This window comes from Vibrio scophthalmi (genome assembly GCF_040869025.1).
Taxonomy (GTDB): domain Bacteria; phylum Pseudomonadota; class Gammaproteobacteria; order Enterobacterales; family Vibrionaceae; genus Vibrio; species Vibrio scophthalmi.
The window spans coordinates 457,669-515,339 of record NZ_CP134272.1 but is presented as its reverse complement, the minus strand read 5'-3'; the positions used below and the strand labels follow the sequence as shown (position 1 = coordinate 515,339).

Below are 57,671 nucleotides of genomic sequence, written 5' to 3'. Positions count from 1 at the left end.
TACTTTACTGTACCGCTCAACTACAACGACGTAGCACAAGGTCAACTGACCCTTTTCGCTCGTGAAGTGCGCTTAGCCGGTGATGAGTTGAGTGATAAACCTTGGCTGGTTTATTTTCAAGGAGGCCCGGGCTTTCCAGCACAGCGTCCTAATGGCCACGGCGGTTGGTTGAAACGTGCATTACAAACTTATCGCGTGTTACTGCTTGATCAACGTGGCACCGGCAATAGCTCAGTAATATCGCACCAAACCCTTGCGTCATTCACGCCCGAGCAGCAAGCGGAGTACCTAAGCCATTTTCGTGCAGATAACATCGTTCGCGATGCCGAGACTATTCGTCAACAATTCGGTGTCGAACAGTGGGCGATTCTCGGTCAAAGCTTTGGTGGTTTTTGCTCATTGACGTACCTTTCGCTGTTTCCACACAGCCTATTGCGTAGCTACATTACGGGCGGTGTACCTTCAATTTCACGCCCGGCAGATGATGTTTACCGCGCGACATTTAAACGCACCATGGATAAGAACCAAGCCTTTTTTCGTCAATTTCCACAAGCGCAAGCGATGTGCCAAGCGATTGCCAATCATTTGATCGATCACGACGAGTTCCTGCCTAATGGGCAACGTTTTACCGTAGAACAATTCCAACAAATTGGCATTAACTTTGGCATGAGCGACAGTTTCATTACCACTTATTTCCAGCTCGAAAATGCCTTTGTCGAAATCAATGGCCAACCACAACTGCGCTACGAATTTCTTAGTGCGATGCTCGCCGAACAAGGCTTTCAAACCAATCCCATCTACGCCATTTTGCATGAATCGATCTACTGCCAAGGTGAAGCTTCAAATTGGAGTGCCCAGCGCGTACGTAGTGAATTGAGCCCATTTAATTACCAAAAAGGCCAACCGTTCTACTTTACTGGTGAAATGGTATTCCCTTGGATGTTTAAGCAATACGCCAATCTCAAACCACTGCAACACGCGGCAGAATTATTAGCCGTAAAAAATGATTGGCCTGCGCTGTATGATGCTAAACAACTGGCAAACAATACCGTGCCAGTGAGCTGCGCGGTGTACGCGGATGATATGTTTGTTGAAATGGACTATAGCCGTGAAACCTTAGCCCTGCTGGGTAATGCTAGTGCATGGATCACCAATGAATATGAACACAATGGCCTGCGGGCCGATGGTGAACGAATTCTTGATAAACTGATTGCTATGGGTGATCAAACCGCCGCTATGCTACAGTAACAGCCAATAAATTAAAGATTCGCACTTAATATCCATACCACCACGCCGCCATCTCGCGGCGGAGAATTATGTTAACAATATCCAACACTGTCACACTACAAGCATGGGAAATACAAATGACCGCCATCCGCGCCCAAGGTGCGGGTGGCCAAAACGTCAATAAAGTATCTTCTGCCATTCACTTACAGTTTGATATCAACCACTCTTCTTTACCTGCTTTCTATAAAGAACGCTTGCTGGCACTTAAGGATTCACGCATTTCTAAAGATGGCGTGATCACCATTAAGGCTCAGCAATTTCGTACCCAAGAGCAAAATAAAGAAGATGCGCTTAACCGATTAGCAGAATTGATCCGCGCAGCGACGGTGGTGCAAAAGCATCGTCGAGCCACCAAACCAACTCGCGGTTCAAAAGAGCGTCGTCTCAAGGCAAAGGGCATTAAAAGCCAAACCAAATCACTCCGAGGTCGCTTACGCGATTAAGGCGACCGTCAATAGGCCTAAGCTCACACAATGAGCTTTAACCATTTATTTTCAATGACATAGTTAATCTCTCGTTTTATGCTAAATATCTATATGCATTAGCCGTAAGTATGCTTAACTATGTCTGTCTCTGACGCTTCTGAACTTGAAACTCCAACAGCAATGACCGCCTCCCCTTTCACGGTGACTTTTAACCCCCAATCGATTGATTCACTGCGAGCTGGCCTGACCGTCTACCGCCATTTGCTCGAACAGGAAGAGGCCTTTGGCGATTTTTATTGTCGTATTCGTTTTTGCTTAGAAACAGGCAGTAGCGATGTATTAGGTGAGCTATTCGATAAACCGCTAGTCACGTTATTGATGCGCTATGTTGGTCATGACGATAAAGATATTCAACCTGAGCTATCACTAGCTCGAAGCTACTTACCGATGGAGAGTGTTTTTTTCCTCTTCGCTTGCCAACATCCTCAACTTGAGGCAGATATTGAGGCGACAGCTAAAGTGATGTGTCAAACCTCACGTCGCATCAATAACTCCTCCAATATGTGGATTTCAGATGCGGACGTCTTCGGCCTTCAAGCTCTGTTGATGATTGCAATGCATTACCCTCGACTGACGTATTTATTGGCGGGTTACGTCGTACCTAACTGGGACACAGAGCATGCTCCATACGGAGAAGAAGTACTTGGTGTTGTCGCAAGCCATTTAGGCTACAACGAGCATACTCTCAAAGCCTTTTGCTACTGTGATAATGCCAACGCTCAAGCCCAAATGTTCAACTTGAAATACACTGCATACGACGAGCAAAAACACGCACTAGGTGAACATTCTGCCTCGTTGCTGCAAATATTCCGCGAAGACCCACTAGAATTTGAACGCTTTAGAGCCGCATTAAAAGAGCGCTTTGTCGAACAAGACTTTTTACAGACCAATAATAATGGACGCGAATATTGCGAAAAGCCGATCGAACGGATCATGCTATCTATCGTTTCTCCCATCTCTTGGCATCGCGACAGCGATAATAATTTAGAAACACTAAGCCAAACCTTTATTGATAGTCCAACGGATGATGTTGCAGCCGATCTTACCCTAGAGATCGAGCAATACTTAGGCCGCCCAATCGTCGCACCAAAAGTGATTGAAGAAGAACCACTCGGTGACCTCTATTACACTTGGGGAACCGGTGAAGAAGAGTGGAAAGCCTTCGTATGTGAAGGCGTCGATAACGGTAAAGCGCTATGGCATTACATCGTTAGTGGGGAAAACCCACAAGTGCTCGATACCATTACACCATGTGATATAGAAACGGTAGCTAAAACGGCCAACTTTAAAATTAATCACCACATTCAGTATTTCACTGGTCCTTATGAATGTCTAGCCAGCCAATTAGAACATATTCTCTATAACCTGATCGCTGATTGGACGATGCGTAATCAAAGTGGCGAACCAAACGAAGCTGAAGGTCGATTCAAGCTATTTCGCCTGTTAGATGTCATTCATCGTTGGAATGACAAACACCCCTTTCACCCTGACTTTGTTTCTAAGATGGTGGAAGAATACCAGTTCTTTACCGATGCTGATTTCATCGCTCGTTTTAATGGTGATTGGCGCATTCTTTTTAACCGTTATGTGGAAAGTTTTTCCAGCTACAGCGGCAGTGTCGACCATAGTGACGCGATCGCTGTTTATCGTTTAATTGCTGATCATCGTGACCAAGTATTTGAACTTATCATGCAGGCGGATTTTGCTGATCATTATCATCTTGAAGTGCAGTTGACCGCTTGTGCTGTCATCCTCAATTTCGATCTAGAACAAGGTGTCTGTGATCAGCTTACTCAGCAAGTATCCGCGTTTTTATCCGCCCACTTACCTGTCGCCGCTCTTGCAGCCATTGATCATTATAGTCATTACGATGAGCACCAGGGATACGGCGATGAGTTAACCGATGAGCAGAAAGCGAGCTACCAGCAGCAACGTACTGCCATCGTAAACTACCTTGATGGCACACATCAGGATCAACAACTTGCCACCACCAGTCTTGCCGCTTATCAGCGATGCGACAGTTTCAAATATCAAGTCAACCCTGTGCAGCCCTACTACTTATTTATCTCCCACTTCCACAAAAGTGGGCAGAAATTACTGGTCTGTGCCGATGTTTATGCGCGTTATTTGGCGGCAACAACCCCAAATTCAACCGATGTCTTCAGTCGTAGATTCCTCGATCTTTGGTTGCTCATCGCGCCATTAAAAACCGCGTACCTGTTGTCCAAATTCTATGTCGACGAAGCACTAGAAACTCAAGTTCAATATGAGCATTTAGCCTCTCGCCTTGAGGTTCTATCACCTGTCACTCAGCAAGCTATCATAATAGAAAGACGCATCGACGACCTTTCATACTGGGAGGATAAGCAAGCGCTGCTCACTTCACTCTTTGATGACTATATTGCCCAAGCTGAAGAACAAAATGGCACCATTGAGCAAGCTTTAGCTCTGATACTGCCACGTCATAAACAAATCTTTATGCTCGAGCTGAAAAAATATGCTCCGCAGATCACCCTCCATTATTTTGACCAAGAAATCATCACGGTGATTTTGGCGCAATTTAAACGCTACATCACACGTCATAATTCACCAGCTCACGAACTCACTCTAGAACAACAGCAACATTTTGAGTTGTTCAACCACTATCTGCGCTTAGATCGCCTAGCCGATGAAACCGAAATTTCTCAGTTGACCTCCGTTTTGCAAACTGAACACGTCTCCACTTTAGAAGGTGAGTATGGTGAGGCTGAATTATCAACTCTATTCTGGTTTATCCAACCGGAGCGCCAAGCCAATATTATGAGTTTATTCGCTCATACGCCTCAACTGGCACTTAGCGAACTCTACAACGAACGAGAGGATGATAATCAAGAAAGCAAAGCACTGTGGTTATGTCAGAGAGCGTTGCAGTTGGGGGCTGAGCAGAGTCATCTATTGACCCTAATGGTCAAAAATGACTGGTTGAGAACTCTTAAACACTTCGCCCAACAAGACGATATTATTGAGCATCTAAATCAGCTCACGCTGGAAGATTTAGAAGCGACGTTAATCAAGTTGGCACAACAGGGCAAATTTGAACCGATCATCAACCACTATCACGATCATCGTTCACGCCATATTCGCGATCTCATCGCAGAGATTCAACTCGGCCGTTATGCACCTAAACCCAATCCTGGCATTGAAATTATGGATTACGGTATTTATGTTGACGGTCATGAAGGTGACGAGGTTGAAGGCACTCAACAAGAGGAGATTGAGCAGAGCGAATTCAAAACAATAGCGCAACTTGAGCATCGCCAGCAAAGTCATTTAGTTGAAATAGAGCTCAACCGAACCTTTGGTGTTCGTTTAGAATATTTTTCGAATGACGATGGTGAACAGGAGTCCCCACAACAAGTCGCATTAACAATTCGCCTACACCATCCTTATATTGCTCAGCAGCAAGGCTATGTCTCGGAATGGCAGAGCAGTATTGAAGTCGATTGCAGTGCCTTTATTGGCTGGACTATGTCACATAAAAGTTTATGTATCCCGGGAGTTTATCGTTTTGATATCTTTGATGATGCCGAAAACCTTATTGTGACAAAAACATTTCACGTAATGGAAAGCCGCCCAATACGTGTTAAACCGATCATTGATCTTTACCAATCCGACCAATTAGATAAGCAATCAATCGGTAGTGTAAATCTCAATAGAGAAGGCTTGGCGATTGTCGCACCGTGTCACGTTAATAGTACCTTAAACTTAAGTAATCGACTTACGACCAATATTGCTCAAGTATATTACTATCGCCAAAATAAAAGATTGGCCTTATGCGAGATTGAACTTAGCCATGATGTGGCTCAACATTGGTACCCTGCTGCAAACCAACTCGTCCCATCCATTGAGACACGTTTAAAGGGCAAACATTTATTACTGGGAACCACGGCTGCCGTTGAGAAAGCACTCGCTCAACCCAAATTATGGAAAAAGTTGCTAACCAAGGCGACGCCAGCTGCGGTGTTCCAACCGGATCCTTTGCAGGCCGAGAATGTGATTGGTTTACATCTCAATCAAAAAGGCGTGCAGGTGCTGTTTGGCTACTCAACCGAAGGGGAACTATGCCGCGTTCTTATCGTACATTGCAAACATGGCTTATTACGCCGATTCTATCTACATATGATGGAAAAACTCGCGATGAAAACCCTCGCTGAGGTAGGACCAAATCCGATGATATAAACGAAAAAGCCGCTTAACGATTAATTTAAGCGGCTTTTTAAATTCAATTTCTACGATGTTTATTGATTAGAAACGATGGTCGATCGAGAGGAAGGCACTTTTACGATCGCCTAAACCCACTTCACCGAGCAAGTACCAACTGTCTGTCACTTGATATTGCATCCCAAGCAGAGGATTCCACTTGGTGGTGAGATGCTGTTTGACAGTAAATCCACCTGGCATGTTAGGAGCAATATCATCTAAATTACCTTTCAGGGTCTGTTCTACATCTTGATACATAGCACCGGCCCATAAGCGGATCGGTACGCCATGTTTAGTAAGGTCGTAACCAAGACGTGGTGAAATCACAATAGCATCAATTTCACCATCAATGATCGAAAGCTTGGTCTTTGAGTAATTTAGATCAACCAAGCCAAATACATTCTTGTAACCACCAGCCAGAACAAAACCAACTCCTGCCGTATAGCCTTCAAGATCTAATTTAAAATCAAATTTATTTGGCGATGAACGACTATTCCGCTTCTTAATCGAAACTTCAGTTTTAGAGGAGCCTTCCAAAATACCGACTAACCCGTATACGTTAAGAAACGGGAATAACCACGCGTCAGCACGTAAAGTCATCACTTCCGTTTTCTGTATACCGTCATCGGCCTCTAATTCAAGCCCTAAAAAATCAAGTAATGGCATTCCAGTTAACTCTATCGAGTCAACGCTAATACCTTGCTCTAACGTCATATAACTCAGGCTAAAACCCACTGCTTTTGGCAGTTCATAGCCCAACGCTTCCGCCTCATCCTTCCAAATAGGCAGCGAAAAAGAATCAGCCTGCGCAGAAAAGGAAAACAGCGAGGTCAATAAAGTGGTCAGTAAGCTACGTTTAATCAAAGTTATGGCACATCAGCAAAATAATTAGCGCGCATCATACTATTACCGCACAAAAAGTAAACCTTGCAGTTTACTTAATTATCACCTTAATAAGTCACTCTGATTGACCACGATAACTACACCGCCGCAACCATTTTTTGTAATAGAGCGATCATTTGCTGTTGCTCTTTATCATTTAAACTACTCAACATGGTCTGATTTACCGCCACTGGAATCGGCAATAATTGTTCTTTCAAAGACCGGCCTTGCTCTGTTAAGTAGATACGATATGAGCGGCGGCTATGTGGATCGGCTCGACGCTCAACCAACCCGAGATTCTCAAGCTTATCGAGTGTACGAGTGGTGGTGGAGTTTTCCACTTTGGATTTCGCAGCGATGTCTCGCTGAGTCACCCCTTCCTCTTCCCACAGACACATCATGGTTGGCCATAGTGCGACACTTAAACCATGTTTTTTTAGCTCCGCATCAAACATTTTTTCCGCTTTGCCAGCCACCACGTTGATCATCCAACCAAAGCTAGACTGTCTATCAAAATTATCACTCATTGTTCAGACCGTTGTTTAAATCATTGATAAAGCAATTATTGCCATGGTAACCAATGTCGCGACAACTAGCATCAAAAATGCATAACCTTGCGAGACAAAAGCCACTGGCTGAACAGCTTCAACATGGCTTTGTACTCCGGTAATCATCGCCTTTACTAATCCTTTGCCACGCAATTTATAGATTAAAATCGCCGCAAGATGCACACCGACCAGTACGGGTAAAATATCCGCTAGCATCACATGTGCCTGTACCAATAACTCAAAAATAGTATCCGTTAACCATAGATGAGCCAGTGGAAGGCCATCCAATAAACCCGCAAGGGCTAAACCAGAAATACATTGAATTAATAAGGCTGAGAGTAGGCTAAGTACCATCCATGCACCAAGTGGATTATGCCCCACTTTCGCGGTAACTCGGCCAGCGGCGTATTTTAAACTGGTGATCGGCGAAGAGACAAAGTAGCGGAAACGGCTGGTTTCACTGCCGACAAAACCCCAAATCAATCGCCATAAAATTAGCGTTAACAGTGCAAGCCCCAACTGCACATGCGGACCATTGCCAGAGTGACCACTCACGAGTAAAGCGATAAACAGCAGTGCTTGTAACCAGTGATATAGGCGTGTTGCTAAATCCCAAACTTTCATATTAAACCTCAATTACTCTTCTATTCAGATACTTAGTTGCCCGTTCAATTTGCACCCAAGCTGCAATGGCACATAATTTACACAACAATAGTTGCGGCCGCAACTATTGTTGTGTAAATTATGTGCCACCCTGTTAACAACTTCACTGAATCACGAGAATGAGATCATGAAAATCCAACTAATACTCATCGCACTAATGACCCCTTGTATTGCTCTAGCAAGTAGCGATTCTCAACTGATAAAGAATCGTCAAGAAGCATTTACTCATATCGAACAACAGCTTAAAGAAGCGACTGAACATTTAGATGGCCTTGAAACGGACTGGCTAACGGTTGAGATTAGCGCAATACAACTACAAGAAATGAGTGAGAGCTTGCAGCAAAGCTTTCCCCAAGGGAGCCAAGAAGGCAGTAAAGCGAGTGACAAGATTTGGCAACAACCAAACGAATTTAATCAATTGATGCAGCAAATGGATCAAGGCTTTGAAACGCTCTACAGAGCAACAAAAGAGCACAATGTGGATCTTGCTGAGCAAGGCATTGAAGCAGCGCAACAGACATGTAGAGCCTGTCATCGCACCTATCGCTCTCGTTGGTAAATGAAAACGCAGAATCACATTACACTCATAGTACTACGCCAATAACGCGACACTATCTAACAAGATGAGAGGACCTATCGATGAAACAATCATTGGTTACACTACACAAAACCTGCGCAGTTTTAGCCTTTATTATGATCGCCAGTTTTTTCAGCAGTTCTTTAATTAGCGAACTTTTTGCCGATCATGCTACCGTGGCGAGCGTCAAATATTACATTTCTTGGGCGGTCTGGGGGTTGCTCCCACTAATGGCTATGACAGGGATAACTGGATCGAAAATGGCACCAAAGGTTAAAAGTGGTGTCGGCCCAATTGGTCGTAAAAAGAAGCGCATGCCGATTATTGCCGTTAATGGCTTGTTCATCTTGCTACCGTGCGCAATGTATCTCAACGTATTGGCGAGCCAAGGGCTATTTGATCAACATTTTTACCTTATACAGGGAATAGAATTGATTGCTGGTTCGATAAATTTAACCTTAATGGCACTCAATATTCGTGACGGGTTAACGATCAAAAAGCCTAAGATCAGAAAATAAAGCAGAACATTAAAAAGCTCATCATCCAGCTACGCTACTCATCCGGTTTTTCCGCAAGCAGGTATACCGCTTTAACTCGTTTGCCTAATAAGTCCGTGATGACATTTTGGAAGCCAGCAGTCGCTGCAAGTTCATGAGCCAGAACGGGGGTCATCACAGTATTATTCGCTGACTTGATGCCATATTTACGTAAATATCGATATTTCAGTGCCCATTTATTGCAAAAGGTCATGCCGTGCAGAGTAAAACTGATGAGGATGATTCTTCCACCAGGTTTGAGTACCCGCATGCACTCTTGCAGCGCATGCACTGGATTGGGGATAACATGAAGTAAGTTGGCCATAAAGACGGTATCAAAGGATTGATCTTTATAGCGCAGCGCAAAGCAATCTGCTTGCTCGACAATCACTTTAGCTTGGTGTTCAAAGCGAATTTTACTCACTTCAAGCATTGGCAAAGATAAGTCAGTGGCAACGATGCTATCACTGGCGTCGATAAGACTTTCAGTATAGGTTCCATTACCACAGCCGAGCTCTAATACCGCGCCTAAATCATGATGCTGACGCAAGCGTGTTTTGACCGTTTGGATCTCTTTTAGGCCAACCACGTAATTGTTGCTCGCCTCAAAATTTCTGGCAAATTCTTCCCATTTGTTTTCCACTCTTTCACTCCTTGGAATCGCAAATTACAAAATGCCACATTGCTTAAAAAATATTCTAATTTTTATTTTTTCACCACAATACAAATAGATAACGTTCGAATCAGCGAGTAGGTTAAAAAATGAGACCAAGCCCCAAATTTGTAGCACCGGAATGACGATTTACAGATGAGCAGCCTAGAGGTGCACTTAACAAGGTAGGTAAGAGATAGGTTTAAAAATTACTTAGGATTGAAATAGCTAGCGAGTAATGAACGAGCTAATAAGTCTTATATCCAGCTACATAGCAGGGTATAAGACTTATATTTATGACCACACTTTATTGATTGCTTCTAGGGTTATTTTTGTGCTCGTTGCCATTGCACCAACCACTTATCGAGTTGGTTGGCAAACTGCTGACGATCCGCTTGGCTCATTGGCGCTGGACCGCCACTTTGAATACCACTACTGCGCATGGTTTCCATAAAATCACGAATATTGAGACGCGATTTAATGTTGTCTTTAGTAAACAGCTCACCACGAGAACTGAGGGCATGCCCTCCTTTAGTAATCACCTCGTCGGCCAACGGAATATCACCAGTAATGATTAAGTCCCCTGCTTCGGTACGTTTCACAATTTCGTTATCCGCAACATCAAAGCCAGCCTCTACTTGCAAGCTGGTGATGTTTGCTGCCGCTGGCGTACGAATATACTGATTCGCTACAAAAGTGATTTCAACTCCGGTACGTTGCGCAGCACGAAACAATACCTCTTTAATCACAACCGGACACGCGTCGGCATCAACCCAGATTTTCATAGTCATTCCACTTTTTTTATTTGGCCAAATTGTAACGGTTGAGGACGCTTTTGTCTCACGGTTGTTACTTATCCATTAGCACGCATATCTACTCTTGTGTAAACCGTTTAGCCTCGATCAATAAAAAAGGAAGATAGAGCTTAAAGAAGGAATTATTTCATTCACTTAGTTACTTCTTGCCGCTCTATAAGCCACCAAAATGGCTCGTTTCTGGTTAGCCACCTATAACATTTGCTGCGCTTACGTTTATTTTGATAAATTTATTTTTTAAAATAGATAAAATTTTGTTATCAATCGCATTTTAATGGTGATAAAGATCACATCCGCAACCCTAAACCAACCTTTTTGCTTTTTAATTTACCAACTCCACTGCTAACCTCCCGCACCTCCCCATTGGAGGGGCAATAACGATAAGGAGTGTTCTAAATGAATACCAAGAAACCGATGTCGCTAACCGGCCGCGTGATTCTAGGCATGGTAGCGGGTATCTTGACGGGCTTCGCCATTCGCGCCCTATTTGCTGATAATGGATTTATCGACGAGTACATCGTAAACGGATTATTTGAAGTCGGCGGACAAATTTTTGTCGCCAGTTTGAAAATGCTCGTGGTCCCGCTGGTGTTTGTATCGCTAGTTTGTGGGACCAGTTCTCTTAAAGATCTTTCGACTCTAGGCCGCATGGGTGGCAAAACCCTCGCTTTCTACATCGCCACTACCGCGATAGCCATTACGCTTGCCTTGACGATGGGGTCACTATTCCAACCGGGTGCTGGTGCAGACCTGACCGCCGTTGGTACATTTAAATCTGCCGATGCGCCATCGCTTGGTCAGGTGATCATTGATATGTTCCCAACCAACCCAATCAGTGCCATGGCAGAAGGCAAAACCCTACAAGTCATCGTCTTTGCCGTATTATTTGGTATTGCGATTAGCGCTGCAGGTAAACCCGGTGAGCGTATTGCCGCATTCTTTAATGATCTCAACGAAGTGATCATGAAGCTGGTTGCGATCTTGATGAACCTTGCACCCTTTGGTGTGTTCTTCCTCATGGCCAAGCTCTTTACCGACATCGGCCTCAGCGCGATCATCAACTTAGCTGAGTACTTCTTAGTGCTGGCAGGCACCTTACTGCTACATGGTTTGGTCACTTACAGCGTGATGTTGAAAGGCTTCACCGGCCTTAGTCCACTTACCTTCCTACGTAAAATGGAAGATGCCATCATGTTCGCCTTCTCAACGGCATCATCGAACGCAACTATTCCGGTCACCATGGAAACCGCAAAGCATCGCATGGGCGTGGATAACCGCGTATCGTCGTTTACCATTCCACTAGGCGCCACCGTCAATATGGATGGCACGGCAATCATGCAAGGTGTCGCAACTGCATTTATCGCCCAAGCGTTTAATATCGATCTGACCATGACCGATTACCTAATGGTGATTCTAACGGCGACATTGGCATCGGTGGGCACCGCAGGTGTTCCGGGGGTCGGTCTGGTGATGCTGGCGATGGTATTGAACCAAGTAGGTCTGCCTCTGGAAGGTATTGCACTTATTATGGGTGTTGACCGTCTGTTGGATATGATCCGCACCGCGGTGAATATTACCGGTGATAGCGCAGTCACCATCATCGTCGCAAAATCGGAAGGCGCATTGAACGAAGAACGTTTTAATGACCCGTTAGCGGGTGCTTCAGAAGAAGAAGTCCACCTCGCCAAACGCGAAGCGTAAAACAACCACGCGCTAAAGAGCGGAGCGTTAAAAAACGACTCGCCACAAAACATGGTTATCGCACATGGCGATGCCCCAACAACAAAATCCACCTTACTCTAAGGTGGATTTTCATTTTAACGCCGCACTACTCAGCTTTGACTGACGATTCATGCAACGAATGCCACTTATCACGCGCCGCTTGTTCATGTTGGTCGGTAATCGCCGTACCCACTGAGTTTGCAGCCAGTGTCATTGCGGCCATATCATCTGTAAAACCGACACCAGCGAGAACATCAGGCACCATATCGACAGGTAGCACAAAGTAAGCCAGAGCGCCGCCAAGTATCGCCTTATGGCGTACCGAGGTTTGAGAATCCGTCATTGCTAGCCATGATTTAATCCCAGTTACCGCAATCTCTTCTCCCAACTTTTTTGCCGATCCTTTAACTTTGCGCCAAAACGTTCGTTCATCAGGAGTCGCCTGCCGAGCGTTGGGCTTTGCCTGTATCGATTCTTTATTGATGTTTATCTGTGTACCGATACCGTCATTGAGTGGCTCTATGGTGGAGTTCATTGTTACCTCCTACTAAATAACAATCATTATAACATTGGCCATATTAGCCACAGTGTACCTGCTGTTAGATGAACGCCAGATTAATGATAAAAAAAATCCCTCAACCGAAGTTGAGGGATTGAATTAAAGGGAACTGCTATGACTAAATTATTTTGCTAACTTCTCAAGTACACGCATCAACATACGGATACGTGGCTCGATAGATTCCAACAACAAGTATTCTTGATCACTATGGAAACCAGCGCCTACAGGGCCGAAGCCATCTAGCGTTGGAACACCAAGGATCGCAGTGTTGTTTGCATCTGAACCGCCGCCAACTTCTTTCCAGTTGATTGCGATTTCAAGCTCGTCTGCAGATTCTTCTACCAATGCCATTAGCGCTTCAGTCAGTGGGCCTGCCACCATTGATGGCTTGTAAGACTCACGTTCCATTGTGATAGAGACACCATCAACATATGGCGTATCTAGCATTGCACGTAGCTTAGTATCAACGTCGTCGTACTCTTCGTTGCTCCAGAAACGAACATCAATCACCGCTTGAGCATGCTCAGGAACGATGTTTGCGCCAGCACCACCCGATACAACACCAACGTTTAACGTTGTGCCTGACTCAAAGTTAGTCATCGCGTTGATAGCAAGAATCCAGTTTGCCATCTCAGTGATTGCACTACGGCCATTTTCAGGTTCGTTACCCGCGTGCGCGGCAACACCTTTAAAGGTGATCTTGTAACCTGCCATGCCTTTACGCGCTTTTACCAAACCACCATCCGCACGTGCCGCTTCCGCAACCAGTACGTTTTTCGCATTTTTAGCAACAGATTGAATCCACTCAACTGAATCCAGTGAGCCGGTCTCTTCATCTGGGTTCATACAGATGCAGATAGACAGTTTGTCTAATACCGCTTGGTCTAGATTACGCATTGCATAAACGATGTTTAGCAGGCCAGATTTCATATCTGAAACGCCAGGGCCGTACGCTTTTTCAGCATCGTTCGTCATTGGGCGAGCCGCCGCTGTACCTACAGGGAAAACCGTATCCATGTGACCAATCATCATCACATCGATAACGTCTGCTTCCGGCTTGTTGCGGATTTCTAGACCCAGACCAGCTTTACCACAATCAACACGTTTTACGCTCCAACCCGTCATTTCAGCAAATTTTGCTTCAAACTGAGTAGCAATAAATTCGATGCCTTCAACAGTATAAGTACCACAGTCCACATCAATCAGCGGGCGAAGCTCTTCTAGGTATTCATTCAGAGAAAAATTCATAATCAATCCTTACACAAAAAGATTCATTACTAGCATTGCGCCAAATGCGTTTAGCACAGAGATAGCAATCATAACTGGGATGTAACGACCTTCTGTACCGATAGGACCCATGATGCGGCCCATGTACTGAACTTGTGAACCCATTAGGTAGATAGCCGGAGCTAGAATCGCAATGTGTGCACCGTTTAGGATACCTTGGTCAAATAGAGTGATTACTACGCCCACAGCGCCGCCCATCGACATCCACGCACCGATTAGAACAGCAGCTGCTTCACCAGGAAGACCAAAGATCGCCATGATCGGAGAGAAAACCGTACCCATTAGATCCAAAGCACCGGTAATTTGTAGCGCTTTAATGATAACGAAAGCCATCAACACGTTTGGTACAGTAGAAGTGGTTGCGATTACCCAGCCTTTCTTAGCGCCTTCAACAAAAATATCGGTAACCATTGGTTTTTTAGCTTTAACTTCGCTCATTATGCTTTCTCCTCTTGTAGACGTGCTTCTTCGTTCTTATCTTCTTTGCCTTCTGTGATGTTTAGGTAGATGCGGAACAAGTTAGCGCCGACAAACTTAAAGATGAACATCACCGCAACCGCCATACCGATTGAAGAAGTTACCGCCATAGAGCCGTCTGCTAGTGTTAGCGTAAATAGCACAGCGCCTGATGAGAAGAAGTTAACGATCGCTGCACCTGCGGTGAACTGGAACATAGTAAATACGTCAGTTTCACGCTTAGTTAAACGACCTTCGTCTTTTAGTTGACGTGTCATTGCCGCACCCGCATCAGTACTTTGTAGTGATGCAATTAGCGCTAGGCCCGAACTACCAGGAATGCCCATAAGAGGACGAAGTAGAGGAGTAAGCAGTTTACGAGCTGCATCTAGTGCACCGTAATGCTCAAGTACATTGATGACGCCCAATGCGAACATAACCGTTGGGATTAGCGTTAGTGCGAAGATGAAACCATCACGAGCACCGCTGCCGCCTTTACCACGAAATGATGTCATGGTCGCTTGAACACCATCAGCCGTTTCTTGCACGCCGTATGCCACGCTACCGAACGCGCCATTTAGCGTGGTAAAGTCGAAAACACCGTACCATTCGTTTGACTGCATAGCACCTGAGAAAAATACAACAGCGAATGCGAGTGCGACATAGCATCCCCATGTCACCTTGCGATCTATATTGGGAGTGGACATTTTTACACCTTAAAAATTTTTAGGAACAGACCTCGCGATTTTGGGGTAATTGCTGTGCTAGAAATCTGATCCGTATCAATGCCTCACGAACTCTGTTTACAAACTGCAATTTAGTGTCACATTTTGTGACATCACGCATAAATAGGGCGTTTGCGTGACGATGATTCATAACAATGCATATCATTTATATTCATAAAATTGCTGCTATCTATTAAATATTTTACTGCTGATGGCCTTATCCCACCTATCTCACAGACAATGTCGGTAAAATTTTCTAGTATAAGGTGTTGTTTATTTTCGCGCCGAGGCCGCTAAATCGCCCCTCTACAATGATTCAAATAACGTAATAACTATGTAACTGACAGAACGATAAGTGCTTACCTTTGGTCATACTTTTTTCGTTTCACCATTGCCAACGGATAACACTGATTCTGTACATCTATAGATATTGCTTATGCAGCAAGCAGTGAGACTGCATCAATAATCTTTGATTCGAGCGCAAGGAAGTGTCTACCTATCGAATTCTCAAGGAGTTGAGTAATGAAAAGCTTATGGCTTATCTTTATCCCCTTACTGCTCGTATCGAGCCGTGTTTTTGCCTCCGGCAGTGATGCCGCCCCCCTAGCCCTAACTCAGTCAGGTATTGGCTATATTGCCCTGCTCATTTTTACCATTGCCTACGCTTTGGTAATGCTCGAAGAGTATCTACAACTGCGTAAATCCAAGCCCGTCTTGCTGGCCGCAGGTTTGATTTGGGCGATGTTAGGTTATGTCTATTCACAGCACGACCAAATCGAGGTCGCCAAAGCCGCACTTGAGCATAACTTGCTTGAGTATGCTGAATTGCTGCTGTTCTTACTGGTGGCGATGACCTACATCAATGCAATGGAAGAGCGCAAACTGTTTGACGCGTTGCAAGCTTGGATGGTCGGTAAAGGATTTGATTTTCGTACGCTATTTTGGCTGACCGGTATTTTGGCCTTTTTCATTTCCCCCATCGCCGACAACCTAACCACTGCATTACTGATGTGTGCTGTGGTGATGAAAGTCGGCGGTGATAACACACGCTTTATCAATTTAGCCTGCATTAACATTGTTGTGGCCGCAAACGCTGGCGGTGCATTCAGTCCTTTTGGTGACATTACCACCTTAATGGTCTGGCAAGCCGGCCACGTCTCTTTTTCCGAATTTATGCCACTCTTTGTCCCATCCGTAGTGAGCTATCTTATTCCCGCCTTGATCATGTCGCGTTTCATTTCGCAAACCAAACCAGATGTGGCTCATGTTCACGTCGAGTTAAAACGCGGCGCTCGCCGAATTGTTGGCTTGTTCATTTTAACCATTGCCACCGCTGTTGCCTTCCATGCTGTGCTGCACTTCCCACCAGTCATCGGCATGATGATGGGGTTAGCATATTTGCAGTTCTTTGGATTTTTCTTACGCCGCACCCTCGCTCGTTCATTGAAACGCAAAGCCTTAATGGCGATTGCCAATCGAGATGATTACGCCTTAAAACGTTTGGGATCGGTCGTACCCTTTGATGTATTTCGCCGGGTTTCCCATGCCGAATGGGACACCTTGCTGTTCTTCTATGGCGTAGTGATGTGCGTTGGAGGCTTGAGTTTAATCGGTTATCTCAGCCTTGTTTCAGAAGTGATGTACTTACAATGGGATCCTATTTGGGCCAACGTTATGGTCGGTATTCTCTCGGCGATCGTCGATAACATTCCAGTCATGTTTGCGGTGCTCACCATGGAGCCGGCAATGTCGATGGGGAACTGGTTATTGGTCACTTTGACCGCTGGTGTCGGTGGTAGTTTGCTTTCCATCGGTTCCGCTGCAGGCGTGGCCTTAATGGGGGCGGCACATGGTAAATATACCTTCTTTGGTCATCTCAAATGGATGCCCGTTATCGCCCTCGGTTATGCGGCGAGTATCTTCACCCACTTATGGATGAACAGCGCACTGTTTTAATTATATTAATTAAGTGCAATATAATTAGTCAGTTAGTACTAACTAACTGACTCTTATTGGTGAAACTGATTCAATGAGCAGAAAAACACTCAAACTTAGTCAATACTCAGTAATGTGTTAACAAACAATGAGAGGTTCACCATGGTTCGTATCCCCACTCTACTTTCTCTTCTTTGCGCATTGTTCATTAGCCCATTGGCGCTGGCCGATCATCACGCAGATGCCGTTGATATGGATACCGCAAAAGATAAGATGATAGAAAAAGGCGACAAAGTTATGGACGAAAACCATGACAAAATGAAGAGTGAAATGAAAGACAAGCAAGATAAAATGATGGACAAACATGAAGGCGACATAGACATAAAAGAACGCAAACATGAAATGAAATCAAAAATGCAGCATCACGAAGAAGATAAAAAGGTACTCATGAAAGCGGCAGAAGATAAGGAAGTGACAAAAGATATGTTCTAAACAAATCTAGCTCAGTCCGACTCGTAACCTGAGTGACAAGAGTGGAGTTCAATCTGTCATCTGCTGCATTACCGCTTCAAGTAAGATGGGGATATATCCGTAACATCTCTGAAGGCTTCATGTTAAACTCAGCGCGATTACAAGGGGCCTTTTGCCCCTTTCCACCTTTTTGATGCAGAGTTCAATCATGCCATTCTCAAAACTTGGTTTAAGCCAACCAATCACAGACGCCCTAACGAAGCTTGGCTATAACAAGCCAACATCGATTCAAATCAAAGCGATTCCTGAGATTTTAAAAGGCCAAGACCTACTTGCCGCAGCGCAAACCGGTACCGGTAAAACAGCCGGCTTCGTATTGCCTATCTTGGAAAAACTGAGCAAAGGCGAAACTCAGCGTAAAAAACGCATCCGCGCACTGATTCTAACACCAACTCGTGAGCTTGCTTGCCAAGTGGAAGAGAAAGTCCGTGATTACGGTCAAAACCTTCCACTTACCTCACTGGCAATGTACGGTGGCGTGGATGAAAAATCACAAAAACAAGCTTTGATCGAAGGAGTCGATGTTCTGGTTGCGACACCAGGTCGCCTACTTGATCTCTATGGTCAACACGCGGTCCATTTTGATGAAGTTGAGGTTTTGGTTCTTGATGAAGCAGACCGTATGTTAGACATGGGCTTTATCGAAGACATCAACAAGATCCTTGACCGTTTACCGACCGACATTCAGCACCTACTGTTCTCGGCAACCTTGTCAAACAAAGTTCGTGAACTCGCCAAGACCGCCGTTTACAACCCGTTTGAAATTTCAATCGCCGCTAACCAAGCGTCAAAGAAAAGCATTGAGCAATGGTTAATTTCAGTTGATAAAGACAAAAAATCAGCGCTACTTAGCCACCTAATTAAAGAGAATGATTGGGATCAAACCCTGATCTTCATCGAAACTAAACACGGTGCGGCTAAATTAGCGCAGCAACTGGAAAAACGCGGTATCGAAGCGGAAGCATTCCACAGTGGTCGTAGCCAAGCGGTGCGTTCACAACTTCTGCAAGATTTCAAAGCAGGCAAAATCAAGTACATGATCGCAACGGGTGTCGGCGCACGCGGTATTGATATTGAAGGCTTAACGCGTGTCATCAACTACGACTTGCCATTCCCTGCCGATGAATATGTGCACCGTATTGGCCGTACCGGTCGTGCCGATGCGCGTGGTGAAGCGATCTCTTTTGTTTCTCGCGATAACTTCAAAAACTTGTGCATGATTGAAAGCCGTTTAGGCCATCTGCTTGAACGTCGTGAAATTGAAGGCTTTGTGCCAAATAAACCGCTACCAATTTCGATTCTAAACTACGTGCCTAAACACAAACGCGAAGCCAAAGAGAATAAATAGTCGGTTGATTTCATCGAAAATAGTCGCTGAGATCAAAGGCTAGAACTCGTACTGGTTTTACACTGTCTGCACTTAAATTTATCTCGATTGAAAGGAATCAATCATGTTTAAATGTGGACAGTGTCGCCAATTCACCCGAACTCGCGACAACCAAAAAGATCTGTGTGGTGCATGGGAACAACCCACACTAGCAACACGTAAGGCTTGCGACTATTTTAGCCCGAAAAAGCCGCTGTTCGATCCTGCCAATTATCCGATACCACCCAGTCACCCAAAATCATAACCAGCCAATTTAGACTATTGCCCCTGTTCTAACTTGAGCAGTGCCGCTTTTCGCTCGACACCGCCTGCATAGCCGGTCAACTTACCGTTTTTACCAATCACACGATGGCATGGCACAATCACTGAGATCGGGTTTTTACCATTAGCGAGCCCCACTGCCCGCACAGCTTTAGGATTGCCAATCGCATTCGCCAAATCCTGATAGCTCCAGGTTTCACCAAATGGGATCGTGGTTAGCGCCTGCCAAATTTTCATTTGAAACGGAGTGCCAACCGCAGCCAGCGGCAAATCAAATTGATTTCGAATACCAAGGAAATACTCTTCCAATTGTGTTTTCGCAGCCAACAACAGTGCATCACTATCATCACGCTCACCCAACTCGCTCGGCAAGGTGGTATTCACTTCAAACCACACTCCGGTTAAGCCAAGCTGATTCGATTGAAGTGTTATTTTCCCTAATGGGCTATCGATTATGGTGTAGCGTTTCATCCTGCATGACTCCATAAATGAAAAGTCGCGTAACTACCAAATGGAGCAACGGCAGTCGCATTGATGGAGGGAAATTGTTGTAGTGATTTTTTCACCACTAAATCCCCATCAAGAAAACAGTCTGGTTGAGATAACCCTCTCAGCGCAGCGTAGTTCACTGTCCAAGGTCCAATCCCTTTCACTGCCAACCATTGAGAAAAGTCAGCGTCGGGATCACCCACCATTAACTCGGCAAAACGTTTCAACGTCTCTTTACGGCTTTGCGGCATACGCAAAAAGCTCAAATCGGCCTCAGCGACCTCTTTGGCTCTGGGAAAATGAGTGACCCCCTGCGGTTGTAATGTACTCACCAATAAATTAAGTTGATTGATCGCCGCTTTGATCGAGACTTGTTGACCAAGAATGGCTCGAACACCGGCTTCCCACGCACTCCATACTCCTGGGATACGTAGCCCCGAATAACGAACAAAACGAGGATCCAAAGTGTGAAAGTGTTGTTCAATCACATCGGTGTCTGCATCCAAATCCAACATACGGCGAACTTGATTGACCAAAGCTTTTAGCTGGCTGATATCCGATAATTCAAACTCTAACTGCACCGTATTGGCTTTGCGAGCAAAATGAGCAGTCAACATTCCCGATGCTTCACCAAGTTGGAAGCGGCGCTGGTAGTCACTTTCCCCCACCCACTCCAAACCTTCTATAGCACGTAGGCGGTAAAAATTTAGCGCATATTGCCAATAAAAGGCGCCACGATAACTGAGCTCAATAGTGTGCGTTTCAACGGGCAAATGCGAAGCTCGACGCAGTGCACTTGGTGTTAAGTTGAGCGCCTTACGAAAAGCATCATTAAAGCGGCGCGTACTATTAAAACCACTGGCAAAACCGATATCTGTAATGCTCATATTGCTGTTGTGGAGTAACTGCTTAGCGAACATCAATTGATGATACAAAGCGTATTGTTTCGGTGACATGCCCAACCGCTGCTGGAACAATTGCCTTAAATATCGGTCTGTAATGCCAAGCCTCTCAGCCAGTTTATCCAAAGTGGTGTGTTGCAACTCCCCTAACTCAATCAGCTTTAATGCGCGTTCAAATGATGTTGCTGTTCCTTGCCATGCCCACGAATTAGGCGCACTGTCAGGGCGACAGCGTAAACAAGGTCGATAACCCGCATGTAATGCCTGAGCTGCGTCATCAAAATACTCAACGTTTTCTTCTTTGGGTAAATTAGCCGGGCAAATGGGCCGGCAAAATATTTTGGTGGTTTTCACGGCAACAAAAAACCGACCATCAAAACGAGCATCTCGCGCTTGTCGTGCCCGCTGATATTGGCGATGCAGTTTACCTTGCGAATGGGCCATTGAATCAATATCTGGCATGGTTGTTTACCCTCTGGCTACGCCGTTTCTATCCATTAGTTTACCCCTAACCACCGATTTTTATAGCCACATTCGGAACTCAATAGTCCAGAATCAGAGGCTTAACTGATAATTTAAACATCCAGTTGCCTATCTCACATTCCTTAACTAACTTTAGTGAAGGAACTTGTTTCAAGAGCCGTAACGAGACAAGCGTTGCAAGGATAAGCAATAGGAAGTTGGCTATGAACTTACACTCATGCACCATCGTGCTTCGCGATCACTCAAAACATATCTGTAAAACTGTCGAACAATCGCTTGGCGTCATTGATTCTCATGGCATCACCAATATTAATGCAATAGAAATCCAAGCGTTAGAAGGCCTTACCATTCACAACTATCAAGCGCTCTCGATTGAAGAATCAATCGAAAGTTTGATGAGTCTTTAATAGGGCCTTGATCGTTCTGGCTTATTTTAGTTATCCAAATTGATATTATTTGCCGTATTAATGATCACTAGATACAAAAAAACCTCGTTCAATGACGAGGTTTTTTTAAAGGTTAATGCTCTCAGCTCTCAGCTGCGTTTTGCAAACTGTAAGCGGTAATTGGGTCGATGTTTTTTACTAACTCTTCGACTTGTTTGATCGCATCAACTGATGTGCTGGCTTTACGATAGCTCAAATAGATTGGGCGACACCACTCTTCTACCCCTTCCACTTTATGCAGTTGGCCGCTCGCTAAGAAAGGCTCTACCAATGAAGCAGGTAGATATGCACTACCACCTTTTTCCAAAATAAAATCTAAGGCAATACGAGCAGTCGAGGTTCGCAAATATGGCGCAGGTACTTTTGCATGACGCTCAGCGTGTTCAGAGGCAAATTTAGTGCCCCAATCCACGTAAACGTATTTATCACTAAATACAGTATTGAATGCATGAGAGTCGGTGGAAACCAAAAGAAGAACAACGTCAGCGACTTTCTTGCAATTCAATTCATCTGCTTTGATTTGATCAAAAGCAAAGGCCATATCGAGCGTGCGTTCTTGTAAGCTACGAACCAACGATTCGCGCCCCATCACTTCCGCCATAAATCCATACCCATCAAACGCTTCAGTGGTCGCACTCAAGCAGTTTTGTAGGTAAGCATCCCAAACATTGGGCGTTCCACCCATGGTGAGTTGCAACTTTTTGCCACTTTCTAGAGACAGCTCTAACTTTGCCTGTTGCAACGTTGTCACCATCACCTCTGCATAGCTAACTAAACGTTCCCCAGCGGATGTTAGCTTAATGTTATTACGGTCACGAATAAAAAGCTGAGTATCAAAATAACCTTCGAGCTGTTTAATACGTGCACTTACGGCAGCTTGTGTAATGTATAAGTTTTCAGCAGCACGCCCAAAATGACGTACTTTTGCCAACTCTAAAAATGTTCTAAAGACTTTTACGTCCATTGTTATACCTCAGAAAATGACGCAGCAAGATTAACAGGGAAATCCTAAATTAATAAAGCAAGAAAGTGTAAAGTGTTACATGTATTTAACGATATAAATTAATGGATATGATAAAAATATTTTGTTTTTCTTTTGCTTACTTTACGCCTAATTTTCGCCATATACCAATGCTGATTAGGCCGCACTGATATCAAGGCTCAATGGCACTGGTCTTTAGTCCATTCCATACCATTTGAGGTTTATCGAAATGTCTGACACTGAATTTCGTCATGGCAAGAAACGTTTTTACGACAACACGAAATTTCCACGTGGTTTTGCCAAATCCGGTGATTTTACACTTGCCGAAGAAGAAATCCTAACGCTCTACGGCGACACCATGTTTGGCTTAGAAACAGGGGAGCTCTCTCCACAAAATGCGGAAGAGAAGCACTTTGTTAAAGTCATTGAGAACCCAGGTAAAGCGAAAACGAAACTTGAGCGTATTTGGTTGAAGTACATTCAGCTTGCCCGAGGCCGTAAACGCTTCCACACCTTAAATGGTCGCACCAAACCAGATGCATCTGAAGACTACTCAGAAGATAGCAGCCTAGTTGAAGAAGATTAATTAAAAAAACGCTCCAATTTTTGGGGCGTTTTTTTATTGCTAAACAAGTTGAATTTAGAGCAATTTAGGCATATTTTTTACTCAACACTCCGTTGTCGAATCGATAATTTTTATTTGTTTTACTCCGTCTGCCATTTATCCGTTAATGCGCGCGACACGTAAGCCCTACAACGCCGTGTCAGGTGTGATATCAGCGTAATCTGATTCATGTTCTTCTCTCTATTTTCGTGAGAATAGATGTGGAAAAAACATCCCAATTAGACCGCGTGCGCGCGGATTACAACGTACATTACTGGAGCCAAGGTTTCTATGGCATTGATAACCAAGGTGAAGTGTACGTATCTCCTACCACCGACAAAGCGCACCAAATTCCATTAAGCAAGATTGTTACTCAATTAGAGCAAAAGCAGCTTAATTTGCCTGTGTTGGTTCGCTTCCCACAAATTCTGCACCAACGAGTGCATGGTATTTGTCAGGCTTTCAACCAAGCAATTGAAGAGTATCAATACCCGAACAACTATCTTTTGGTTTACCCAATTAAGGTCAACCAACAAAAAGAAGTGGTTGATGAAATCCTTGCCAGCCAAGCGAGCTTGGAAACCAAACAATTGGGTCTCGAAGCGGGCAGTAAGCCTGAGCTTCTTGCCGTGTTAGGTTTGGCGCAAAAAGCCAGCTCTGTGATTGTGTGTAACGGCTATAAAGACCGTGAATACATTCGTCTTGCCCTGATAGGTGAGAAGCTAGGTCACAAAGTTTTCATCGTACTTGAGAAATTGTCAGAACTTGATCTAGTGCTCACTGAAGCGAAAAGCTTAGGGGTTAAACCACGTTTAGGTATTCGCATTCGCCTCGCCTCACAAGGAGCAGGTAAATGGCAGGCCAGTGGTGGTGAGAAATCGAAATTCGGTTTGTCTGCCTCTCAAGTATTGACTGTTATCGAGCGTCTAAAGAAAGAAGATCAACTTGATGCGATGCAACTGGTTCACTTCCACCTTGGCTCACAAATGGCCAACATTCGCGATATTCGCAATGGGGTGAATGAATCTGCACGCTTCTACTGTGAACTGCGCGAAATGGGCGCAAAAATCGATTTCTTTGATATCGGTGGCGGCCTCGCAGTGGATTACGATGGTACACGCAGCCAATCTTCAAGCTCAATGAACTATGGGCTGATTGAGTACGCACGCAATATCGTCTCAACCGTTGGTGATGTATGTCAAGATTACGGTCAGCCAATGCCAGTAATTATCTCTGAATCTGGCCGTTCATTGACTGCGCACCACGCTGTTTTGATCACCAACGTAATCGGCACTGAAACGTATCAGCCTGAGCATATCGAAGCCCCGCAAGATGACGCCCCTACGCTACTGCAAAATATGTGGCGTAATTTGCAAGCATTGCAAGAAGGCAGCGACGCGCGTGCATTGATTGAAATTTACAACGACACACAAAGTGACTTATCTGAAGTGCACTCACAATTTGCGATGGGTCTACTCAATCTGCCGCAACGCGCTTGGTCTGAACAAGTTTCACTACGTATATACTTTGAACTGACACGTGCATTGAGCACCAAGAACCGCTTCCATCGTCCGATTCTCGATGAGCTAAATGAGCGCTTAGCGGATAAGTTCTTTGTTAACTTCTCGTTGTTCCAATCATTGCCAGATGCATGGGGTATCGACCAAGTCTTCCCTGTGCTTCCTCTGTCAGGTTTGGAAGAGTTAGAAGACCGCCGTGCCGTAATGCTAGATATCACCTGTGACTCAGATGGCGCCATCGAACAGTATGTTGAAGGGCAAGGTATTGAGACAACGTTACCAGTACCAGCATGGAGCACAGACAAGCCTTATTTGATGGGGTTCTTCCTCGTCGGCGCTTACCAAGAAATTTTAGGTGACATGCATAACTTGTTTGGTGACACTCACAGCGCAGTGGTTACCGTCAACGATCATGGTGAAGCAATCATTGAACGAATCGATGAAGGTGACACCGTTGAAGACATGCTTCGTTACGTTCACATTGACGTAGAGGACATTCGCGAGCATTATCGCGAGCTCGTTAACCAGCGAGTTAACCAACAAGAACAACAACAGGTACTGCAAGAGCTAGAACAAGGCCTATGTGGTTACACCTATTTAGAGGATTTTTAAATGAATGATTTGTTTAGCAAAACCGATTATTCACTCTACTCGAATTCGATGAGCTTTATGCGCCGTCCTTACCTACGTAACCCTATCGGCAGTGATGCAGATTTGGTGGTACTAGGTGTGCCTCTGGATATGGCAACATCGGGTCGTCCTGGTGCACGTATGGGCCCAGACGCAATTCGTAGAGCATCAGTAAATCTTGCATGGGAAGGTAAAAAATTCCCTTGGGATTTCAATGTATTTGATCGCGCTAAAGTTATTGATGCTGGTGATCTAGTATTCGATTGTGGCGATGCTGAAGACTTCACTTACCGCTTAGAAAAAGCAACCAGTGAAATTTTGAAAAATGGCAAGACCATGCTGGCGTTGGGTGGTGATCACTTCATCACACTACCAATTCTGCGTGCGTACGCGAAACACCACGGTGAGATGGCATTGATTCACTTCGATGCCCACACTGACACCTATGCGAATGGCAGCGCTTACGACCACGGCACCATGTTCTACCATGCGCCGAAAGAAGGCCTTATCTCGCCTAAGCACTCTGTGCAAATCGGTATTCGTACTGAGTATGAACAGCAAGATCACGCTTTCAATGTGATTAACGCGATGCAAGCGAATGACATGACGGCAACAGAAATCGTTGAGAAAGTACGTGGCATCGTTGGCGACAAGCCTGTTTACGTTACCTTCGATATCGATTGTCTTGATCCTGCTTTTGCTCCGGGAACCGGTACGCCAGTTTGCGGTGGCTTGAACTCAGACAAAGTGCTGAAAATTCTACGTGGCTTTGCTGGTATGAATATCGTCGGTATGGATGTGGTTGAAGTATCACCGCCATACGACCACAGCGATGTAACGGCACTTGCAGGCGCGACTGTCGCGCTTGAGTTAATGTACGCTTGGGCATCAAACAAGAAAGCGGCTGAGTAATCACGCCAAATTCAACGCTTGACCAAAAAGAGCCTGTCATTCGACAGGCTCTTTTTTATATTCGATTCAATTCGGTTGAAACAACGTCCAACCACTCTCCTTTTTCACAAAAGTGATCGTGTTGGTCATTTTCTTCACGTCACCCTGTTTAAAATCACCAAACTCCGTGCGGATCTGCATCAAGTAAACAGGGGCAAAAAAACCAGCACTTTCGTTGATATAGTGGCTAAATTGGTCGAAATCCATCAAAAATCTAATTTCATGGCTCATGTCAGCGATATAGAGCGTTTCCGATTCCTCATAGCCATCAAGCTTCTTATGCTTACTCGCTTCATACAAAGCCGGCATATCGTGATTAAACTGGGTATAGTCGACATACTGTTGCAGCATTTGCTTTTCTGATGGGCCACCACAACCCACTAAGAATAACGCTAGCGCATAAAATAAAATGTGCTTTTTCATATCCCTACACAAACGATAAAAATGACCTAATGCAAAAAACTTTAGCAATAAATGCCATGGATGAATCGTATTACGCATCGATTTTGGGGCAATCATCCGCAACAATAATTCGGATTTGTGATGAATCCGAGCTATTCATTCGGTTGCGTTTATCATTTATCAAACTTGCGTATTCTGACCATTTGTTTTGCACATAAAAAACGCTAGGCAAGCTTAGCGTTTTTACTCTTGATGGTTCGAGGGTACGTAGCGTTATGACCAGAACAACATCGCTATCACCGTCAGGGCCACGATACAGACGATATTAAGCACAATCCCCACCCGCATCATCTCGCTTTGCTGTATATGACCTGAACCAAACACAATCGCATTCGGCGGTGTGGCGACGGGCAGCATAAAGGCGCACGAGGCAGAAACAGCAATTAACACTGACAGGATAACCGGCGATAAACCGAACGCTTCCGCAACACTGGCGAAAACAGGGATCAGCAAGGCTGCACTGGCAGTATTACTGGCAAATTCAGTCAAGAACACCACAAAAGCAGCAATAACGACGACGATAACAAACAATCCAAGATGAGAGATCATTTCGCTCAAGCCATTAGCTAAGAATACACTCGCCCCTGTTGCTTTTAAGACGTTACTCAAACAGATACCACCACCAAACAGCAGTAATACGCCCCAATCGGCCGTTTTTTCGATATCTTTCCAATGCACCACTCGAGCAAAGTTGACCGCGACAATCGCACTCAGAGCCACAATGGTGTCAAATTTGGCGTAACCACCAATCATGGCATTGATCGGTTTACTAAAAATCCAGAAGAAAACGGTCGCAGCAAAAATCGCTAAGGTAACAACCTTGCCTTTGTCCCAGTGCACTGGCTCATGATTAAGCTCAAACTCACCATTTAGCTCTGGTTTTAATGCTGCATACAGCACAACAATGGCGACGGGAAGTAATACTGCCGCCGTTGGCAAGCCAAAGGCCATCCATTCGGTAAAGGTTAAACCAACTTCAGCGGCAGCAATCGCATTCGGAGGGCTGCCGACGATGGTCGCTATACCACCAATACTGGCACTGTATGCAATACCCAATAACACAAATACGTAGGTTTTATGGCCACTCTCTTCATTCACCTTACTCAACACGCCCAACACCAAAGGCAGCATCATAGCGGTCGTGGCGGTGTTACTGATCCACATGGACAGTAATGCAGTTACACCAAACAACATGAACACAGCCGTACTCATTTTACCTTTGGCAATAATCAGTACTTTATCGGCAATCACTTTGTCTAAGCCTTGGCGATGCATCGCTGCCGCGAGAGCAAAACCACCTAAGAAAAGAAAAATAATCGAGTTGGCAAAGTTATTCAGTGCCGTTTGAGTATCAAATACGCCAAATAGCACCGCCATGATCGGCACAAGAATTGCGGTTACGGTGACGTGCAGAGCTTCGGTTAACCATAGAATAGCAACAAAGATCAGCATACTCAGCCCAAGCACCACTTCTGCTTCAAACGGTAGGGTAAAGTAGAGTACTGCAAATAACACTATATCCGCTAAGATGATCAGGCTATTGCGGTTGATTAACCATTCTCGGGTATTACTCGGTAGAGGGACACTATCATTTTTATTCATTATTATTTTCCTTGTGAGGGCCAGTAGGCATTTGAAATGATCCCACATAACCCTCTAAGGAAATATTTTGCTTTGCGAATTTGTTAACCATATCAAGAATATGGTTATAAATGTTAAGGTTTTGATTTTAAATTAAGTTATCAAAGCTATCCATCACCTGTTTGCACATCATCACGCGACCATGCCCCTGTCCTTGTGTCGCCACCAGCACAACATTGCTCATCTCATTTGCGGCACGCTGTGACACCGAGAACTTAGTAAACTTATCGCCTTCATCATGCACAATAATGGTAGGTGATTGGCGCTGAGCCAACTTTTGATAAGGATCAATGGATTGGATCGGATAACGATATTGCGCCTCGACTTCCTGCACAACATCGTTAAACAAGCGCATTGAGTAGCCCGACCGCGCCACACTGCCAAACAGGTTATCAAGATAATCCAGCACAGGAGCAATAAGTAACAACGGCTTATCAACCAACTTAGCATGATGGCACTCTATCGCAGAAGCGGTGCCCATACTGTGGCCGACAAGGCCCGCCACATCATCGACGCTATCAAGTACTGCCTCCAACCCAGCGACAAACGCCGGGATATGGCCATACACGCCTTCACTTTCACCGTGTCCCGGGTGATCGTACGCCAATGCGGTATAGCCGCGGCTAGCGATGTGCTCCATCAAAGGGAAATACTGGCTTGCGGTGCCAGACCAACCATGCGTGAGCACCCAAACAGGGCCGCTGCCCAATGAATATGTGCTTAGTACGCCCTCTTTTGAAGTGACTTGCCCTTTCACTAACCCTTGCGGCGCGCTGTTCTTTGGTTTGGTACGCAGCGGTGTTAGCAACAGTTTTCGCGCGGTATTACGCGCGTGATGTGGCGCCAAACGATGATGCAAGCGAGTGGATACGTTGACTAAGCTGCGCTTAACACTGAACTTATTAGACGTATTGAAGTAGATTTTTTCACTCATTATCGTGATTCCCTAAATAATTTGTTCCGCTGCAACTCATCGCTCCTCTACATTGATAAACACAAAAAAACGAACGACCGTGCTATTTATCAACACAGCTTTACTGTGCTTGCATCTCTTAATCTGGTGAACGGCTAATTTTGCTCAGATCAGCTTCATACTTGCCAATGACTGATGAGACGCTCAATACCTTGCCAAAAATGAGTTTGGCTCTCCTCTTCTCCACGAATGGAATAGAACAAATGAGCGCTCAAATAAAGCCCATACAGCTCAAAGGTGGCTTGTTTAGCATCCAAGTCGGGGCGAAATTGTCCTTGTTCAACCCCTTTGGCAACCTGAATTTCAAGGTAATCAATCCACATAGCAACGGTCTTTTTTAACACCACTTGCAATGGCGTACTGGCGCTTGAATTCTCTTTCCAAGCATCTAAAAACATGCAACTACCCTGAAATGAATGATTCCAGCCTAGCCAATTATCCAGCAAGGTTTTGAGCTTGTCGGTGATATCCTGATCACCAAGCGTACGGGCTGGCGCAATGACGCGTTGAATAAACACGTGGTTGGCATGCTCTATCACTGCTATTTGTAAATTCTCTTTCGAATTGAAATGGGCAAACAAACCGCTCTTAGACATCGAGCACTGCTTTGCCAGCTCACCTATGGTTAAGCTTTCCAATCCGTTCTTGCTTGCCAGCTCAAAAGCCGTCGCCAAGATGGCTTCGCGGGTTAATCGACCTTTACTCATCACTTGACCATATTACCTTGATATCTCTATTTTTAGCACGACCGTACTTATTTGCAAGCTTGATCGCTAAGTTTATAGGCCAACACAAACTTGATTTGTATCTCGAAATAGGAATTTTTAATCCAAAATCACGATTGAAACTGATTGATATCCATTGCGCGCAAGCGTTTTCCTGATAGCGTTAGCGCGTTTTCAATGAACCAGAAAAGAACTATGGAATCCAAAAAAATCACCAGTATCGAGCTTGGTCGCTTAATTGCGATCTTCGTCGTTGTGGCTATGCACTGTCAGATGTTTCTGAGCTACTTTCTCTATCAAGACACACCGTGGTTCGGTTACATTTTTAACCAATCTACCCGATTTGCCGTACCGCTGTTTTTCTTGATTTCAGGCTATCTGATCCAACCAAAACTCACTGCAACCCCAATCGATACGGTAAAACGCTACTGCGCTCCGCTGCTACGTGTCTTCATCGTTTGGAGTGTGATTTGTCTTGCGATGCCATTTAACCTATACAAGTTCATGACCGAAGGCTACATCGCTGAACGCAGTGGTTACTGGGGCTTTCTTGCACAATCGCCGCTAAATACCCTGTTGGAAGGCGGCTTGGTGCACCTATGGTTTATTCCCGCACTGATGATTGCTGCGCTTATCACCGCCCTATTTGCAAAAGCCGACAAGCTCAACTGGCTGATTCCGTTCGCCGCAGTATTGTACATTTATGGCGTACTGGCCGGCAGTTACCAGAACATTACCGAGTTATGGACACCATTTTTCACCCGTAATGGCCCATTCTTTAGTACCTTAATGTTTGCGATTGGCTTTGTGATCCGACAAAAGGACATTCAAGTGACAGCCCTGCAAGCGATAGTGCTTGCATTGGTGGGGATGGCGATTCACTTCGCCGAAGCGTATTGGCTCGTCGCTTACCAACAGCCATTCAATGGCAATGACTTCCTCTTTGGCACCATGTTATGGGGAACAGGAATCTTTTTATTCCTATTAGCAAAGCCAAATTTGGGTAACACCCCATGGGTGCTTAACTTGTCTAAATCGGTACTGCCGATTTACGTCGCCCACTTGCCTGTGATCATCTTTATGATGAATGTGAGTGGCTTACTGGAAGTCACTGGGCCTGCAAAAGACGCATTGGTCTTTTCAGGCACAGTCGTAATTACATTAGCATTAGTGAAATGTATTGAGCGCACACCACTCAGTAAGTGGTTATTTCGCTAGAATCGAGAGCCTTACAACGTCCTCTAACCGCAGCCTCGGCTGCGGTTTTTTATTTACGCGCTAAATCACGGGCAAGGATCAGCGCCAAACCAAACACTTGAAGAAACAAACTGATGTTACGATACCAAGCAATACGCTCTTGCAGTTGAGCCATTTGCTCACTTAGCGTGATATTGTTTAAGTAGAAGCCATCAATTTGATCGCGATACTCCCGCTGTGCATCATCAATTAATTCCATCAGTTGCATCACATTGTGCTTAACCAACGGTGGAATAGGCGTATTTAACCAATCATTCAGATCCATTCTTATTGCATGCGCCACCTCCGCTATAGGCTGAGGCTGCGCCATATAAAGCAATAAAGACTCACGTTTACGCTCTAAGGTTTCAACACTATTCCACGCTAATTGAATTGAATACAAATGATCTTGTTTTTGTTGCGATAAGTGCGCTACCTCTCCACCAAGATCTTCGAGGACAATACTCGACATTAAAATCGCCAAGATATTTAACACCAACCCCACCAGCACCAATAACCATGCTGGAGGCAAAGACAATTTCATAGGTTATCCTATTCGCAATCAGTATCAGAGACCCACTTTGCTCGGCGCAGTCGCAATACGACTACCACAGCTTATCAAATGGCAGATAGACCACATTGAGTATCACCAAGGTAAACATGGTTGCGAATGTCAGTTTCATTCCCATGATTCGGCCTTTAAGATCTTGAGCTAATATCGCCCGTGCGTGCACAATCCGCGCAACGAGAAACAAAATCCCTATACCGTGAATCAGTAATACATTCGCACCGTTCATCTCTAGTAATGCCAGCAAAATAACCGTAATCGGAATCGAATCGACCGCATTCCCCTGCGCACTGCGCGCGATTTGCAGTCCTTCAATACCGCCATCTGCATACGCCACTTTATTTTTACGACGCTGCTTAATCACTTGTACCGCCAACCACATCATTAACACTGCCAACAAAGCTGCATAAAGCGCTGTAATCATACAATTTCTCCTTTTATACCAATCAGTGTAGGAGATATTCACCAGCTTGCTAATGGAAGCCTTATACGAAAAAGCCCCTCATTAGAGGGGCTTGTCATCGGTTAGCTTGTGGTCACTAAATCAACTTATAAAACAGCGTCGATAACGGTGGTAGGCTAATCAATAACGATTGCACTTGGCCTTCACTTTCAATCGCTTCCGTTTTGATTGTTGTATGTACTGTATAACCACTACCGTCATACTCTTTTGCATCGGTATTGAGTAGCAATTGATAATCACCTGCCAGAGGTACGCCCAAACGGAACTCATCGTGTGGCACTGGCGTAAAGTTGGTCACAACCAATACTCGCTCTCCCTGCTCGCTGATACGTTCATGAGCTAAGATGCTGGCATCTTCGGCATCTTGTAAGCGCCACTCAAAACCTTTCGGCTCACAATCTAACTCAAACAACGCGGGTTGTTGACGATAAAGCAGGTTCAAATCCCGAGTCAGATTTTGCACCCCTTGGTGACGCTCAAACTGCAACAGAAACCATTGCAGTTGGTCATCATGATTCCATTCGCCAGTTTGACCAAACTCCGCCCCCATGAAGTTAAGCTTCTTACCCGGTTGGCCATACATGTATCCCATATAAGCACGCAGGTTAGCCGTTTGCTGCCATTCATCACCTGGCATCTTGTTATGAATCGAACCTTTGCCATACACCACTTCATCGTGTGACAACGACAACACATAGTTTTCACTGTGCGCGTAGATCAACGGGAAAGTAATCGTGTTGTGGTGATATTTACGATGGACTGGATCTTGTTGGATATACGATAAACTGTCGTGCATCCAACCCATGTTCCATTTAAAACCAAAACCTAAGCCACCCATAAACGTAGGGGCAGAAACGCCCGGAAACGCCGTCGATTCTTCGGCAATGGTCATCGCATTCGGGAAGTGTTTATACACTTCTTCATTCATCCATTTTAGCGTCGCAATGGCATCGTAGTTTTCGTTACCACCATCAATATTCGGTAGCCATTGATCATGGCTGCGCGAGTAATCTAGATAAAGCATCGAAGCCACGGCATCAACTCGAATACCATCAATATGGAATTGTTCAAACCAGTACAAAGCATTGGACACTAAGAAACGACGGACATTCTCTCGGCCCATATCATAGATAAATGAGTTCCAATCCTGGTGCCAACCGCGACGCGGATCGGGATCGTGATAAAGCGGCGTACCATCAAAATTAGCTAAGCCATGATCATCGGATGGGAAGTGCGCTGGCACCCAATCGAGTATCACCCCGAGTCCCGCTTGGTGGCAGGCATCCACAAAGAACTTAAAATCATCTGGCGAGCCAAAACGGCTGGTTGGTGCAAATAATCCAACCGGTTGATAACCCCACGAACCATAAAATGGATGCTCAGAAACCGGCATCAGTTCCACATGGGTATACCCCATATCAACCAAATACGGTACGAGTTGTTCGGCCAATTGGCGGTAGTTGAGGAACTGATTGTTCTCATCTCGGCGCCATGAGCCAGGGTGCAATTCGTAAAATGACAACGCTTGCTTGCGCTTTTCCGTCACCGGACGTTGCTGCCACTGGCTATCTTGCCATTGGTAACGAGAGTGATCGTAGGTCACCGATGAAAACGACGGATGTTGCTCTGCAAAGAATCCCCATGGATCAGCCTTATGCGGCAACCCTTCTCCCTGCGGCCCTTTCATCTCAAATTTGTAACGCGTCCCTTCCGGTAAGTGAGGAATAAAGATCCCCCAAATACCGTAATCTAAACGTTGTAGTGGTGTGCGACGCCCATCCCAATGGTTAAAATCCGCCACCACGCTACATGCACTGGCATGCGGTGCATACACTAAAAATCGCGTACCGCTAATCGCTTTTCCATCACGCTCCAGCGTAACAAACTGCGCACCCATATGGTGATACATCGCTTTAGGTGTGTGTAAATCATCATATTCCGCGTAGATGCCATGATATTGGTAAGGGTCATCTATAATTTGTTCTGCACCATTCCAATCGACGGCTAATTGGTAGTGGGTAAAACGCAGATCGCGAGACTGAGTGAGCACAAAACCCGAATCATCTTCACGGATTAAATCAACGCGAGGTTCACCGTCAATCAGCAGAGCAACGTTATTAGCTCCCGGCATCCAGACTCGAAGTGAGCCCTCACTTAACGGTAGGTAAGGCCCCAAAAAAGCAAAAGGGTCGGCCATTGAGGCCTGTGAAAGTTGCTGATAAGCCTGTGTTATTTTGTCTACGGTCTTGGTGTTCAAGTTATTCTCTCCCTAGCGTAACTTTCGGCTTAGCAGTGACTAACAATTTGGTTTAGCCACTAAACAAGCAAAAGCCTGCTTAACATCAATAATCCCGTTAAGCAGGCGAATCAACCTAATCAATTAGGTGTAATATTTCATATAATGTCGCTCTATAGTACCCAAAACTGGGTTGCAATGGAGTGACCCATGCAGAAGTTTCGAGTGCAACTATACACATCAATAACTTAAGTGCGGCTTGCCTTGGCACGCGCCTGTGTGAGCTGTTCAGCTACTCGATTAACCCGAGGATCAGAAAACAGATCATCAAGGTTCATCGATAGTTTACGACGCCAGTTAGGGTATTCGTCGACCGTACCGGGAATATTGACTGGATTGTCCATTTGTAGCCAATCTTCAAGTTGAACACTAAATAGAGTGGATGAGCCATATCCAAGGTGCGTTTGCAGCGCTTCCGCCAAATATTCATCCATCGGAACAAACTGAGCATCACGACCCACTCCTTCCGGCAAAAGGCCGTGCCACGCCACTGAATCTAAAATACCCTGTTTACTTTTCAAACGCTGCTCAAACAAGATATCCAGCTGCTGTTGATCTGGGTACAAACCCAACTCTTGACCCATTTTGAGATCATCACAATGCCAGAAACCACGTAAAGTGGGCATGTCATGAGTACACAATGCCGACATAGATTGCGGCGCATAATGTTCAGGTGAAAGGTAGCCGCCGTCTTGTTTAGAGGTTTCAAAAAAGAACACTTTATAAGAGTGCACACCAGCATCACGTAAAATATCAACGATCTCTTCTGGCACAGTACCTAAATCTTCACCAATCACACTGCATTGATGACGATGAGATTCAAGAGCCAAAATAGCCAACATCTCTTCCACTGGATAATAGACATAGGCCCCTTTCGTCGCATTCTCCCCTTTTGGTATCCACCACAAACGCAGCAATCCTAATACGTGATCAATACGCAAAGCACCACAGTGCTGCATATTAGCCCGTAACAATTGGATATAAGCCTCGTATCCACTTGCTTGCAACGCCTGCGGATTCAACGGTGGCAGCCCCCAATTTTGTCCCAATGGCCCCAAGATATCTGGCGGAGCACCGATGCTGGCATCTAAGGCTAGAATGCCGTTATCTGCCCAAGTTTCAGCCCCAGAGTCCGCCACACCGACTGCCAAATCTCGATAGATCCCAACCGCCATCCCTTTTTGCTCAGCCAACGTTTGAGCTTCGTTTACTTGGCTATCTGCCACCCACTGTAGATACATATACAGATGAACGAGATCTTGTTGCTCACGAACAAATTGTTGTACCGCTTTACTCTCAAAACGGCGATACTTTTCAGGAAAAACAGGCCAGCCCCAAACACTATTGTCTTGCGCGTGCAATACGCTGTGCAAAGCATCAAACGTCGCTTGATGACGTAAGCTTTCACCACCTAATTCGACAAAATCGAGGAACGCTGAAGCGCGCTCGCTATTCGTATCAAGGTGACGCTTTTTGAATTCAGCAAACAACAACGGCAGTACCGCCAATTTTAGGCTCGCCACTTCACTGTAATTGACCCAGTGCGCATCACGTGCATTTTGCAGACGCTGTTGAAACTCTGCGCTGCCAACCAGTTGTTGAGCTTCTGAACACAAAGAAAACTCTGCCACAGAGCTGACATCGATATAGAGAATATTCAACCAACGACGCGATGAAGGGCTATAAGGACTTGCGCCTTCAGGGTTAGCAGGAAACAGCGAGTGAATAGGATTAAGACCAACAAAGTCGCCTCCTCGCTGGGCAATTTCTCCCACCAGTTGCTTCAAATCGCCAAAATCACCCATTCCCCAGTTGTGGGAGGTACGTAATGTGTAGAGTTGAACACTTGGCCCCCACATCTTTTTGCCATTCTCCATCTCAGCTTGTTTATAACAAGTATTAGGAGTGCGGATTAACGTCATGGTATAGGGCGCTTTTCTGCGCTTACGCTCCAGTGTTAACTGGTGATATCCCCAAGGCAGATCATTCGGCAGTGAAAAAACTAGCGGTCCACCCTCAGCGCGTTCATCACGTACAATTTGTGATTGTAAATAACCACCATAGACTTCACCGGTTTCGGTGACTAAACGCCAACTAAAATCACTTTCACGCGCGCTCACTCCAAGATGCAATGGAATCTCTATCGCTTGTTGATCACGAAAGACCATCGCGGATTGAAGTAGCTCTGGTTTATGCTTTTTCTTGGCTGAACTGAGTAGCTGCGCATCACTACTGGTGTCATAACCTAATGCCGCTAATAGACGTTCAATGGTTTGTGCTTCCACGGGAGTCTCTTCCCCCCATGCACTGACGTAATGATCGGCGATTCTCGCCATCTCAGCGACTTGCTTTAAGGTATTCGAATTTATCATCGCTTTCTCCAAAGGAACTTGATTTAGGCGTATGCCCACCGGTTCCCTCATACTCCTTTTAATCGCAAGAGCGTCCCGCATGACACGGCATTTAAGAGACTCTTGAACGAGCAATTATTAACAATTCACCAATTACAAAAGCGATTAACGTTGCACACTTTGTAGCTGCCAAATGTTATTCACATAGTCACGAATACTTCGGTCTGAGCTAAATTTCCCCACCAGCGCAGTGTTGAGGATCGCTTTTTTCGCCCAACCCGCTTGGTCGCGATATTGCCTATCCATATCTTCATGCGCTTGAATATAAGAAGCAAAATCTGCCAATACTAAATACGGGTCGCCACCATCCAATAAGCTATCGAACGTCGCGCGCAATTTACCCGGCTCACCCGGCGTAAATTCCTCACCCACCAGCAAATCTAAAGACGCTTTCAATAATGGATCGGCGTTGTAATAGTCGTACGGGTTGTAACCACCATTACGTACCTGTTCAACCTCATCAATATCAAGACCAAAAATGTAGATATTGTCGTCACCCACTTCTTCGCGAATTTCAACGTTCGCCCCATCCATGGTGCCGATGGTTAACGCGCCATTCAGCGCCATTTTCATGTTACCCGTGCCTGAGGCTTCTTTACCTGCGGTCGAAATTTGCTCCGAAACGTCCGCAGCTGGAATAATGATCTCTGCTAAACTCACGCGATAGTCGGGCATGAACACCACTTTGAGCTTATTGCCGATACGTGGGTCGTTATTGATTTTTTCGGCAATCATATTCAAGGCATAGATGATCTGTTTCGCGAGGTGATAACCTGGCGCCGCTTTAGCCGCGAAGATCACCACTCTTGGTGCCATATCAAAATCCGCATCATTAAGCAGGCGATGATAAAGCGACAGAATATGCAGCATATTGAGATGTTGACGCTTATATTCATGTAAGCGTTTTATCTGAACATCAAAAATGGCATTGGTATCCAGTTCAATATCCATATTGCGTTTCACCCAATCAGCCAAACGTTGCTTGTTAGCCTTTTTCACTGCCATAAACTGCTGTTGGAACTCCGCATCATTGGCATATTGAGAAATCGCTTCTAACTGATCCAACTTGGCTGGCCATTCATCACCAATTTTCTCACTGATCAATTGGCTCAAGCCCGGATTGCAGAACTTCAACCAACGACGTGGCGTAATGCCATTGGTGACATTTTGTAAACGCCCCGGATAAAGCTCATTAAACTCAGGGAATAAGTCGCGCTTGACCAATTGTGAGTGCAATGCCGCCACGCCATTAACCGCATAAGCACCGACCACACACAAGTTAGCCATGCGTACCATACGATGGAAACCTTCTTGAATAATCGATAGTTTCTGCTGCTTAGCAACATCACCCGGCCACTTAGCACGCACTTCTTGTAAGAACAGGTGATTGATTTGATAGATGATTTCCATATGGCGCGGCAATAAGCGTTGAATCAAAGATTCGCTCCACGTTTCGAGCGCTTCAGGCAGTAGCGTGTGGTTGGTATAAGCAAAGGTCTTAGAGCAAATCGCCCATGCATCCGCCCATTCCAAGCCCTTCTCATCCATAAAGATACGCATCAATTCAGGAATGGCGATGGTTGGGTGGGTATCATTCAATTGAATGGTTTCGTATTGAGGCAGAGAAGCTAGATCATGCCCTGCCTCTTCATGGCGACGCAAAATATCACGTACCGAGGCTGCACTATGAAAATACTGCTGCATCAAGCGCAGCGTTTTACCTTTCTCATGGTTGTCATTTGGATAGAGGACTTTGGTAATATTACCAGCATCAATCAAGGCGTGTTGCGCTTCAAAGTAGTTACCATTATTGAAGCTCTCCAAAGAGAATGGTGCAATAGCGCGACATTCCCACAAACGCAGTGGGTAAACGGTTTCACTTTGATAGCCGACAATCGGAATATCCCAAGGCATCGCTTTCACTGACATGCTTGGCACCCAACGGCGACGCTCACGTCCTTGCTCTTGGTACACTTCTACATGACCATAGAAACCAATTTCCTGAGCTAATTCAGGACGAGCAATTTCCCATGGATATCCCTCAACCCCACACCATGCATCTGGAGCTTCTTGTTGGTGCCCTTCAACAAAAGACTGTTTAAACAGACCATATTCATAATGCAGACCATAGCCCACTGTTGGGTATTCTTGCGCGGCCAATGAATCCATATAGCAAGCCGCAAGGCGACCTAAACCACCATTGCCTAATGACGGGTCTCGCTCTTCTTCAAGCAAATCGGTCAGGTTTTGTCCTAACTCATTCATGGCTTCCGTTATCTGTTCGTATAGGCCCATGCTGATCAGGTTGTTACCGGTTAGACGACCAATCAAAAATTCCAACGACAAATAGTTCACGCTCTTGGCATTGCGAATGCGCTCATCTTGCTCTGTTTCTAGCAGATCGAACGTCGTCAGCTCTGCTAGTGCGCGTCCCATAGCCAAATACCAAGCACGGCTTGAAGCTTGTTCGATAGTTGTCGCGTAAGTCGCACTGAGGTGTTTTTTCACGCTGTTTTGAAATGACGTTTTATCAAATTGAGTCTGTTGTAATGGTTTCATTGGCGAAATCCTTGCTGTTTTACTACCACTATCGTGCATGGCGGCACTCAGCAAAACATCCTCCTCCCCCTGCGAGTAATGAGGAGGAGTAGTGAGGGCGTAGATGAAATGAAGAAGAGGAGATACTCATATCCAGTGGTGAAGATCACAGAAATAGCCTGTATCGGCTCATTTAAGCGTTCTATGTCACACTATCCCGCAAATAAAACTCGTATCACTAACTAACAAGCTAGGTGAATCCTAATAAGCGATTGCACAAAGTGTTAATTTAATCACGTATTTTAAGTTCATCACATTCATTGCCTGTATAAAAATCAAACACCACTGCGGCATTTATCGTGGTAAAACAGCCTCTCAGCAGTAAGAAGTTGATCAAGTTCACAAATATGGGGCGTAGACGCTCACAAAAGGTGAATTCAGCATAACTCTGACTCGTCGGCTACTCGCGTTGACATAATTGTTCGGTACTATTAGTCAATAAATGCGATCGCCAGAGAGAAATGGCGATAACGATTGGTAACCCAAAGGAAAGGGTGCTCAACCGGTAACATGACAAGGATAGAAATCAGATGTGGATTCCTTCAAAGCTAACCAGTCCAGGGCGATTACATAACGCCATTTTACGACCTCGCGTGCTGGAATTGCTGCAAGATGCCACAGAGTACAAACTGATTTTATTTCGCTCTCCCGCTGGTTATGGCAAAACCACCATGGCCGCTCAATGGCTAGCAAAGCAGCAACATGTTGGTTGGTACAATATTGATGAAAGCGATAACGATGCCTTCCGCTTTATCAACTATTTACTGCAAGCACTGAATAGAGCCAGTGATAATGCTTGCCTTAATGCACTCAAATTGGCAGAAAAACGGCAATATGCCTCGTTAGAAAACCTGATCGGTGACGCGTTCACTGAAATGGACACGCTAGATAAACCCTGCTTTGTTGTGTTGGATGACTACCATTTGATTGAGGATGAATCGATCCATCAAGCAATGCGCTTTTTCATCAAACATATGCCCGATAAAATAACGCTGATCGTCACCAGCCGCACCACGCCATCTTTTGGTATTGCCAACCTGCGCGTTCGCGATCTGATGATAGAAATCGACAGCCACTTGCTGGCCTTTGACCGCGAAGAAACCAGTCGATTTTTCCAACAGCGTCTAACACATGAGCTCGATAGCACAACGACAGACTACCTGTGTGAATACGTCGAGGGCTGGGCTTCGGCACTGCAATTAATTGCGCTACAAACAACACAGCAAAGCCAGTCATTACTGCAATCAGCGCACACTCTTTCACACTCTTTGCCACAAGCACTCTCGCCAATAACAGATGGCAAAGATCACGTTCGATTCAATCAAGCACATCTGTGGGATTATTTAGTCGAAGAAGTGTTTGACCAGCTTGATAACGCGACACAACAATTCATGTTGCACTGCTCAGTACTAGACCATTTTAATGACGCTATCGCCGCACAAGTCACCCAACAAGAAGATGCGCTCAGCCGCATTGAGGCTCTCAGCCGGTATGGCTTGTTTATTCATCGCCTTGATGAAAACAATTGGTATCGCTTTCATAACTTGTTTGCCGACTTTCTCAGCCATGAACGTCATGCTCGGATTCCACAGCAAGAAGCTCAACTGCAAAGTGCCGCGGCCCACGCTTGGCTTAAACAAGCGATGCCTCAGCAAGCACTGCTTCATGCAAAAAAATCCTCGAATAGTGATCTAATTGCAAACATATTGCAGCAATATGGATGGAATATGTTTAATAATGGCGAGTTAGAAGCACTCGAATCAGCGATTCTTCGCCTACCTAATGAGGTACTTTATCAGCGCCCCATCTTGCCTATGCTGCAAGCATGGTTGGCTCAAAGCCAGCATCGCTATCACGATGTCGAGCGCTTACTTGACCAAGCAGACCAAGAGATGCAGCGCCTTAACATCACGTTAAGTGCCACTGACCAAGGGGAATTCAACGCATTACGAGCGCAAATTGCCATCAATCAGAACGAGCCTGAGCGAGCGCTAGCCTTGGCAGAACTGGCGCTGAGCCAGATCGACAATACGGTGTATCACAGCCGTATCGTTGCTACCTCGGTAATTGGAGAAGTAAACCATGTGCTTGGCCATCTTGAGCGCGCGCTCCCCATGATGCAACAAACCGAAAAGCTCGCTCGTCAATATCAAGTACACCATCATGCCCTGTGGGCGATGTTACAACAGAGCGAAATTTTGATCGCCCAAGGCTATGCTCAAGCCGCGTATGATGTTCAAGAAAACGCCTTTAAGCTGATTGAAGATCAACAACTACAACAGCTACCACTACACGAATTTTTATTGCGTATTCGTTCGCAATTACTTTGGAGTTGGCACCGTCTGGATGAGGCTGAATTTTGCGCTTATGAGGGCTTACGAGTATTAGAAAATCAGCCAGCTAAAGATCACCTTCATTGCTATTCCATGCTCGCACGAATTGCAATTGGACGTGGAGAGTTGGACAAAGCTGCTAAGTCTATCGACCAGATCAATCATCTACTCAAGCTTTCAACTTACCACGTAGACTGGACGGCCAATGCCTCGTTATCGCAGATTCTTTATTGGCAATCTCGTGGCGATCAAAGTGCGATGCAGCAATGGCTAGAGAATACTCAGCGACCTGATACCGCGGCCAATCATTTTACTCAATTACAATGGCGTAATATCGCACGTGTGCAAATCCACCTAGGGCAATTCAAGCATGCCAAGCAAACCCTGTTATTTCTGCAACAACAAGCAGATTGTCATCACTTGGTAACCGATACCAATCGCAATATGATCCTTGAAGCCGTTTTAACAATCCACCTTGGCGATGAAACTCAAGCTAAACAAGTCCTGAAAAATGCCCTGATACTGACCAATCAAACCGGTATTGTTGGGCAGTACATCATTGAAGGAAAAATGCTCGCCCCTCTTTTGCATAAGCTCAATCATAAATCCGAGCTGGACGATCTTGAACGCCATCGTGCCCAGCACCTACTCAAGGCTATCTCAACAACACAGCGTTGCCGTTCAATCCACTTTGATGAAGAGTTTGTCACCAAGCTGGTCAACCATCCAGAAATCCCTCAGGTAGTGCGAACCAGTCCACTGACCCTACGTGAATGGCAGGTGCTTGGGTTGATTTATTCTGGCTTTAGTAATGAACAAATCGCCCATGAATTGGACGTTGCCGCCACCACGATTAAAACTCATATTCGCAACCTTTATCAGAAACTCAATATCAGTAATCGCAAAGAAGCCGTCATGACCGCGGAGAAATTACTCAACTTAATAGGCGACTAATTCACTGTGGATTCACAACTAAGAGGCAACGAATTGACCGCATTGCCTTTGGTTAATTTGTCATAAAAATCACTATCTAAAAGGGCTACGCAGAGATAGACAACGGGATTATCAATTATTTTTTGATAATGTTTTAATGATGAGAAGGTTTTTCTTTATCTTCGCTCACTCTAGAATGCATTCCAACAACACGGCAATCTGCCAAGACATTTAGATTAGTAGGGTACGAATATGACTCATCCAATTATCGCTGACTTAGAATCTCGCTACACAGCTAAAGCTTATGATCCATCAAAACGTATCTCTGCGGCGGATCTTGAGGTGATCTACCAAGCGATTCGTTTATCAGCCTCTTCTATCAACTCACAGCCTTGGAAATTCATTGTGATTGAAAGCGACGAAGCCAAGCAACGTCTGCATGACACTTTTGCCAACAAGCATCAGTTCAACCAGCCACATGCTAAGAGTGCATCGCACACCATCTTGTTCGCTTACAACCCGAACTACACTAAAGATCTGTACAAAAAAGTGGTTGATGCAGAAGTGACCTCTGGCCACTTACCAGCGGATATGTACGACACCATGCTAAATGGCGCTTACGGTTTTGCAGAAGCAAATACCGATGAGAATGGCTTTAATGGCAACTGGACTCGCTCACAAACTTACCTTGCCCTTGGTAATACACTGCATGTCCTTGCACGTCTAGGTATTGATTCAACCACGATGGAAGGTGTTGATTCTGAGTTGATCGGCGAGCTGTTCAAAGAAGAATTGGATGGCTACGTTTGTGAAGTGGCACTGTCTATGGGTTACCATCAAGATGGCGCTGACTACAACTTTGGCAAGCCGAAAGCTCGCCTACCTATGGTCGATATCCTGCAAGTCGTATAACCACCAGATTTTAAATAAGGCTCAAATTTCACTGCCTGTTAAAGCCTCGCGATAGCGGGGCTTTTTTATCAAACCAGCATACTTATAAAGCGCGTTATTCAATCGATGCTCTGTCCTCTTATAACCGAGCAACCCAAGCAATATTGCCGCTTATGAGTAACGCTTTCATTGCTAATCAATTTTGCGTTGAGGCTTGTCGATCTGCTACTGTGAAAAAGAACACTATACTCAAACTGCTTAAAACTTTGCTTGAGCCGCCAATTGTTGCTCAAGATCTGCACTCTAAGTAGACAGAAAACAAAACTTATATTTACAGTAAGGAAGCCACATGCGCCAAATTACTTCGTTGTTATTACTTGTCCTTGCGACAGTTGCCTTGCCTGCACACAGTGAAGAGAAATACTCCGAATCCGACCTTCTTGATCGCCCATTGATGGAGCGATATATCCTTGATGAAATAAAATCTCTGCGCCAATCGCAGCAAGATTTAGAGCGCCGTATGGTGATTGAAATCACCGACCGAGAACTCGCGGTCGCCGATAAATCCTTAAACTATGCCAACGTCACCGTCACCTACTTTTTCTACATTATCGCGGGTGTTGCATCGATGATTGCCTTTATTGGTTGGCAATCGTTACGTGAATTCAAACACAACACCAAAGAGATGGCAGAAAGTCGTTTGGACTCGATCGCACAAGACTATGAGAAAAAATTCAGTGCACTAGAGCGGGATCTAAAACGTAAGACCCGTATTATCAGCGAAAACAATAAAGAAATTGAGATAATCAACGAAGTTCACAACTTATGGCTTCGCGCACAGAGCATGCAAACTCCAGAGCAAAAAATTGAAGTCTACGATGAGATTCTTCACATACGCCCAGGAGACTTAGAAGCACTGACTTACAAAGCCGATGCCGCAATGGAAATCAACGAATATAACTGGGCACTGAGTATGTGTAACCGAGTGCTCGAAGTTGATGATACCAACGGCCCAGCGCTCTATCAACGTGCTTGCGCCTTTGCTCGATTAGGCATTGAAGACCAAGCGATTGAAGATTTGCAACGAGCCATCGACGCCAGCCCTTCGATTAAAGATCTCATCGCCAGCGAAAGTGATTTTGAATCTCTGCAAGGAAACCAGCGCTTCGAAGCCATGCTAGAACAGTATGCTGACGAAGCCTCAGGCGCTGAAATTACGCGCTAGAAGCGAGAAGATTTGGTCACTATTTGCAATTCTGTCCAGTATCCTCATAAAAAAAGCACCACAATAGTGGTGCTTTGTCTTAGCTCAGCTGTTTGGGGTTACAGCTTCGTCCAAGCTTCTTTCCAGTAAAGGCTATCCGCTGGCGCGTAAGAAGCGCTCGCACACCATGCCGTTGTCGGCCAAGGCTTACACTCATATACCGCGTTATCAGCGCCTAACACACGATCACCCGCTTGGTAATTTGTGCCCGCTTGGTATGGCGGAATATCACTCGGTGGCGGAGTCACAGTGCCTTCTTCTTTGACTAAGAATGACTGGCTAAAGACCACCATTTCACCATCTGCTGCCGAACCTGTTACCTCAAGCGTATATTGGCCTACTTGCGCGTCATAGATTTCTAATGTGATCGCTTTCGTGTCCACTAAGTTAACTTGAGCTTGATTCACCACAGTATTGCTGCTGTCTAGTGCCATAACGGTCACATCCAGCGCTTCATTCGCTGCCAGTGATAGCGATAAGTTCACACTGCCATTCGCGGCAACATACTCTGACGCAAGTCCCGTCACCGTCATTTCCAAATCCGTCTCTGGATCTGGCGTTTCACCGCCACAAGAGCTGTCAGAAACTTTCTTCCAAACGCCCCACTCACCAGTGGTACCTGGCTCATCACCGCGAGTCCACCAACCGGCTTCCCAAGTGGCGCCATCGTGCGATACTTGGTTGCCTTCAACGTAAGTGGTTGCCGCATCCCATGCATTGGCACAACTGCTACCATCATTGACAACGACGTTGCGCTCAACACGTACCGTTTGATTTGCGCTGTCAGTCACCGCATATTCAAGCGCATAAGTACCCGCAACAGCCGTATCTACTTGGCCTGAAACGCGAATTTGCTCCGTTAGCTCACCATCTTCCGCATCCGTTGCCGTCACACCCGTAAGTGGGTTAAATGCACTGCCAATCAGAACCGTCGTATCAGACACACCACTAAATACAGGCTTCTGGCTATAAACTTCAACACTACGTGCTTTTACCGTTTCATTGTTGTCACTATCTTGCACGCGATAAGTCAGTACGTAAGTGCCGATCTGGTTTGTATCAACAATACCTTCAACCACGATCGTATTGGTCAGTTCGCCATCTTCTTTATCCGACGCCGTCACGCCTGCTAGCTCATTAAACGCACTACCATGCAGCACACGTGTGTTCTCAACCCCTTTCAGAACAGGTACGCCTGCTGGCGGTGGTGGTGGAGGTGTTTGTCCGTGTACAAATGAGCCGTAATCTTTAATGAACTGTTCGTTATATGCTTGGCCTGCTGCGTTGGTCCCCATGTCCCAGTTAACTGACCAAGTCATCACTCCACGCAGTGGCTGACCTTGTGCGCTTAGACGTGCAAATGCATCGTAAAGATCTTGTGGGTTTTGCACGTAACCCGTTGCTGCCGCATCAATGCTCGATGGAATACCAAACACTAATTTGCTGCTTGGGATTTGGTGGAAACCACGAGTGCCATTGACCAACGAGTCAGAAATGTAGTAGATAAATTCTTCTTTCAGCGCATCGTTATTTTGAGCAATCCAGCCGACACCATCAATCCAAATGCCGTCGCCACCTTGGTTGTAGAACTGTGGGTTAATCCAATCGTAATAACCTTCTAGGTTCTCAATGTATGGCACGTATTTACCATGTTGAACTAGGTAAGGAAATTCTTTCCTTGTGCTTGGTAGTGATCTTTCACCATACGTAGCGCAGCAGGAATAACCGTTTGGTTATCAGCCGCGGTTACCGCCGCTTGCTCTAGATCGATGTCTAGGCCATCAAAGCCATAACGATCCGTGACACGAATAATTTCATCGGCAAAAGCACGCTCGTCGCCCGCTTTCAATTCAACGTGAGCATCAGCACCACCCAGCGCAATCAGTACAGAGCGGCCTTGCTTGTTTAACTCACCAATTTGGTCAATAAATTGCTGCTCAGAAAGGCCAATAGCTGGGTCTAAACGAAAGGTGGGAATACGGCCTTCAGCAACATCAAACACTTTCATAAATGAAACGTTGACGACGTTATACATTGGATCAACTTCTTCCAGTGTCACACACGGTGCATTGCCCCCTTTATAACCAGCACCATCACACCAGTTATGCCAGTAACCGACAACAACACCCGCTTCTGGGTTGACCATTTTTGAGCTGTCAGCGTATGCCGCGCCAGATGCAGCTGCGATACCGACCGATATTGCTAATTGAAGTGCATTAAGTTTTAACATGTCCTACTTCCACAAAAATCGCTGTGGTTATCACAGCTTTGAAAACTAATTTTAGTCGGCAAATTTTGTTTTCAGATATGGCTATTTGCAGAAAAACAACACGTTTTAGTCAAATCGAGATCTTCTGTCACGATATGAAAAACAAAAGCACGTTTTTATTGACTCACAAAAGGTTAAATGCAGTTAAGTCACTGAAAGATTTGGAACTAATATTACAAAAAAGCCCCATCAGTGTGGGGCTTTTCCTACAAGCTAACAAACCGAATGGCTATTGGTTAATCAATCAGTGATTAATTTGTAAAAAACGACGCAACACTTCACCGACCACTTCTGGGTACTCGTTATGTGCCTCATGTTCGGTAAATGGGACATTGAAAAACTCGCAATCTGGTACGCGACTGATTAATGTTATCGCTTCTGAAAGAGAGAATAAGTCATCTCTGTCGCCACGAATAATCAACGTCGAGCAATTGATGTCATCCACTTGCTCATTAGGGTATCCATTCTCAGATGTGTCTAGCCAGAGTTCTTTCACCTCTTCAACAAGCAAATTAAAATCAGCTTGAGGGTTAATCTCATTGTAGCGAGCCACTTGCTCTTCAAACTCTGCTTGCCAGTCTTCAGCCGTCAAATCTTGCAAAAGCTCGATTGAAGGATCATCAGGGTGTAAACGCCATTGAGAGCCCAGCGTCGTTAAACTTAATAGACGGTGATCATAGAGTGCAGCCAAGCGATAGCCAACAATGCCGCCATCACTAAAGCCAAATAGATGAAATTTATAAATTTGCAGATGATCCAGTATCGCTTCAACGTCTTGTTGGTAGCGAGCGTAGCTCAAAGGCAACTCACCCAGCGTTGAACGACCATGACCACGTAAGTCAATTCGGATGATTTTAAACACATCCGGTACGTAACCTAATAGCCCATCAAAATCTTCACTACTCCCCAAACCGCCATGCAACATCACTAGCGGTTGACCATCAGGATTGCCCGACTCTTGGTAGTAAATTTCAGCGCCATCAATTAATAAATGCTGACCAAAACCAGACATAATCCTTCCTTATCATGTTGTAAATCAGGTTCATTCTAGTGTGTGCAAATATTTAACAACGTCCATATCTTCACAGAATGAGTCGCAAAGCCGTGCCTTAGTCTCATTATTCAATCAAACTTTCTTCGCAAGAAGATTCCTCCAACTGACGAAATGAAAAAGCCCCGCAATTTCTTGCAGGGCTTAGATCTGAGTAACACAGCACTTAGAACGTCAGAGCATCGCCTTGAGCTGGGAATAAGAAGTTCACACCCAGCGTGTTCGCCGCATCCAGTTGGCGTTTAATCACAACTTGTGGGTCTTCCCCTTTCTTCAAGCTGTATTTAATATGGCTAACCACAACATCGAGACCTTTCAAGCTGCCTTTGCCAGCCATCGACTCTAACACGGTTAGCTCCTTCATCAGCCAATTAGGTGTTAGATGACCAAATAGAGCTTTATCTGGCGTTTCATTGGTAAATGACACTTCAATCACAATGCCCTTTAGCTGCCCTTGCTTAACAAATGGCGTTAGCGCTGACCACACTTTATTAAGCGCATCGCTCTTTTCTACTGCATCTGGCCCCGTATCACCAAAGTAAGCAAATACGTCACCTTGGGTATCTTTCAGCAAAAATGCTGTCGATTCTCCACCAGAATGCGATAGCGGCATGGCCATAACTTGCATCGTCGTGCCTTTGACTGCCTGCCATTGGTATTGGGTTAAATCGGTATAGGTGTATTTGCTAAGCTTAAAGCCATTACCTTCGTTACCAAAGTTAGGCCATGCCGACCAGTTGAAGTAGTTATTCATCAACCCTTCGTTCGTCGATGCCAAACCGTAAATAGGTTTATGGCTGTCATCCGGTGAACTAATAATCATGCCTGCCACATGATCTAAGTGAGCGTGACTAATTAAATAGCCTTTGATCTTCTCTTTAAGTAGATAGCCGACTTTAGTGTACTTGGAATCTTCCGGCACTTTCACATCCGCAAACGCACCTTTTTGCTCAGACACAATCAAGCCGTTCACTACCGAACCGGCATCCAATAGCACGTAGTTATCATCAAGCTCGCTCTTGAGCATAAATGCCGTAAGATTGCCGTCTTGAATGCCCCCTTTACTGCCCAGTGTGACGGTTTCAAATCCCGCTGCACTCGCATTAATTGCGACACCAAGTGACAAACAACCCACTAGCACTGCCAATTTCGTTTTTAGCATATCCATTCTTATCCTTATTAGTGGAGCGCGCAGAAATAGTTACCGACCTCATTCATAGCAGCGCTATTTAATCGCAGCAAAGCGTCTCATTATGAGAGTAAAAGAATTTTATTACAGATAGTTAACTCAATTAGCTGAACTTTGAATCGATCATTTTATCGACATCATTAAGTGCTCTAATCAAGCGGTAAGAGAAATAATTGCCGATTCTGTAGCGGTCGTTAGATAAGCAATCAGAATGCCGTTGCCGAATCTAGCTCACTGTTTGACGATCTGCATCTGGCGTCTTGTTTGCGACGGCGCATAATCTCATCTAAATAGAATAACCATGAGCTAAAACGATGTTTGCTGCATTACGCAAAATTTTTACGGCTTTAACCCGCGTGAATCCTAACCTTGAACAAGAAGCCGATATCATTATCGAAGCGCTTGGAGGGATAGCCAACATAAAAGAAATCGGCGCATGTGCGACAAGATTAAGGCCAGAGCTTTACGACATGTCACGTTTGAATGAAAAAGCCCTAAAAGATAACGGCGCGATAGGCATCGTTCACGTGGATTCGCATCATATGCAAATCATCTATGGTTTAAAAGCCAATAGCTACGCGCAATGCATCGAGCAAAAGCTCAATTAAATTTCCTCACCTTTCGCTTTCATAAAACGGGGACACCTCATGACAACCAATACTCAGTTTCCACACGATTTTCTTTGGGGCGGCGCAATCGCAGCTAACCAAGTTGAAGGGTCATACCTTACCGATGGTAAGGGCCTATCCACATCAGACATGCTACCTAACGGTATTTTAAGCCCACACCAAACTCGTGCAGAGCGTACCGCAGGCATTAAAGATCTCGCCATCGATTTTTATCATCGATACCCAGAAGATATCGCATTGTTCAAGGAGATGGGCTTTACTTGTCTGCGTCTCTCAATTGCTTGGACTCGGATCTTTCCCAATGGTGATGAGCTTGAACCAAACCAAGCCGGCTTAGAATACTATGACAAGATTTTTGCCGAATTAGCTGCTCATAACATCACACCCTTCGTGACGCTGTCACATTACGAGATGCCTTATGCGTTAGTAGAAAACTATAACGGTTGGGGCAACCGAAAACTCATCGAGTTTTTCACTCGTTATGCTCGCACTGTTTTTGAACGCTATAAAGACAGCGTCAAACTGTGGTTGACCTTTAACGAAATCAATATGTCATTGCATGCTCCGTTCACCGGTGTCGGCCTACAAGAAGATGCGTCTGAGCAAGCTATTTTCCAAGCCATTCACCACCAGCTTGTTGCCAGTGCCCAAACCGTGCAGCTATGCCATGAAATCATCCCTGATGCGAAAATTGGCAACATGTTACTTGGGGCTCTTGCCTACCCACACACGTGTAATCCTGACGATGTCATTGCTGCCATGCATGAGAATAATCAATGGTTGTTCTTTGGCGATGTACAAACCCGCGGTCGTTATCCTGGCTATATGCTGCGCTATTTCCGTGACAACAATATCAGTATCGAAATGGAGCAAGGGGATGTTGACACACTTGCCGCCGCTAGTGTCGACTTCATCTCATTCAGTTACTACGCGTCAGGTTGTGCCAGCGCACGCGAACAAGAAAAAGAAGTCGGTAATATCATTGCTGGCGTACCTAACCCCTACCTTGAAAAGAGCCAATGGGGTTGGCTAATTGATCCAAAAGGCTTACGCATTTTGCTCAACTTCTTGCATGATCGTTACCAAAAGCCGCTATTTATCGTTGAAAATGGCCTAGGGGCACGTGATGAAATCACCGCTGACGGGGAAATTATTGATGATTACCGCATTGCTTACTTAAACGATCACCTCGTGCAAGCCCGTGAAGCGATCGAAGATGGCATTGAATTAATGGGTTACACCACGTGGGGGCCGATTGACCTCGTCGCCAACTCAACCGCCGAAATGAGCAAACGCTACGGTTTCATTCATGTTGATCGTGACAATGAAGGCAATGGCGATCTCACTCGACTGCGCAAAAAGAGCTTTTACTGGTATCAGGAAGTCATCAAAACGCAAGGTGGCTCTTTAACCGTAACAAGCGCTGACTAAGCAAAGTAGCCATTAAAGTGACCATTGATAATCCCTGCATAGCAGGGATTATTTGCTTTTTGGTACAGACATTCTTTGCATATCGGTTTGGATGATATCGCCCAATAGCAAGCCATCATCTTCAAACACCTTATTTCCAACACTGGCGGGAATCCCAGTACGCAAAGCGAGAAGCGCGTTCAAAATCCCAATCCCAAAATTCCCTTTTTCAAGGAAATGCCCAACGCCTTTGATTTATCACTATACTTCTAAATCAGTCAGTTAAAGACAAGGAAAGCAAATGGCTTTGATCGAACGAATTGGTAAAGCGCTTGAACCACTGATGCTGGTCATGGGGTTGATCAGTCCACTCGCCACCATGCCTCAACTCTACAAACTCTACGTCTCTCACAGTGAGCATGCATTAGGTTTGTCACTCACCACTTGGCTACTCTATTCATTTATCGCGCTGCTTTGGACTATCTATGGGATATATCATAAAAATCCGACGATCTGGGTTGGCAACTGTTTAGGTTTTTTGATGTATGTCGCCATGGTTGCAGGCATCATTGCTCATACTGGTGGCACGTATTAGTAACGAGCTATTGTGCTTCGTTCACCAGAGTTTTTCGCAGACCAATGCGGCTATGACCAGTGGGAAAATTGTCAAAGCGGGTAAACTCTTCAAAGCCTAAACTTTTGTAAAACATCGGCGCTTGCCAGCTTTGTGTCCACAGCCACAAACCAGATAACTGCTGCGCTCTGGCATACTCTTCCGCTTGCGCCATCAACTGTTTTCCCATACCAGTGCCACGGCAACTGTCATCAACCCAAAGTTCATCAATGTAGAGCCACTCCCACAGTAAACTTGCCGTGAGCGCGGCAATCAGATTGCCTTCTTCATCTTGCACCGTCCAATTGAGGCTCTGTTTGCGATAGGCTGGTGCATCTTGAGTTTGACTATGTGATTCAAACCCTGCACTCAATTGGCGCTGCTGCTCAGCGTTAAGCTCACCCGTCGTAAATTCAATTTTACTCATTTTCTATCTCAGTTATTGTCCTTATTCTTAATGACTATTTTATCGTACTCCACCGGTTCATCCGTAGATTTTTCTCTCAGATTGGCAAGCTATTTTCACTTAATTACAAGTAAAGCTGGATGGTTTTGATGCAGCTTCTTCAAACAGGTCTATTATTAATCAGTAAATCCAAGTTGTTTAAATTTATCACTTTTACTGTAAAAACACGTATGTCATCCGGCGCTAAATAGCATAGTAAAGGAAGACTGATTTCGAGAGGAAGCAAATGAAAAAGGTCGCAATAGCATTAACAAGTGCCGTCATCATTCTAGTCGGCTGTGAAGATAGCAATACTAATCCGAGTGCGGCAGTACCAGCCACCTCTGCTGCAGTATCAACCGCTGACACCAGTATGAATGCCGAAACGAAAGCGAATCAAACCGCTAAAGAGTCCTTGGATTGGCAAGGCGTTTACAAAGGTGACCTTCCGTGTGATGAATGCGCTAACATTAAGGTCACGCTGACGTTAATGCCAGATGGCAAATACACACTCATTCAAATCTATGATGACGCCGATAACACCGAAACGACATCACAAGGGGAAATTACTTGGGATGACACCGGTAGCATCATTACTCTAGTTAATGCACCGGAGCCCAACCAATACGTTGTAGGCGAAAACATGCTGACAAAGCTCAAATTTGATGGCGAAAAAGTGGATGGTGAAATGGCGACGTTCACGATTTTGACCAAACAAGAGTAATGACGTTTAACAAGTTCACATAATAGAAAAGGCCTCAATTGAGTAATGCCGATCAGTTAAGAAATTTGTGAGATCATTTGACCGATCCTCAAAAGGCTTCAAAATCCGATATTAGGAAACTAATATCGGATTTTTTATGTCTTTAGAAAGCCAACTTGCCAATACTTTTCGGTCGTGTAATACCTTCCACCACTTTGATAAATACTCTGACATTCTTAGTCCAGAGCTTATCCAGCAAGGTTTTGAGCAAGCTGGTGTAGCAACCGGTAGAAGAAGACGGTTACCTTTAGAAGCCGTACTTTGGTCCGTTGTTGGAATGAGTCTCTTTCGTCAACAATCTGTTTGGGATATTGCTAACCAACTCGATATTGTCCTGCCAGACAAACGACGTTTTGTTGCACCAAGTGCTGTTGTTCAAGCGAGACAGAGATTAGGCGAAGAAGGTGTAAAGCAAGTCTTTAAGAAGATGGCTGCGCACAGCTATCAGTCGTCTAACTTCGAAACTTGGTGTGGACTAAACCTTCTATCCGTCGATGGTGTCGTTTGGAGAACGACAGATACACCCGAAAATCATCAAGAGTTTAAAGCGCAGCGCAATCAATCATCTGAGAATATTTACCCTAAGATCCGTATGGTTTGCTTGATGGAGCTTACAAGTCATCAGCTAATCGATAGTGCATTCTCTGACTATCGCACCAGCGAAATGCGTCTCGCAGAAGAGCTTATTGAACAAACGCCAGATCAATCACTGACTATTTTTGACAAAGGATATTACTCTTTAGGACTGCTTAATCGCTGGAACAAAGTCGGTCAAGAAAGGCATTGGATGCTCCCTGTGAGAAAAGACTTTCAGTATGACGTTGTCCATAAATACAGCCAGAGTGATGCTATCGTTGCTATAAAAACATCACCTCAGGCAAGGAAGAAATTCAGTGACCTGCCTGAAATAATAGAAGCAAGGTTGGTATCGAAAGTCATCAAAGGTAAGGAGTATCAGGTTCTTACCTCAATGCGTGATGGGTTGCGCTTTCCTGGAGAAGACATTGTAGAGCTCTATCGCTATCGCTGGGAAATCGAATTAGGCTATAGAGAAATGAAGCAAACCTTGCTTGATAGTGAATATACATTGCGAAGTAAGCGCCCAGATATGGTTAGACAGGAGCTCTGGGGGATTTTGTTAGCCTATAACCTTATAAGGCAGGTTATGACAAAGGCAGCGAGTAATTTAGATAGCGTTTGGCCGAACCAATTAAGCTTTACGAGTAGTGCCATGGCTGTGACTCAATACTTTGCAGCTTTACCTTTAACGAGTCCAGGGAAACTCCCTAAACACTATGAAGTGCTACTACAGCAAATATCCATGTTTATCCTACCACCCCGAAGAGACGATAGAAATTATCCTCGTTGGGTGAAACTGAAACCCAAGAAATATGCGACAAATAGAAAAAATGCCAGTCAGCTTAACTGACTGGCATTACTCAATTGAGGCCTTTACCATTTCTACATAATCGCGACTAAACTTGCCACGACTCAATCAGCGAGGCACTACCCTTGCGGTACTACCATCAACATTCACCTGAACAGCTTGGCCCGGTTGGAAAATCATATTGGGGTTGGCTTCTTGCACAATCGCGATTGTCTGGCCATCTTCAAGACGGATGGTTAGATTTACCCCATTACGCTTACCTGCCGCACCTGCTGCTTCACTACCGGCGTAGCCGCCCAGTAACCCGCCACCAATGGCTGCGATATCGGAACCTGATCCTCCACCGACTTTAGAGCCGAGAATCCCACCAATCGCGGCCCCTGCAATGGTACCGATCACATTGGTTGAATCTGAAACATCAATGGTTACTGGCTCAGCTTTGACGACGGTGCCGTAATACACCTGCTGTACGGTGCGAGTATCCCCAGAACCATAAGCATCACCATACGGATTCGGTGATGAACAACCGCCTAAAATGACAAATGAAGACATAACAAGCATGCCTGTACTGATACTTTTGAACATCTGAACTCTCCCTCAAGGCTCACTACTGACAAAAGTATAGATGCAGCATTTGTTTTATGCCGTGAACACGCGACAGTTTAAAAGACAAAAAAACCACCAAACAGTGTTGGTGGCTTTCGTTGATCATATCGGTTTAATCGTTAGATCACGCAGTGATTAAAACTCTTTCATCAAGCGTTTATATTCCACATCATCTTGATACATCTTATGGAAGATTTGGTACTTCGCATCATAGAAATGTTTAATCTTCTCAGTCTGAGGCATCACACTCTTACTGATGCGACTCATGGCATTCATCGCATCGGGAATATCACTGTAGAAATCTGCCGCGACGGAGCCCAACATTGCAGAACCCAACAGTACCGCTTCGCTCTCTTCTGGTAAGAGAATCATACAACCTGTTGCGTTAGCATGTTCTTGTAAGAAAACGCTGTTCTTGGTGCCACCACCGCACGCCATGATGGTATCAATCTCATAGCCAGAATCGTTCATCACTTCAATAATATGACGGGTACCTAAAGCAATGCCTTGTAGTGTGGCCAAGTATTGCAGTGCCATATCATCAATGGTTTTCGACATTTTAAGCCCAGTAATCGTACCGGTTAGATGAGCGTTAGCACGTGGTGAGCGGTTACCATGGAAGTAAGGCAGTACATGGATATCACGAGTTAAGAAGGCAATATCCTCTTTGCTACCCGCCAATTCTAACAAGCGATCATTGAGCAATTGGTAGATAGTTTGACCTGATTTATCGGCCTGCTCTTTGGCAGTGTTATACAGGGGATGCGAGGTAATAATATGATCAATCAATGCACCTGTGGCTGATTGACCACCTTCGTTAAGCCAATACCCTGGGATCATTGCACCGTAATACGCGCCCCAAACTCCATCAATAAAGCGCGCGGTTTTTGAGGCCGCCATGTGGCACGAAGACGTACCACCAATCAAAGCGAGACGCTTATTGAAATCGGCTTTTTCTCCCGTCATGCCAGCTGCGCCCAACACGCCAATACCACCGGCGTGCGCATCGATGATTGAAGTGCCAACGGCCGTTCCCGGAGTAAGCCCTAAATCATCAGCTGCGTGATTGGTTAAACCATAACCTACCGGTTGGCCCATAGGTAGAATACGGTCCCCTATCGATTTTGCGTTATCTTCAAGCAGGTCTTCTAAGCCAATCAGTTCAAAAAAGCTCTTATCCCACTTACTTTCATGGCCAAGATACGTCCACTTACATACGGTCGAGCATAAAGAACGACTGTCATCGTAAGTTGCTTTCCACGTTAAGAAATCAGGCAAATCAAAGAAGTAGCCGGCTTTTGACCATGTATTAGGCATATTCTGTTTTAGCCACAACAATTTTGGCGTTTGCATTTCTGGTGAGATACGGTTGCCGACATACGCTAAGACAGGATGCTCGGTTTTATTGATGCGGTCTGCTTGTGCGATAGCGCGATGATCCATCCACATAACAATGTTTTGTTCACTGCGACCAGTCGGGCTGACCGTCAAAGGTTGGCCTTTTTTATCCAAGACCACCAGCGAACACGTCGCATCAAAACCGATACCCTTGACTTGAATTGGGTCAATATTGGCTTGCGAAACCGCATCTTTAACCGCCAAACACACACATTGCCAAATATTGTCAGAAGATTGCTCAACGAAGTCTGCTTGTGGCTTAAACATTTGGGTATCGCGTTTTGCTTCACCCACTTTACGCCCTTGAGCATCGAATACGCCTGCTCGTGCGCTGCCACTGCCTACGTCAACACCGATAAAATAAATACTCATATTCTTCCCCGTTAAGCCTTATTTTTTTGTAAGAAGATAAATAGGATCAAGATGCCGCCCCACAGCGCCATAGTGAGATAGCTGCTCACTCCCAGCAAATTAAGACCACTTTCCAGTGTTTGCAGCACAATCAATGCTAAACCGATACCAATGATGCGGCCAAATCCACCGTCTGGGTTAATACCGCCCAA

At 45.2% G+C, this 57,671-nt stretch carries 51 protein-coding genes and 1 pseudogene (2 of these 52 only partly in view); 23 read left to right on the top strand and 29 right to left on the bottom strand.

Going from position 1 to position 57,671, the window contains the following annotated elements; translation table 11 throughout:
- From RJD38_RS17290 to RJD38_RS17280, 3 genes are all read left to right on the top strand, one after another.
- Positions 1-1,248 carry the 3' portion of an alpha/beta fold hydrolase gene (locus tag RJD38_RS17290; protein WP_065546711.1) on the top strand. It extends 51 nt beyond the left edge of the window, so only the last 1,248 of its 1,299 coding nucleotides appear in the window; the start codon falls outside the window, past its left edge; it ends in the stop codon at positions 1,246-1,248.
- Positions 1,249-1,316: 68 nt separating this feature from the next.
- A complete protein-coding gene (gene arfB / locus RJD38_RS17285; RefSeq protein WP_005593419.1) occupies positions 1,317-1,730 on the top strand; it encodes an alternative ribosome rescue aminoacyl-tRNA hydrolase ArfB in 414 nt (137 codons plus the stop codon).
- A gap of 120 nt (positions 1,731-1,850) precedes the next feature.
- Entirely contained in the window at positions 1,851-5,990 is a 4,140-nt protein-coding gene (locus RJD38_RS17280; RefSeq protein ID WP_065546710.1) for a DUF3859 domain-containing protein, read from the top strand.
- 66 nt (positions 5,991-6,056) lie between these two features.
- On the opposite strand, the gene RJD38_RS17275 is transcribed toward RJD38_RS17280, so the two are convergent.
- From RJD38_RS17275 to RJD38_RS17265, 3 genes are all read right to left on the bottom strand, one after another.
- Positions 6,057-6,875, bottom strand: coding sequence for a hypothetical protein (locus RJD38_RS17275; RefSeq protein WP_065546709.1), 819 nt, complete (start codon positions 6,873-6,875; stop codon positions 6,057-6,059).
- Between the two features lie 116 nt (positions 6,876-6,991).
- Complete coding sequence (locus RJD38_RS17270) at positions 6,992-7,420, bottom strand: MarR family winged helix-turn-helix transcriptional regulator (protein ID WP_065546708.1); 429 nt, start codon at positions 7,418-7,420, stop codon at positions 6,992-6,994.
- A gap of 15 nt (positions 7,421-7,435) precedes the next feature.
- Positions 7,436-8,065, bottom strand: coding sequence for a cytochrome b/b6 domain-containing protein (locus tag RJD38_RS17265; protein WP_065546707.1), 630 nt, complete (start codon positions 8,063-8,065; stop codon positions 7,436-7,438).
- Positions 8,066-8,231: 166 nt separating this feature from the next.
- Between RJD38_RS17265 and RJD38_RS17260 the strand changes: the two genes are divergently transcribed.
- Positions 8,232-8,663: a c-type cytochrome gene (locus tag RJD38_RS17260; RefSeq protein ID WP_005593414.1), complete on the top strand. Its 432-nt coding sequence runs from the start codon at positions 8,232-8,234 to the stop codon at positions 8,661-8,663.
- An 80-nt stretch (positions 8,664-8,743) separates the two neighbouring features.
- Complete coding sequence (locus tag RJD38_RS17255) at positions 8,744-9,199, top strand: hypothetical protein (protein ID WP_065546706.1); 456 nt, start codon at positions 8,744-8,746, stop codon at positions 9,197-9,199.
- A gap of 34 nt (positions 9,200-9,233) precedes the next feature.
- Here RJD38_RS17255 and RJD38_RS17250 read toward each other — a convergent pair whose 3' ends face one another.
- Positions 9,234-9,860, bottom strand: coding sequence for a class I SAM-dependent methyltransferase (locus tag RJD38_RS17250; RefSeq protein WP_065546705.1), 627 nt, complete (start codon positions 9,858-9,860; stop codon positions 9,234-9,236).
- A gap of 335 nt (positions 9,861-10,195) precedes the next feature.
- A complete protein-coding gene (locus RJD38_RS17245) occupies positions 10,196-10,654 on the bottom strand; it encodes a YaiI/YqxD family protein (protein ID WP_009733691.1) in 459 nt (152 codons plus the stop codon).
- Positions 10,655-11,080: 426 nt separating this feature from the next.
- Between RJD38_RS17245 and RJD38_RS17240 the strand changes: the two genes are divergently transcribed.
- Complete coding sequence (locus tag RJD38_RS17240) at positions 11,081-12,385, top strand: dicarboxylate/amino acid:cation symporter (RefSeq protein WP_005593408.1); 1,305 nt, start codon at positions 11,081-11,083, stop codon at positions 12,383-12,385.
- A 127-nt stretch (positions 12,386-12,512) separates the two neighbouring features.
- On the opposite strand, the gene RJD38_RS17235 is transcribed toward RJD38_RS17240, so the two are convergent.
- From RJD38_RS17235 to RJD38_RS17220, 4 genes are all read right to left on the bottom strand, one after another.
- Positions 12,513-12,941 carry a YkvA family protein gene (locus tag RJD38_RS17235; protein ID WP_231893182.1) on the bottom strand — a complete coding sequence of 143 codons (429 nt, stop codon included), beginning with the start codon at positions 12,939-12,941 and terminating at the stop codon, positions 12,513-12,515.
- Positions 12,942-13,088: 147 nt separating this feature from the next.
- On the bottom strand, positions 13,089-14,213 hold the full coding sequence (locus RJD38_RS17230; RefSeq protein ID WP_065546704.1) for a M20 family metallopeptidase: 1,125 nt from the start codon (positions 14,211-14,213) through the stop codon (positions 13,089-13,091).
- Positions 14,214-14,222: 9 nt separating this feature from the next.
- On the bottom strand, positions 14,223-14,690 hold the full coding sequence (locus tag RJD38_RS17225; RefSeq protein ID WP_005593404.1) for a YjiG family protein: 468 nt from the start codon (positions 14,688-14,690) through the stop codon (positions 14,223-14,225).
- Positions 14,690-15,415, bottom strand: a complete 726-nt coding sequence (locus tag RJD38_RS17220) for a nucleoside recognition domain-containing protein (protein WP_005593403.1) — start codon at positions 15,413-15,415, stop codon at positions 14,690-14,692. Before RJD38_RS17220 ends, RJD38_RS17225 begins: the two co-directional genes overlap by 1 nt.
- Positions 15,416-15,955: 540 nt before the next feature.
- Between RJD38_RS17220 and nhaD the strand changes: the two genes are divergently transcribed.
- From nhaD to RJD38_RS17200, 4 genes are all read left to right on the top strand, one after another.
- Positions 15,956-17,389: a sodium:proton antiporter NhaD gene (nhaD, locus tag RJD38_RS17215; protein ID WP_065546703.1), complete on the top strand. Its 1,434-nt coding sequence runs from the start codon at positions 15,956-15,958 to the stop codon at positions 17,387-17,389.
- 141 nt (positions 17,390-17,530) lie between these two features.
- Positions 17,531-17,860 (top strand): hypothetical protein, encoded by a 330-nt coding sequence (locus RJD38_RS17210; protein WP_005593401.1) that lies wholly within the window; start codon positions 17,531-17,533, stop codon positions 17,858-17,860.
- Between the two features lie 187 nt (positions 17,861-18,047).
- Positions 18,048-19,247 carry a DEAD/DEAH box helicase gene (locus RJD38_RS17205; RefSeq protein ID WP_005593400.1) on the top strand — a complete coding sequence of 400 codons (1,200 nt, stop codon included), beginning with the start codon at positions 18,048-18,050 and terminating at the stop codon, positions 19,245-19,247.
- 103 nt (positions 19,248-19,350) lie between these two features.
- The gene (locus tag RJD38_RS17200) at positions 19,351-19,530 is read left to right on the top strand and encodes a hypothetical protein (RefSeq protein ID WP_081467356.1); all 180 of its coding nucleotides are present in this window, start codon (positions 19,351-19,353) and stop codon (positions 19,528-19,530) included.
- A gap of 14 nt (positions 19,531-19,544) precedes the next feature.
- Here the strand turns inward: RJD38_RS17200 and RJD38_RS17195 are convergent, their stop codons facing one another.
- Both RJD38_RS17195 and RJD38_RS17190 read right to left on the bottom strand, forming a co-directional pair.
- Positions 19,545-20,018 carry a methylated-DNA--[protein]-cysteine S-methyltransferase gene (locus RJD38_RS17195; RefSeq protein ID WP_005593399.1) on the bottom strand — a complete coding sequence of 158 codons (474 nt, stop codon included), beginning with the start codon at positions 20,016-20,018 and terminating at the stop codon, positions 19,545-19,547.
- Positions 20,015-21,400, bottom strand: coding sequence for a DNA-3-methyladenine glycosylase 2 family protein (locus tag RJD38_RS17190; RefSeq protein ID WP_156785365.1), 1,386 nt, complete (start codon positions 21,398-21,400; stop codon positions 20,015-20,017). Before RJD38_RS17190 ends, RJD38_RS17195 begins: the two co-directional genes overlap by 4 nt.
- Positions 21,401-21,624: 224 nt before the next feature.
- Between RJD38_RS17190 and RJD38_RS17185 the strand changes: the two genes are divergently transcribed.
- Positions 21,625-21,828: a hypothetical protein gene (locus RJD38_RS17185; protein ID WP_005593393.1), complete on the top strand. Its 204-nt coding sequence runs from the start codon at positions 21,625-21,627 to the stop codon at positions 21,826-21,828.
- Positions 21,829-21,949: 121 nt separating this feature from the next.
- Here the strand turns inward: RJD38_RS17185 and RJD38_RS17180 are convergent, their stop codons facing one another.
- The gene (locus RJD38_RS17180) at positions 21,950-22,831 is read right to left on the bottom strand and encodes a LysR family transcriptional regulator (RefSeq protein WP_005593391.1); all 882 of its coding nucleotides are present in this window, start codon (positions 22,829-22,831) and stop codon (positions 21,950-21,952) included.
- Between the two features lie 247 nt (positions 22,832-23,078).
- On the opposite strand from RJD38_RS17180, the gene RJD38_RS17175 reads away from it, so the two are divergent.
- The 3 genes from RJD38_RS17175 (at position 23,079) to speB (ending at position 26,515) form a co-directional block, all read left to right on the top strand.
- Positions 23,079-23,435, top strand: a complete 357-nt coding sequence (locus RJD38_RS17175; RefSeq protein ID WP_005593390.1) for a DUF413 domain-containing protein — start codon at positions 23,079-23,081, stop codon at positions 23,433-23,435.
- Positions 23,436-23,674: 239 nt separating this feature from the next.
- Positions 23,675-25,585, top strand: a complete 1,911-nt coding sequence (speA, locus tag RJD38_RS17170; RefSeq protein ID WP_040757818.1) for an arginine decarboxylase — start codon at positions 23,675-23,677, stop codon at positions 25,583-25,585.
- The gene (gene speB, locus RJD38_RS17165) at positions 25,586-26,515 is read left to right on the top strand and encodes an agmatinase (RefSeq protein WP_005593388.1); all 930 of its coding nucleotides are present in this window, start codon (positions 25,586-25,588) and stop codon (positions 26,513-26,515) included.
- 66 nt (positions 26,516-26,581) lie between these two features.
- Here the strand turns inward: speB and RJD38_RS17160 are convergent, their stop codons facing one another.
- The 4 genes from RJD38_RS17160 to RJD38_RS17145 all read right to left on the bottom strand — a co-directional run bounded on the left by RJD38_RS17160 (position 26,582) and on the right by RJD38_RS17145 (position 30,337).
- A complete protein-coding gene (locus RJD38_RS17160; protein WP_065546840.1) occupies positions 26,582-26,977 on the bottom strand; it encodes a hypothetical protein in 396 nt (131 codons plus the stop codon).
- A 252-nt stretch (positions 26,978-27,229) separates the two neighbouring features.
- Positions 27,230-28,618 carry an SLC13 family permease gene (locus RJD38_RS17155; protein ID WP_005593385.1) on the bottom strand — a complete coding sequence of 463 codons (1,389 nt, stop codon included), beginning with the start codon at positions 28,616-28,618 and terminating at the stop codon, positions 27,230-27,232.
- 127 nt (positions 28,619-28,745) lie between these two features.
- The gene (locus tag RJD38_RS17150) at positions 28,746-29,591 is read right to left on the bottom strand and encodes an alpha/beta fold hydrolase (RefSeq protein ID WP_065546702.1); all 846 of its coding nucleotides are present in this window, start codon (positions 29,589-29,591) and stop codon (positions 28,746-28,748) included.
- Positions 29,592-29,746: 155 nt separating this feature from the next.
- Entirely contained in the window at positions 29,747-30,337 is a 591-nt protein-coding gene (locus tag RJD38_RS17145; protein ID WP_065546701.1) for a TetR/AcrR family transcriptional regulator, read from the bottom strand.
- 213 nt (positions 30,338-30,550) lie between these two features.
- Between RJD38_RS17145 and RJD38_RS17140 the strand changes: the two genes are divergently transcribed.
- Positions 30,551-31,573, top strand: a complete 1,023-nt coding sequence (locus RJD38_RS17140; RefSeq protein WP_065546700.1) for an acyltransferase — start codon at positions 30,551-30,553, stop codon at positions 31,571-31,573.
- A 49-nt stretch (positions 31,574-31,622) separates the two neighbouring features.
- Here RJD38_RS17140 and RJD38_RS17135 read toward each other — a convergent pair whose 3' ends face one another.
- From RJD38_RS17135 to RJD38_RS17115, 5 genes are all read right to left on the bottom strand, one after another.
- Positions 31,623-32,135 carry a hypothetical protein gene (locus RJD38_RS17135; RefSeq protein ID WP_009733710.1) on the bottom strand — a complete coding sequence of 171 codons (513 nt, stop codon included), beginning with the start codon at positions 32,133-32,135 and terminating at the stop codon, positions 31,623-31,625.
- Between the two features lie 61 nt (positions 32,136-32,196).
- Positions 32,197-32,583, bottom strand: coding sequence for an MAPEG family protein (locus RJD38_RS17130; RefSeq protein WP_065546699.1), 387 nt, complete (start codon positions 32,581-32,583; stop codon positions 32,197-32,199).
- Between the two features lie 115 nt (positions 32,584-32,698).
- Complete coding sequence (glgB, locus tag RJD38_RS17125; RefSeq protein ID WP_406853493.1) at positions 32,699-34,819, bottom strand: 1,4-alpha-glucan branching protein GlgB; 2,121 nt, start codon at positions 34,817-34,819, stop codon at positions 32,699-32,701.
- 287 nt (positions 34,820-35,106) lie between these two features.
- On the bottom strand, positions 35,107-37,290 hold the full coding sequence (gene malQ, locus RJD38_RS17120) for a 4-alpha-glucanotransferase (RefSeq protein ID WP_065546697.1): 2,184 nt from the start codon (positions 37,288-37,290) through the stop codon (positions 35,107-35,109).
- 144 nt (positions 37,291-37,434) lie between these two features.
- The gene (locus tag RJD38_RS17115) at positions 37,435-39,888 is read right to left on the bottom strand and encodes a glycogen/starch/alpha-glucan phosphorylase (protein ID WP_065546696.1); all 2,454 of its coding nucleotides are present in this window, start codon (positions 39,886-39,888) and stop codon (positions 37,435-37,437) included.
- Positions 39,889-40,457: 569 nt separating this feature from the next.
- On the opposite strand from RJD38_RS17115, the gene malT reads away from it, so the two are divergent.
- The 3 genes from malT (at position 40,458) to RJD38_RS17100 (ending at position 45,309) form a co-directional block, all read left to right on the top strand.
- Positions 40,458-43,214, top strand: coding sequence for an HTH-type transcriptional regulator MalT (malT, locus tag RJD38_RS17110; RefSeq protein WP_065546695.1), 2,757 nt, complete (start codon positions 40,458-40,460; stop codon positions 43,212-43,214).
- A gap of 231 nt (positions 43,215-43,445) precedes the next feature.
- Entirely contained in the window at positions 43,446-44,105 is a 660-nt protein-coding gene (locus RJD38_RS17105) for an NAD(P)H-dependent oxidoreductase (RefSeq protein WP_065431177.1), read from the top strand.
- Between the two features lie 328 nt (positions 44,106-44,433).
- Positions 44,434-45,309: a tetratricopeptide repeat protein gene (locus RJD38_RS17100; protein WP_065431178.1), complete on the top strand. Its 876-nt coding sequence runs from the start codon at positions 44,434-44,436 to the stop codon at positions 45,307-45,309.
- Between the two features lie 98 nt (positions 45,310-45,407).
- On the opposite strand, the pseudogene RJD38_RS17095 reads toward RJD38_RS17100, so the two are convergent.
- From RJD38_RS17095 to RJD38_RS17085, 3 genes and pseudogenes are all read right to left on the bottom strand, one after another.
- Positions 45,408-47,578, bottom strand: a pseudogene (locus RJD38_RS17095) (immunoglobulin-like domain-containing protein).
- Positions 47,579-47,861: 283 nt separating this feature from the next.
- Complete coding sequence (locus RJD38_RS17090; RefSeq protein WP_005596492.1) at positions 47,862-48,629, bottom strand: alpha/beta fold hydrolase; 768 nt, start codon at positions 48,627-48,629, stop codon at positions 47,862-47,864.
- Positions 48,630-48,834: 205 nt separating this feature from the next.
- On the bottom strand, positions 48,835-49,830 hold the full coding sequence (locus RJD38_RS17085) for an MBL fold metallo-hydrolase (protein WP_065546839.1): 996 nt from the start codon (positions 49,828-49,830) through the stop codon (positions 48,835-48,837).
- Between the two features lie 341 nt (positions 49,831-50,171).
- Between RJD38_RS17085 and RJD38_RS17080 the strand changes: the two genes are divergently transcribed.
- A complete protein-coding gene (locus tag RJD38_RS17080; RefSeq protein WP_065546694.1) occupies positions 50,172-50,465 on the top strand; it encodes a glucose PTS transporter subunit EIIB in 294 nt (97 codons plus the stop codon).
- A 39-nt stretch (positions 50,466-50,504) separates the two neighbouring features.
- Positions 50,505-51,917, top strand: coding sequence for a glycoside hydrolase family 1 protein (locus RJD38_RS17075; RefSeq protein WP_065546693.1), 1,413 nt, complete (start codon positions 50,505-50,507; stop codon positions 51,915-51,917).
- A gap of 48 nt (positions 51,918-51,965) precedes the next feature.
- Here the strand turns inward: RJD38_RS17075 and RJD38_RS17070 are convergent, their stop codons facing one another.
- Positions 51,966-52,100, bottom strand: a complete 135-nt coding sequence (locus RJD38_RS17070; protein WP_257784177.1) for a hypothetical protein — start codon at positions 52,098-52,100, stop codon at positions 51,966-51,968.
- Positions 52,101-52,197: 97 nt separating this feature from the next.
- Here RJD38_RS17070 and RJD38_RS17065 point away from each other — a divergent pair, with 97 nt between their 5' ends.
- Complete coding sequence (locus RJD38_RS17065) at positions 52,198-52,491, top strand: SemiSWEET transporter (RefSeq protein ID WP_065431183.1); 294 nt, start codon at positions 52,198-52,200, stop codon at positions 52,489-52,491.
- 7 nt (positions 52,492-52,498) lie between these two features.
- On the opposite strand, the gene RJD38_RS17060 is transcribed toward RJD38_RS17065, so the two are convergent.
- Positions 52,499-52,936 carry a GNAT family N-acetyltransferase gene (locus RJD38_RS17060; protein ID WP_065546692.1) on the bottom strand — a complete coding sequence of 146 codons (438 nt, stop codon included), beginning with the start codon at positions 52,934-52,936 and terminating at the stop codon, positions 52,499-52,501.
- 265 nt (positions 52,937-53,201) lie between these two features.
- Here RJD38_RS17060 and RJD38_RS17055 point away from each other — a divergent pair, with 265 nt between their 5' ends.
- A complete protein-coding gene (locus tag RJD38_RS17055) occupies positions 53,202-53,678 on the top strand; it encodes a copper resistance protein NlpE (protein WP_065546691.1) in 477 nt (158 codons plus the stop codon).
- A gap of 136 nt (positions 53,679-53,814) precedes the next feature.
- Positions 53,815-55,146, top strand: coding sequence for an IS4 family transposase (locus tag RJD38_RS17050; protein ID WP_065546415.1), 1,332 nt, complete (start codon positions 53,815-53,817; stop codon positions 55,144-55,146).
- Between the two features lie 66 nt (positions 55,147-55,212).
- Here the strand turns inward: RJD38_RS17050 and RJD38_RS17045 are convergent, their stop codons facing one another.
- From RJD38_RS17045 to RJD38_RS17035, 3 genes are all read right to left on the bottom strand, one after another.
- Positions 55,213-55,689: a glycine zipper 2TM domain-containing protein gene (locus RJD38_RS17045; RefSeq protein ID WP_065546690.1), complete on the bottom strand. Its 477-nt coding sequence runs from the start codon at positions 55,687-55,689 to the stop codon at positions 55,213-55,215.
- Between the two features lie 156 nt (positions 55,690-55,845).
- Entirely contained in the window at positions 55,846-57,480 is a 1,635-nt protein-coding gene (locus RJD38_RS17040; RefSeq protein ID WP_009733728.1) for an FGGY-family carbohydrate kinase, read from the bottom strand.
- Positions 57,481-57,491: 11 nt separating this feature from the next.
- Positions 57,492-57,671 carry the 3' end of an ABC transporter permease gene (locus RJD38_RS17035; protein ID WP_065546689.1) on the bottom strand. Its footprint extends 780 nt past the window's final position, so the window shows 180 of its 960 coding nt (coding positions 781-960); the start codon falls outside the window, past its right edge; the stop codon is at positions 57,492-57,494.

Coding starts and splice junctions, on each gene's coding strand:
- RJD38_RS17045 (WP_065546690.1), bottom strand. CDS start 55,689: ATGTTCAAAAGTATCAGTACAGGCATGCTTGTTATGTCTTCATTTGTC.
- RJD38_RS17150 (WP_065546702.1), bottom strand. CDS start 29,591: ATGAGTGAAAAAATCTACTTCAATACGTCTAATAAGTTCAGTGTTAAG.
- RJD38_RS17190 (WP_156785365.1), bottom strand. CDS start 21,400: ATGCCAGATATTGATTCAATGGCCCATTCGCAAGGTAAACTGCATCGC.
- RJD38_RS17090 (WP_005596492.1), bottom strand. CDS start 48,629: ATGTCTGGTTTTGGTCAGCATTTATTAATTGATGGCGCTGAAATTTAC.
- RJD38_RS17260 (WP_005593414.1), top strand. CDS start 8,232: ATGAAAATCCAACTAATACTCATCGCACTAATGACCCCTTGTATTGCT.
- speB (WP_005593388.1), top strand. CDS start 25,586: ATGAATGATTTGTTTAGCAAAACCGATTATTCACTCTACTCGAATTCG.
- RJD38_RS17200 (WP_081467356.1), top strand. CDS start 19,351: ATGTTTAAATGTGGACAGTGTCGCCAATTCACCCGAACTCGCGACAAC.
- RJD38_RS17145 (WP_065546701.1), bottom strand. CDS start 30,337: ATGAGTAAAGGTCGATTAACCCGCGAAGCCATCTTGGCGACGGCTTTT.
- RJD38_RS17225 (WP_005593404.1), bottom strand. CDS start 14,690: ATGAGCGAAGTTAAAGCTAAAAAACCAATGGTTACCGATATTTTTGTT.
- malT (WP_065546695.1), top strand. CDS start 40,458: ATGTGGATTCCTTCAAAGCTAACCAGTCCAGGGCGATTACATAACGCC.
- glgB (WP_406853493.1), bottom strand. CDS start 34,819: ATGGCCGACCCTTTTGCTTTTTTGGGGCCTTACCTACCGTTAAGTGAG.
- RJD38_RS17100 (WP_065431178.1), top strand. CDS start 44,434: ATGCGCCAAATTACTTCGTTGTTATTACTTGTCCTTGCGACAGTTGCC.
- RJD38_RS17085 (WP_065546839.1), bottom strand. CDS start 49,830: ATGCTAAAAACGAAATTGGCAGTGCTAGTGGGTTGTTTGTCACTTGGT.
- RJD38_RS17075 (WP_065546693.1), top strand. CDS start 50,505: ATGACAACCAATACTCAGTTTCCACACGATTTTCTTTGGGGCGGCGCA.
- arfB (WP_005593419.1), top strand. CDS start 1,317: ATGTTAACAATATCCAACACTGTCACACTACAAGCATGGGAAATACAA.
- RJD38_RS17135 (WP_009733710.1), bottom strand. CDS start 32,135: ATGAAATTGTCTTTGCCTCCAGCATGGTTATTGGTGCTGGTGGGGTTG.
- RJD38_RS17060 (WP_065546692.1), bottom strand. CDS start 52,936: ATGAGTAAAATTGAATTTACGACGGGTGAGCTTAACGCTGAGCAGCAG.
- RJD38_RS17155 (WP_005593385.1), bottom strand. CDS start 28,618: ATGAATAAAAATGATAGTGTCCCTCTACCGAGTAATACCCGAGAATGG.
- nhaD (WP_065546703.1), top strand. CDS start 15,956: ATGAAAAGCTTATGGCTTATCTTTATCCCCTTACTGCTCGTATCGAGC.
- RJD38_RS17140 (WP_065546700.1), top strand. CDS start 30,551: ATGGAATCCAAAAAAATCACCAGTATCGAGCTTGGTCGCTTAATTGCG.
- RJD38_RS17065 (WP_065431183.1), top strand. CDS start 52,198: ATGGCTTTGATCGAACGAATTGGTAAAGCGCTTGAACCACTGATGCTG.
- RJD38_RS17040 (WP_009733728.1), bottom strand. CDS start 57,480: ATGAGTATTTATTTTATCGGTGTTGACGTAGGCAGTGGCAGCGCACGA.
- RJD38_RS17255 (WP_065546706.1), top strand. CDS start 8,744: ATGAAACAATCATTGGTTACACTACACAAAACCTGCGCAGTTTTAGCC.
- RJD38_RS17055 (WP_065546691.1), top strand. CDS start 53,202: ATGAAAAAGGTCGCAATAGCATTAACAAGTGCCGTCATCATTCTAGTC.
- RJD38_RS17280 (WP_065546710.1), top strand. CDS start 1,851: ATGTCTGTCTCTGACGCTTCTGAACTTGAAACTCCAACAGCAATGACC.
- malQ (WP_065546697.1), bottom strand. CDS start 37,290: ATGATAAATTCGAATACCTTAAAGCAAGTCGCTGAGATGGCGAGAATC.
- RJD38_RS17105 (WP_065431177.1), top strand. CDS start 43,446: ATGACTCATCCAATTATCGCTGACTTAGAATCTCGCTACACAGCTAAA.
- RJD38_RS17210 (WP_005593401.1), top strand. CDS start 17,531: ATGGTTCGTATCCCCACTCTACTTTCTCTTCTTTGCGCATTGTTCATT.
- RJD38_RS17265 (WP_065546707.1), bottom strand. CDS start 8,065: ATGAAAGTTTGGGATTTAGCAACACGCCTATATCACTGGTTACAAGCA.
- RJD38_RS17160 (WP_065546840.1), bottom strand. CDS start 26,977: ATGAAAAAGCACATTTTATTTTATGCGCTAGCGTTATTCTTAGTGGGT.
- RJD38_RS17220 (WP_005593403.1), bottom strand. CDS start 15,415: ATGTCCACTCCCAATATAGATCGCAAGGTGACATGGGGATGCTATGTC.
- RJD38_RS17130 (WP_065546699.1), bottom strand. CDS start 32,583: ATGATTACAGCGCTTTATGCAGCTTTGTTGGCAGTGTTAATGATGTGG.
- RJD38_RS17230 (WP_065546704.1), bottom strand. CDS start 14,213: ATGAATTTTTCTCTGAATGAATACCTAGAAGAGCTTCGCCCGCTGATT.
- RJD38_RS17205 (WP_005593400.1), top strand. CDS start 18,048: ATGCCATTCTCAAAACTTGGTTTAAGCCAACCAATCACAGACGCCCTA.
- RJD38_RS17235 (WP_231893182.1), bottom strand. CDS start 12,941: ATGAACTCCACCATAGAGCCACTCAATGACGGTATCGGTACACAGATA.
- RJD38_RS17080 (WP_065546694.1), top strand. CDS start 50,172: ATGTTTGCTGCATTACGCAAAATTTTTACGGCTTTAACCCGCGTGAAT.
- RJD38_RS17270 (WP_065546708.1), bottom strand. CDS start 7,420: ATGAGTGATAATTTTGATAGACAGTCTAGCTTTGGTTGGATGATCAAC.
- RJD38_RS17180 (WP_005593391.1), bottom strand. CDS start 22,831: ATGGACGTAAAAGTCTTTAGAACATTTTTAGAGTTGGCAAAAGTACGT.
- RJD38_RS17175 (WP_005593390.1), top strand. CDS start 23,079: ATGTCTGACACTGAATTTCGTCATGGCAAGAAACGTTTTTACGACAAC.
- RJD38_RS17195 (WP_005593399.1), bottom strand. CDS start 20,018: ATGAAACGCTACACCATAATCGATAGCCCATTAGGGAAAATAACACTT.
- RJD38_RS17245 (WP_009733691.1), bottom strand. CDS start 10,654: ATGAAAATCTGGGTTGATGCCGACGCGTGTCCGGTTGTGATTAAAGAG.
- RJD38_RS17115 (WP_065546696.1), bottom strand. CDS start 39,888: ATGAAACCATTACAACAGACTCAATTTGATAAAACGTCATTTCAAAAC.
- RJD38_RS17240 (WP_005593408.1), top strand. CDS start 11,081: ATGAATACCAAGAAACCGATGTCGCTAACCGGCCGCGTGATTCTAGGC.
- RJD38_RS17185 (WP_005593393.1), top strand. CDS start 21,625: ATGAACTTACACTCATGCACCATCGTGCTTCGCGATCACTCAAAACAT.
- RJD38_RS17050 (WP_065546415.1), top strand. CDS start 53,815: ATGTCTTTAGAAAGCCAACTTGCCAATACTTTTCGGTCGTGTAATACC.